Source organism: Paraconexibacter sp., from assembly GCF_059438195.1.
Map to the genome: position 1 here is coordinate 1 of NZ_JBLKKY010000026.1, position 52,952 is coordinate 52,952.

47 protein-coding genes are annotated in these 52,952 nt (G+C 74.3%); 35 read left to right on the forward strand and 12 right to left on the reverse strand.

Annotated features, from left to right (window positions below):
• Positions 1–268, reverse strand: a 268-nt coding sequence (locus ACME2J_RS10680) for a YciI family protein (RefSeq protein ID WP_495544897.1), incomplete at its 3' end; no start/stop codon positions are given.
• 122 nt (positions 269–390) lie between these two features.
• On the opposite strand from ACME2J_RS10680, the gene ACME2J_RS10685 reads away from it, so the two are divergent.
• The 4 genes from ACME2J_RS10685 (at position 391) to ACME2J_RS10700 (ending at position 3,972) form a co-directional block, all read left to right on the forward strand.
• The gene (locus tag ACME2J_RS10685; RefSeq protein ID WP_495544898.1) at positions 391–651 is read left to right on the forward strand and encodes a type II toxin-antitoxin system Phd/YefM family antitoxin; all 261 of its coding nucleotides are present in this window, start codon (positions 391–393) and stop codon (positions 649–651) included.
• The gene (locus ACME2J_RS10690) at positions 651–1,046 is read left to right on the forward strand and encodes a PIN domain-containing protein (RefSeq protein WP_495544899.1); all 396 of its coding nucleotides are present in this window, start codon (positions 651–653) and stop codon (positions 1,044–1,046) included. Before ACME2J_RS10685 ends, ACME2J_RS10690 begins: the two co-directional genes overlap by 1 nt.
• Positions 1,047–1,097: 51 nt before the next feature.
• Entirely contained in the window at positions 1,098–2,306 is a 1,209-nt protein-coding gene (locus tag ACME2J_RS10695; protein ID WP_495544900.1) for a saccharopine dehydrogenase family protein, read from the forward strand.
• 142 nt (positions 2,307–2,448) lie between these two features.
• A complete protein-coding gene (locus tag ACME2J_RS10700; protein WP_495544901.1) occupies positions 2,449–3,972 on the forward strand; it encodes a flavin-containing monooxygenase in 1,524 nt (507 codons plus the stop codon).
• A gap of 1 nt (position 3,973) precedes the next feature.
• On the opposite strand, the gene ACME2J_RS10705 is transcribed toward ACME2J_RS10700, so the two are convergent.
• From ACME2J_RS10705 to ACME2J_RS10720, 4 genes are all read right to left on the reverse strand, one after another.
• Entirely contained in the window at positions 3,974–4,993 is a 1,020-nt protein-coding gene (locus ACME2J_RS10705) for an endonuclease/exonuclease/phosphatase family protein (protein ID WP_495544902.1), read from the reverse strand.
• 31 nt (positions 4,994–5,024) lie between these two features.
• A complete protein-coding gene (lepB, locus tag ACME2J_RS10710) occupies positions 5,025–5,573 on the reverse strand; it encodes a signal peptidase I (RefSeq protein WP_495544903.1) in 549 nt (182 codons plus the stop codon).
• 30 nt (positions 5,574–5,603) lie between these two features.
• Positions 5,604–6,416 (reverse strand): DUF4328 domain-containing protein, encoded by an 813-nt coding sequence (locus tag ACME2J_RS10715; RefSeq protein ID WP_495544904.1) that lies wholly within the window; start codon positions 6,414–6,416, stop codon positions 5,604–5,606.
• A 135-nt stretch (positions 6,417–6,551) separates the two neighbouring features.
• Positions 6,552–8,348 carry a hypothetical protein gene (locus ACME2J_RS10720; RefSeq protein WP_495544905.1) on the reverse strand — a complete coding sequence of 599 codons (1,797 nt, stop codon included), beginning with the start codon at positions 8,346–8,348 and terminating at the stop codon, positions 6,552–6,554.
• Positions 8,349–8,562: 214 nt separating this feature from the next.
• Here ACME2J_RS10720 and ACME2J_RS10725 point away from each other — a divergent pair, with 214 nt between their 5' ends.
• The 5 genes from ACME2J_RS10725 (at position 8,563) to ACME2J_RS10745 (ending at position 13,717) form a co-directional block, all read left to right on the forward strand.
• On the forward strand, positions 8,563–8,982 hold the full coding sequence (locus tag ACME2J_RS10725) for a hypothetical protein (RefSeq protein WP_495544906.1): 420 nt from the start codon (positions 8,563–8,565) through the stop codon (positions 8,980–8,982).
• 137 nt (positions 8,983–9,119) lie between these two features.
• On the forward strand, positions 9,120–10,172 hold the full coding sequence (locus tag ACME2J_RS10730; protein WP_495544907.1) for a DUF7064 domain-containing protein: 1,053 nt from the start codon (positions 9,120–9,122) through the stop codon (positions 10,170–10,172).
• A gap of 12 nt (positions 10,173–10,184) precedes the next feature.
• Positions 10,185–11,081: a hypothetical protein gene (locus ACME2J_RS10735; RefSeq protein ID WP_495544908.1), complete on the forward strand. Its 897-nt coding sequence runs from the start codon at positions 10,185–10,187 to the stop codon at positions 11,079–11,081.
• A gap of 6 nt (positions 11,082–11,087) precedes the next feature.
• Positions 11,088–12,071 (forward strand): DUF7064 domain-containing protein, encoded by a 984-nt coding sequence (locus ACME2J_RS10740; protein WP_495544909.1) that lies wholly within the window; start codon positions 11,088–11,090, stop codon positions 12,069–12,071.
• A complete protein-coding gene (locus ACME2J_RS10745) occupies positions 12,056–13,717 on the forward strand; it encodes a PEP-utilizing enzyme (RefSeq protein WP_495544910.1) in 1,662 nt (553 codons plus the stop codon). Before ACME2J_RS10740 ends, ACME2J_RS10745 begins: the two co-directional genes overlap by 16 nt.
• 123 nt (positions 13,718–13,840) lie before the next feature.
• On the opposite strand, the gene ACME2J_RS10750 is transcribed toward ACME2J_RS10745, so the two are convergent.
• The 5 genes from ACME2J_RS10750 to ACME2J_RS10770 are packed head-to-tail and all read right to left on the reverse strand — an operon-like array spanning position 13,841 to position 18,661.
• The gene (locus tag ACME2J_RS10750) at positions 13,841–14,455 is read right to left on the reverse strand and encodes a TetR/AcrR family transcriptional regulator (RefSeq protein ID WP_495544911.1); all 615 of its coding nucleotides are present in this window, start codon (positions 14,453–14,455) and stop codon (positions 13,841–13,843) included.
• A 25-nt stretch (positions 14,456–14,480) separates the two neighbouring features.
• Positions 14,481–15,674, reverse strand: coding sequence for a cytochrome P450 (locus ACME2J_RS10755; RefSeq protein ID WP_495544912.1), 1,194 nt, complete (start codon positions 15,672–15,674; stop codon positions 14,481–14,483).
• A gap of 57 nt (positions 15,675–15,731) precedes the next feature.
• Positions 15,732–16,370: a TetR/AcrR family transcriptional regulator gene (locus ACME2J_RS10760; RefSeq protein ID WP_495544913.1), complete on the reverse strand. Its 639-nt coding sequence runs from the start codon at positions 16,368–16,370 to the stop codon at positions 15,732–15,734.
• Positions 16,367–17,008, reverse strand: a complete 642-nt coding sequence (locus tag ACME2J_RS10765; protein ID WP_495544914.1) for a TetR/AcrR family transcriptional regulator — start codon at positions 17,006–17,008, stop codon at positions 16,367–16,369. The genes ACME2J_RS10760 and ACME2J_RS10765 overlap by 4 nt, the downstream gene beginning before the upstream one ends.
• Positions 17,009–17,020: 12 nt before the next feature.
• On the reverse strand, positions 17,021–18,661 hold the full coding sequence (locus tag ACME2J_RS10770) for a PEP-utilizing enzyme (RefSeq protein WP_495544915.1): 1,641 nt from the start codon (positions 18,659–18,661) through the stop codon (positions 17,021–17,023).
• Positions 18,662–18,776: 115 nt separating this feature from the next.
• On the opposite strand from ACME2J_RS10770, the gene ACME2J_RS10775 reads away from it, so the two are divergent.
• The 13 genes from ACME2J_RS10775 (at position 18,777) to ACME2J_RS10835 (ending at position 34,593) form a co-directional block, all read left to right on the forward strand.
• Positions 18,777–20,405: a phytoene desaturase family protein gene (locus ACME2J_RS10775; protein ID WP_495544916.1), complete on the forward strand. Its 1,629-nt coding sequence runs from the start codon at positions 18,777–18,779 to the stop codon at positions 20,403–20,405.
• Between the two features lie 23 nt (positions 20,406–20,428).
• Positions 20,429–21,055: a hypothetical protein gene (locus tag ACME2J_RS10780; protein WP_495544917.1), complete on the forward strand. Its 627-nt coding sequence runs from the start codon at positions 20,429–20,431 to the stop codon at positions 21,053–21,055.
• Positions 21,055–22,515, forward strand: a complete 1,461-nt coding sequence (locus ACME2J_RS10785; protein WP_495544918.1) for a pyruvate, phosphate dikinase — start codon at positions 21,055–21,057, stop codon at positions 22,513–22,515. The genes ACME2J_RS10780 and ACME2J_RS10785 overlap by 1 nt, the downstream gene beginning before the upstream one ends.
• 20 nt (positions 22,516–22,535) lie before the next feature.
• Positions 22,536–23,375, forward strand: coding sequence for a helix-turn-helix transcriptional regulator (locus ACME2J_RS10790; RefSeq protein ID WP_495544919.1), 840 nt, complete (start codon positions 22,536–22,538; stop codon positions 23,373–23,375).
• Complete coding sequence (locus ACME2J_RS10795) at positions 23,372–24,565, forward strand: ABC transporter ATP-binding protein (protein WP_495544920.1); 1,194 nt, start codon at positions 23,372–23,374, stop codon at positions 24,563–24,565. The genes ACME2J_RS10790 and ACME2J_RS10795 overlap by 4 nt, the downstream gene beginning before the upstream one ends.
• Positions 24,566–24,674: 109 nt before the next feature.
• Positions 24,675–25,529, forward strand: coding sequence for an MlaE family ABC transporter permease (locus tag ACME2J_RS10800; protein WP_495544921.1), 855 nt, complete (start codon positions 24,675–24,677; stop codon positions 25,527–25,529).
• Complete coding sequence (locus tag ACME2J_RS10805) at positions 25,529–26,377, forward strand: MlaE family ABC transporter permease (RefSeq protein WP_495544922.1); 849 nt, start codon at positions 25,529–25,531, stop codon at positions 26,375–26,377. The genes ACME2J_RS10800 and ACME2J_RS10805 overlap by 1 nt, the downstream gene beginning before the upstream one ends.
• 1 nt (position 26,378) lies before the next feature.
• On the forward strand, positions 26,379–27,773 hold the full coding sequence (locus ACME2J_RS10810; RefSeq protein WP_495544923.1) for an MlaD family protein: 1,395 nt from the start codon (positions 26,379–26,381) through the stop codon (positions 27,771–27,773).
• Positions 27,770–29,206: an MlaD family protein gene (locus tag ACME2J_RS10815; RefSeq protein ID WP_495544924.1), complete on the forward strand. Its 1,437-nt coding sequence runs from the start codon at positions 27,770–27,772 to the stop codon at positions 29,204–29,206. The genes ACME2J_RS10810 and ACME2J_RS10815 overlap by 4 nt, the downstream gene beginning before the upstream one ends.
• A complete protein-coding gene (locus ACME2J_RS10820) occupies positions 29,203–30,540 on the forward strand; it encodes an MlaD family protein (RefSeq protein ID WP_495544925.1) in 1,338 nt (445 codons plus the stop codon). Before ACME2J_RS10815 ends, ACME2J_RS10820 begins: the two co-directional genes overlap by 4 nt.
• Positions 30,537–31,907, forward strand: coding sequence for an MlaD family protein (locus ACME2J_RS10825; protein ID WP_495544926.1), 1,371 nt, complete (start codon positions 30,537–30,539; stop codon positions 31,905–31,907). Before ACME2J_RS10820 ends, ACME2J_RS10825 begins: the two co-directional genes overlap by 4 nt.
• Positions 31,907–33,217, forward strand: a complete 1,311-nt coding sequence (locus ACME2J_RS10830; protein WP_495544927.1) for an MlaD family protein — start codon at positions 31,907–31,909, stop codon at positions 33,215–33,217. Before ACME2J_RS10825 ends, ACME2J_RS10830 begins: the two co-directional genes overlap by 1 nt.
• Complete coding sequence (locus ACME2J_RS10835) at positions 33,217–34,593, forward strand: MlaD family protein (RefSeq protein WP_495544928.1); 1,377 nt, start codon at positions 33,217–33,219, stop codon at positions 34,591–34,593. Before ACME2J_RS10830 ends, ACME2J_RS10835 begins: the two co-directional genes overlap by 1 nt.
• 140 nt (positions 34,594–34,733) lie before the next feature.
• Here ACME2J_RS10835 and ACME2J_RS10840 read toward each other — a convergent pair whose 3' ends face one another.
• Positions 34,734–35,501 carry a glutathione S-transferase N-terminal domain-containing protein gene (locus ACME2J_RS10840; protein WP_495544929.1) on the reverse strand — a complete coding sequence of 256 codons (768 nt, stop codon included), beginning with the start codon at positions 35,499–35,501 and terminating at the stop codon, positions 34,734–34,736.
• 104 nt (positions 35,502–35,605) lie between these two features.
• Here ACME2J_RS10840 and ACME2J_RS10845 point away from each other — a divergent pair, with 104 nt between their 5' ends.
• The 3 genes from ACME2J_RS10845 to lipB all read left to right on the forward strand — a co-directional run bounded on the left by ACME2J_RS10845 (position 35,606) and on the right by lipB (position 37,756).
• Positions 35,606–36,637, forward strand: coding sequence for a L,D-transpeptidase family protein (locus ACME2J_RS10845; RefSeq protein WP_495544930.1), 1,032 nt, complete (start codon positions 35,606–35,608; stop codon positions 36,635–36,637).
• A 45-nt stretch (positions 36,638–36,682) separates the two neighbouring features.
• A complete protein-coding gene (locus tag ACME2J_RS10850) occupies positions 36,683–36,889 on the forward strand; it encodes a hypothetical protein (RefSeq protein WP_495544931.1) in 207 nt (68 codons plus the stop codon).
• Positions 36,890–37,054: 165 nt separating this feature from the next.
• Positions 37,055–37,756 carry a lipoyl(octanoyl) transferase LipB gene (lipB, locus tag ACME2J_RS10855; protein ID WP_495544932.1) on the forward strand — a complete coding sequence of 234 codons (702 nt, stop codon included), beginning with the start codon at positions 37,055–37,057 and terminating at the stop codon, positions 37,754–37,756.
• Positions 37,757–37,824: 68 nt separating this feature from the next.
• Here the strand turns inward: lipB and ACME2J_RS10860 are convergent, their stop codons facing one another.
• Positions 37,825–38,595 (reverse strand): enoyl-CoA hydratase/isomerase family protein, encoded by a 771-nt coding sequence (locus ACME2J_RS10860; RefSeq protein ID WP_495544933.1) that lies wholly within the window; start codon positions 38,593–38,595, stop codon positions 37,825–37,827.
• 122 nt (positions 38,596–38,717) lie between these two features.
• Between ACME2J_RS10860 and ACME2J_RS10865 the strand changes: the two genes are divergently transcribed.
• The 10 genes from ACME2J_RS10865 to ACME2J_RS10910 all read left to right on the forward strand — a co-directional run.
• On the forward strand, positions 38,718–39,968 hold the full coding sequence (locus ACME2J_RS10865) for a PucR family transcriptional regulator (protein WP_495544934.1): 1,251 nt from the start codon (positions 38,718–38,720) through the stop codon (positions 39,966–39,968).
• Between the two features lie 89 nt (positions 39,969–40,057).
• Positions 40,058–42,205: a hydantoinase/oxoprolinase family protein gene (locus ACME2J_RS10870; protein ID WP_495544935.1), complete on the forward strand. Its 2,148-nt coding sequence runs from the start codon at positions 40,058–40,060 to the stop codon at positions 42,203–42,205.
• Between the two features lie 10 nt (positions 42,206–42,215).
• Positions 42,216–45,026, forward strand: coding sequence for a hydantoinase B/oxoprolinase family protein (locus ACME2J_RS10875; protein WP_495544936.1), 2,811 nt, complete (start codon positions 42,216–42,218; stop codon positions 45,024–45,026).
• Complete coding sequence (locus tag ACME2J_RS10880) at positions 45,023–46,690, forward strand: AMP-dependent synthetase/ligase (RefSeq protein WP_495544937.1); 1,668 nt, start codon at positions 45,023–45,025, stop codon at positions 46,688–46,690. Before ACME2J_RS10875 ends, ACME2J_RS10880 begins: the two co-directional genes overlap by 4 nt.
• 6 nt (positions 46,691–46,696) lie before the next feature.
• Complete coding sequence (locus tag ACME2J_RS10885; RefSeq protein WP_495544938.1) at positions 46,697–47,557, forward strand: MlaE family ABC transporter permease; 861 nt, start codon at positions 46,697–46,699, stop codon at positions 47,555–47,557.
• Complete coding sequence (locus ACME2J_RS10890) at positions 47,557–48,348, forward strand: MlaE family ABC transporter permease (protein WP_495544939.1); 792 nt, start codon at positions 47,557–47,559, stop codon at positions 48,346–48,348. The genes ACME2J_RS10885 and ACME2J_RS10890 overlap by 1 nt, the downstream gene beginning before the upstream one ends.
• 1 nt (position 48,349) lies before the next feature.
• Complete coding sequence (locus ACME2J_RS10895) at positions 48,350–49,654, forward strand: MlaD family protein (protein WP_495544940.1); 1,305 nt, start codon at positions 48,350–48,352, stop codon at positions 49,652–49,654.
• Complete coding sequence (locus ACME2J_RS10900; protein ID WP_495544941.1) at positions 49,651–51,021, forward strand: MlaD family protein; 1,371 nt, start codon at positions 49,651–49,653, stop codon at positions 51,019–51,021. Before ACME2J_RS10895 ends, ACME2J_RS10900 begins: the two co-directional genes overlap by 4 nt.
• A complete protein-coding gene (locus tag ACME2J_RS10905; RefSeq protein ID WP_495544942.1) occupies positions 51,018–52,316 on the forward strand; it encodes an MlaD family protein in 1,299 nt (432 codons plus the stop codon). The genes ACME2J_RS10900 and ACME2J_RS10905 overlap by 4 nt, the downstream gene beginning before the upstream one ends.
• Positions 52,313–52,952, forward strand: a 640-nt coding sequence (locus tag ACME2J_RS10910; protein ID WP_495544943.1) for an MlaD family protein, incomplete at its 3' end; no start/stop codon positions are given. The genes ACME2J_RS10905 and ACME2J_RS10910, both read left to right, overlap by 4 nt.

Here is a 52,952-nt window from a genome sequence, read left to right on the forward strand (position 1 = left end):
TCATCCAGCCGGCGATGAGGTCCTTCGTCTCGGCGAACGGCCCGTCGGTGACCGGGGGGCGGCCCTCGCCGTCGAACCGGACCCATGAGCCCTCCGCGGCGAGCGCCTGGCCGTCGACGTACTCGCCCGTGGCGCGCAGGCGGTCGGCGAAGTCGCGCATGTACTGGATGTGCGCCTCGACCTCCTCCGGGGTCCACTGGTCCATCGGGACGGGGTTCACGGCCTCGGGGGCTCCGCGGTAGTGCTTGAGGAGCAGGTGCTTCGGCATGGCGGTCTCCTTGTTCCGGTGCGGTCCCTGTGACCGCGTCTGCCCCTGGGACGGAGCCGACCGGCCGTTCTCGACATCTTCGCCGCCGTTCCCCCGGGCGCGCCAGTGCTACCGTGTGGCACATGGATGTCTCGGTGCGCGATCTCCGCAACTCCACGGCGAAGGTGATCGCAGCCGTCGAGGCCGGGACGCCCATCACGCTCACCGTCCACGGGCGGCCCGTCGCGGACATCGTTCCGCGCCGGCAACGCCAGGAGCGCCGCCCGTCGGATGTCGTCTATGACGAGCTCGACGAGCTCGCGGCGCTCGCCGCCGACCTGGGCGTCCGCGGTCGCACCGACCTCGCCGACTACGACAGCGGGCTCACGAGCGACGACTTCTGATGGCCGTCGGCCTTCTGTTCGACGCGAGCGTCTTCATCGCCGTCGAGTCCGGACGAGCGATGAAGGCTCGGCCCAGCGGCGAGGTGCGTGTCTCCGTGGTCACCCTCGCCGAGCTGCGGCTCGGCGTCCTGCGGGCTGAGGGTGACGTGCGCGCGCTGCGGGAGGCGACGCTGCAGACCGCGCGGCGGTTCGTCGGGGTGCCCGTGGACGAGCACGTCGCCGACGAGCTCGCCGCGCTGCTCGCGAAGCTCCGCGCGTCGCAACGTCGAGCGAAGGCGTTCGACTGCCTCGTCGCGGCGACCGCCCTCGCGCACGACCTCTGCGTCGTCGCGCAGGACTCGGACTTCGACGAGCTGCGAGCGGCGGAACCCCGCCTCGCCGTCGAGCTCGTCTGAGCGGGCGACGGCTGGTCGGCGACGACGTCCGCCGCCTGCGAGGATCACCCGATGGCCACCTCCCGCGACTTCGACGTCGTCGTCCACGGCGCGACCGGCTTCGTCGGCAAGCTCACCGCCCAGTACCTCGCGAGCGCCGCCCCCGACGGCACCCGACTCGCGCTCTCCGGCCGCTCGCGCGAGAAGCTCGAGCGTGTCCGCGACGAGCTCGGCGTCGACTGGCCGGTCCTCGTCGCCGATGCGCACGACCGCGAGGCTCTCGACCGGCTCGCCGCGCAGACGGCCGCCGTCGCCACGACCGTTGGCCCGTACGCGAAGTACGGCCTGCCGCTCGTCGAGGCGTGCGCGGCGGCCGGCACGCACTACGCGGACCTCACCGGCGAGGTGACGTTCATGCGCCGCGCGATCGACGCCGCCGACGGCCCCGCCAAGGCCTCCGGGGCGCGGATCGTCCACACGTGCGGGTTCGACTCGATCCCGTCGGACCTCTCGGTCCACGCGCTCGACGCCGCCGCGGGGGAGGCGGACCTCGAGACGACCGACCTCGTCGTCGTGAAGACGCGCGGCGGTGTGAGCGGCGGGACGCTCGCCTCGATGACGGGCCTCGTCGACGAGGCGCGGAAGGACCCGAAGACGCGGCGCCTGCTCCTCGACCCCTACGCGCTCTCGCCCGACCGCGGCGCCGAGCCCGACCTCGGCGAGCGGGACCCGACGGGCCCGCGCAACGCCCCCGAGCTCGGCGGCTGGCTTGCTCCGTTCGTCATGGGCGCGGTGAACACGCGCGTCGTTCGCCGCTCCAACGCGCTGCGCGGCCACGCCTACGGCCGCGGGCTGCGCTACTCGGAGTGGATGCGGATCGGCAAGGGGCCGCTCGGCGCCGCGGGCGCCGCCGGCGTCGTCGGCGGGCTCGGCCTCTTCGTCGCCGGGCTCTCGCTCCCGCCGACGCGCTGGGCGCTCGACAAGCTCCTGCCGGAGCCCGGACAGGGTCCGTCGGAGCGGGCGCGCGAGAAGGGCTTCTTCCGCATCGACGTCCACAGCCGCCTCTCCGACGGCCGCCGGCTCGTCTGCGAGATCGAGGCGCCGGGCGACCCGGGCTACAAGGCGACCGCGGTGATGCTCGGCGAGAGCGCGCTCGCGCTCGCCGCGGGCGACGGGCTCCCCGACGCGGCGGGCGTCCTCACGCCGTCGACGGCGATGGGCGACGCCCTGCTCGACCGCCTGCGCGCGGCCGGGCACCGCTACGACGTCGTCACGCGGTAGCGGGGGCGGTCGTCCGCGGCGCTGTCGCGACGAGCTCGCCGACGCCGCGGGCGAAGTCCTCGCCGGCACGCGGGATCTCTGCGATGCTCGCCACGATCGCGCGCTGCGCGCGAGCGAGACGGCGCCGGCCGAGGAGAGGACGATGGGCACGAGCACGAACGGCCACACCGCGGAACGCCACGTGCGCGTCGCGATCATCGGCGCGGGCTTCACCGGCCTCGCGATGGTCCACGCGCTGCGCGAGGCGGGGATCGACGACTGGCTCCTCCTCGAGAAGTCGCCCGGCCCCGGTGGCGTCTGGCGCGACAACACGTACCCCGGCATCGCCTGCGACGTGCCGTCGCACCTCTACTCGCTCTCCTTCGCGCCCAACCCCGACTGGAAGCGCACGTTCTCCGACGGCGGGCAGATCTGGGAGTACACGGAGGCGGTCGCGGACGATCTCGGCATCGCCGCGCAGTCCCGCTTCGGCGAGGAGCTGACGGACGCCCGCTGGGACGAGGCGCGCGCCGTGTGGCACCTGCGCACGACGACGCTCGAGCTCACCGCCGACGTCGTCGTCGACGGCGGCGGGGTGCTGTCCGACCCGAAGCTCCCCGACATCCCGGGCCTTGACCGCTTCGAGGGGACGATCTTCCACTCCGCGCGCTGGAGCCACGACGACAGCCTCGCCGGGACCCGCGTCGCCGTCATCGGGACGGGCGCCTCGGCGATCCAGATCGTCCCCGAGATCCAGCCCGAGGTCGCGCACATGACGGTGTTCCAGCGCACGCCGGGGTGGATCCTCCCGCGCAACGACCGGGACGTCACCGAGATCGAGCGGCGGATCCTCCGGCGCGTCCCGGTGCTCCAGAAGCTCATCCGAGCCGGCCAGTACGTCTACCGCGACGCGGGACTCCTCCAGGTCATGCACCGCCCACGCGTCCGCCGGGTGCTCGAGGCGGTCTCGAAGGCCTACCTGCGCCTCACGGTCGACGATCCCGCCCTGCGGGAGAAGCTCACCCCGCACTTCGAGATCGGCTGCAAGCGGATCATGCTCACGAACCGCTGGTACCCCGCGCTCAACCAGCCCAACGTCGACGTCGAGACCGCGCCGATCACCGAGGTCACGGCGAACGCCGTCGTTACGGCCGACGGGGTCGAGCACGAGGTCGACGCGATCGTGTGTGCGACGGGCTTCCACGTCACCGACCCGCCCTCGGGGGCGATCTTCCGTGGCCGCGACGGCCGGACGCTCGCGGAGACGTGGGGCGACAGCCCGCGCGCGTATCGCGGCGTGACCACGCACAACTTCCCGAACCTCTTCCGCATCGGCAGCATCGGGACCGGGACCGGTCACATGTCGCACATCATGCAGATCGAGTCGGCGATCGCCTACGTGATGGGAGCCCTGCGCACGATGGAGGAGCAGCGTCTCGACGCCGTCGAGGTGACCGAGGGCGCGCAGGAGGCGTACGCCGCCTGGGTGCACGGGCTCGTGCGGGACACCGTGTGGGCGACCGGCGGCTGCGACAGCTGGTATCTCGACGCGAGCGGAGAGCCGTCGGCCGTGTGGCCGCGCTCCGCGTGGCACTACCGCAAGGTGACGCGGCGCTTCGACCCCGAGGCCTACCACCTCACCAGCGCCTCGCGGCAGCGCCCGACAGAGGCGGTCGGCTCGGTCTGAGTCAGCCGGTCGTCAGCCGCGCCCACACCGCCCGGTGGTCGCTCCCGGGCAGGTCGAGCACGCCCGCGGCGACCGTCCGCCACCGACCGCCGACGAGGACGTGATCGATCGCGGGCCGGATGACGCCGACGGGGTCGCTCCACGTCCACACGAGCCCCTGGCCGGCGGCGTCGGCGGCGTCCTCGCAGCCGGCGTCGAGGAGCTCGCGCAGCGGTGAGTGGTCGAGCGTCGCGTTGAAGTCGCCGGCGACGATCGCGCCCTCGCGGCACGGGGCGCGCAGGGCGAGCAGGTCGTCGCGCCATTCGGCGACGCTCCCCGGCGTGGGGGCGACGGGGTGGACCGCGACGACGACGGGGTCGCCGGCGAGGGCCGTGAGCGCGACCGGGACCTCCCCGGCGAGGTCCGACGGATCGGGCGGGACGGAGAGCCGCGGCGCGAGGTCCGCGCGGGCGAGGAGCGCGGTCGGCCCCGGGCTGTCCGGGTCGCCGAGGACGGCGTCGTCGTCGAAGGCCTCCCACTCCCCGAGGCCGGCCCGCGTGAGCGCCCGGCCGTAGGCGAGGGCCTGGCCGCGGCTCGTCTCGGGCAGCGCGAGCACGTCGGCCTCCGTCCCGCGGACGATGTCGACGATCCCGTCCGGCTCCGCCTCGGCGAGGCGCGTGTTCGCGGCGACGACCGTGAGGAGGGGCGCGCCCGGGTCGGGCGGCGCCGGGTCCCCGAAGGCGCGGGGGGCGACGTCGGCGGCGGCGGTGAGGCCGGTGAGGAGGACGAGGGCGAAGGGCGCCGCCGAGCGGGTGCGCAGGCGGCCCCGGTGCGCGAGCAGGCCGAGGCCGCCGAGCCCGGCGAGCGTCGCGAGGACGGCGAGCGGCGGGCGGACCGAGATCGCCTGGGCGAACGGCGTGACGGCGTCGAGCCGGTCGCGCTTCGGGACGGGGATCGACGGCGACCAGAGGACGAGCGCGGTGAGCACCGCGGCGGACGTGGGGGACGTGGCGATCCGCCGGACGGCGTGGGCGCGGCTCACGGCGCCATCGTCGCAGGCGGGGTCGGCGTGCTCAGCGGCGCGCCGGGTCCGGAGGGAGGACGAGGCCGACGATCGCCGAGCGCGGGACAGCCCCGAAGTGCCGGCTGTCGGCCGAGTAGGGGCGGTTGTCGCCCATGACGAAGAAGTGGCCGGGCGGGACGGTGATCGCGCGCGGCAGGCGGCACAGGTCGGCGGGCGCGCAGGGCGTGGCGTACACCTCGAGGCCGAGTCGGCCGTCGACCCGCGCGGCGCCGTGTGCGTTGATCGCGATCCGCTGTCCCGGCCCGGCGACGATGCGCTTGATGAGCGGCGTCGTCTCGGCGCCGATGCGGGCACGCGGGCATGGCGCGCGCGGCGAGTGCTCGATCGGACACGTCGCCCAGCCCGCGTCGGCCGGGCCGTCGAGGGCGACGATGTCGCCGATCCGGGGCTCCGCGACGTCGTAGGCGCCGGCGTCCACGAGGACGATCTCGCCGCTGAGGATCGTCGGCTCCATCGACTTCTCGATCGCGCGGACGCGCTCGGCCCCGGTCGCCGCGCAGCCTCCGGCGGCGACGGCGAGGGCGGTGGCCGTCGCCACCGCGACGAGGCGACGGCTCCGGCGCACCGGTCAGCCGCCGAGCGACGGCCGCGGTCCGCTGGGCGGCGCCTCGCTGAGAGGCCCCTTCCAGCCGGGCGGGGCGACCGACGTGCTCGGCGCTGCCGGCGCCGCGGGCGCGGGGGCGAGCGTCAGCGCGCCGACCGCCGCCCGCCCGCGGGTGCGGTGCGCCTCGTGGCGCTGCGTCATGAGGTGGACGAACCGCATCGCGATGAGCGCCGCGCCCACGTCGAGTCCGAGGGCGGCCATCTCGAGCGTCGTCGCGTCGATCTGCTCGCGGACGGTCGCCGCCTCCATGAACCCGCGCCCCACGAAGTTCGACGCCATCGTCGTCGCGATGAAGAACGCCCACCACCAGTGGACGATCGCGTCGACGTGGCCGTCCGGGCCGCTGTCGTCGGCCGCCCGCCAGAGGTCGTTGGCGATCTGCTTCGGTCGGAACAGCGCGAGGATCGGGATGAACCACGCGCCGATCGCCCACCCGGAGCCCCACCGGCGCGCCGAGGGCAGGAGCCCTCCGACGTTGCGGTACATGCGGTGGAACCAGCGCACGAAGACGACGGCCGTGAGGACGAACGCGCCCATCGCCGCGCCCGCCGCGAAGAGCTGACGGTCGTCGGCGGCGACGACCGTCTCGTAATCGACGTCGATGCCGGCGTACAGCTGGTCGAGGACGTCGAGGAACGACATGTCCGCCCAGATGAGGGCGAGGTCGGTGACGACGACGAGGCCGAGGCACCACAGGAGGGCGCGGCCGAGCCGGGCGACGGAGCGGGTCGACGCGTCGTGCGGGGGAGCGAACCCGCCGGAGAGCTGCTGTCCCATGGCCGACGTGATCGGCCACGGGTGTCGCAGGTTGAACGTCCATGCGACTCCTCCCCGCCCGCCCGTCACGAGGTGCGACGGATGAACCTCGGAATCCGACGTCCATCCGTCACACCTCGCCGGTGGCGCCCGCCCTCAGCCCGCGAGCACCTGCTTCGCCGTCTGCTCTCCGCGCATCCGGCGCTCGAGGTCGCCCGTGAACTGGATGCTGAGGTAGCCCCCGGCGCGGGCGCCCGGCGGGACGGTGCCGGAGGCCGACCACTTGCCGTCGTCGATCTTCGCGCGGAGCTGGAACTCGCCGGTCGAGCCGTCCGCCTGGTTCCAGGTGAAGATGAGGCGGACGACGCCGCGGGCGCGGTCGCTGATCGTGCCCTCGGCGCGCAGGCGCCCGTTCTTCAGCGAGAGGTCGCCGCGCTCGAGCTTCGCCTTTCCGTTCGCCGCCCGGAGGCGCACCTCGGTCGGCCGCACGAGCGCGTTGCCCTCGTACGTGTACGTGATGATCCCCGTCCGGACTCGGCGCTGCTTGCCCTTGAGCTCACGCGTGAACTTGAGCCGGCCGTCCTCCACCTTCTCCTTGAAGCGCGTCTTCGTGCCGTTGGCGTTGAACTCGATCTCGACCTCGTCGCCGTTCGCGCGGTTCGTGATGCTCGCGAGGACGTCGAGCTCGCCGTCGCGGATCGAGGCGCGCTGCACCTTCAGCTTCGCGGGGAACTTGCCGCCGGCGGGGGTGGGGCTGTTCGGCAGCGGCACCGGCACGGGGGGCACCGGGCTGGGCGCCGGCGCCGGAGCGGCAAGGACGCGTGCCCCCGCCGTGAAGAGCGCCGTGCTCCTGCCCGTGAACGGCGGCCCCGAGAGGCTCCCGCCCATGAAGAGCGCGCGGCCGTCGGGCAACGGGACGGCGAGCGGATCGCGGTTCACGTAGGGCATCCCGGTGCCCGCCGTCCACGCGTTCGTGAGCGGGTCGTAGACGTCGACGGCGTTCGTCGCCTGGAAGCCGGCGCCGAAGCCGCCCGCGACGACGACGCGCCCGTCGGGGAGGAGCGCGGCCGCGGCCTGGGAGTGCGGCGAGCTCATCGGGCCGGTCGGCGCGAACGCGCCGGTCGCCGGGTCCCACACGGCCGCGGTCGCGAGCGGGACGTTGCCGGCGCTCACGCCGCCCGCGACGAGGACGCGACCGTCCTGGAGGAGCGTCGCGGTGTGGTAGCTGCGCTGACCGGTCTCGGTCCCCGCCGGTGCGAACGACCCCGTCGCCGGGTTGTAGATCTCGGCCGTCGGGTTGTCGCCGACGATGAGGACCTGCCCGCCCGGCAGGCCGGTCGCGCTGTGGCCGAGACGTCCGGCGAGCGGCGGACCCGTCGGCGTCCAGATGCCGGTGTTCGGGTCGAAGAGGTCCGCGCTCGCCTGCCCGGCTCCGCTCTTCGTCGCAGCGGACCCGCCGGTCGCGAGGACGCGTCCGTCGGCGAGCGGGGCGAGCGCGAAGGACTGCCGGCCGGCCGACATCGCCCCGGTCGGCGTGAACATGCCCGTGCCCGGGTCCCAGATCTCGGCGCTCGCGAGCGCCGGGCTCCCGCCCACCTCGGTCACCGCGCCGCCGGCGACGAGGACCCCCCCCCCGGGCAGCGGCGCCGCCTCGTGCAGCGTCCGGGCGGTCCCCATCGCGCCGGTCGCCGTGAACGTCGGGCCCGGCCCGACGACCTCGGCCGACGTCGTCGCGGCGGGACCCGTGACCGGGTGGCCGCCGGCGAGGAGCGTCGAGGAGCCGGTCGGCGCGGCCGCGAAGGTCGAGCGGTCGGCGGTCATCGACGGGCCGACGGCCCAGGTTCCGCTCGCTGCCGCGGGCGCGGCGAAGCCCAGTGTCGTCGCGAGCGCGAGCGCGGCGGTGCGGCGTGCCCGGCGGCGAGCCGGGACGCGGACGTCGTCTGCGAGCTGCATCGGGAGTCCCCCTCCCCAATCGGTGCGGGCGGCGAGCGCCGCCCCGTCCCGTGCGTGACCTGCGGGGACCGTAGCGCCTCGCCCGCGCGCGCCTCCCCGAGACGGCGCCGACCCGCTCGCGCGCGTACCGGAGCACGCGCGTGTAACCGCCGTTAGGTTCCGGGTAACAGCATCTGCAAGGCAGGGACACCCATCAACGCTCAGGGGGGCACGGATGGAGCTTCACGGTAAGGACGACCGCGGAGGCGCGCTGATGCGCGCGCTCTTCGCTCGCGCGGCAGCGGCGCGCGAACGAGCAGACGAGACCACCAGCCCGATCGACCGCGACATCGCGGCGGATCTCGAGGGGCTCGCCGAGGCGATGCTCGCCGACCGGCTGTCGCTTCTCGAGTGGGACGACGACGCGGTCGCCCACGCTGAGCACGATGTCCGCAGGGACGCGGAGATCGTCCAGCGCATGACCGCGCGCGCCCAGCGGCGCCGCCGGCTCGCCGACGCCCGCGACCGCCTCTTCGGCGCGCGCGTCGACGCCGAGCGCGCAGCGCTCGAGGCTCGCGCGACCGCTGCGGACGTCCGCGGGGACGCCGACGAGGCGGACGCGCTGCGCCGCCGGGCGCAGGACGGCGTCGAGTAGGCACGCCCGGGTCCCGATCGGGGGGCCCCACGCACCTGCGACGAGAGGCCGGGCCGCCGCGAGGTGACCCGGCCTCTCGCGCGTGGAGGCCCGGCACATAGTTGAAAGTTCTTTCAGTTTGTGGGTAGGGTGCGCGCATGGCCCTCGCGACGCACCCTCCCGAGTCCGACCTCTGGCTCCCGCTGCCCGCCGCGGGCGACGACTGGGATCCGCACACGATCCACACGTGGTACTTCGGCTTCTCGGTCCCGGAGATCGCGCTCGGAGCCTTCCTCTACGTCCGCTGCATGCCGGCGTTCCCGCTCGCGCAGGGCGGCGTCGTCCTCTTCCAGGGACTGGAGCACGAGCAGCACCTCGACGTCGCCCACCTCGACTACGAGATGACGATGCCGTGGCCGGAGGTGGACGGATCCGCGTTCACGACGGCGAACGGCCTGCGGATCTCGTTCCCCGAGCCCGGTCGCGTCGCCACGGTCTCCTACTCGAGCCCGGACACGGACAGCGCGCTCGACATCCGCTGCGAGGCCGTGACCCCGCTGCTCCTGCGCGGGCACGTCATGCCGGGCGAGGAGGACCACCACGACCCGGCGCGGGAGCCCGGCGGCACCGAGCAGTTCATGCACGTCACCGGCACGCTGACGCTCGACGGAGCGACCCACGCGATCGACTGCCACGCCCCCCGCGACCGGTCGTGGCGGCAGGTGCGGGTCGAGCGGCGCGGCGCGGTCGTCACGCCGCCCGTCGGCTGGACGCCGATGTGGTTCGGCGACGACCTCGTCTTCAACCAGATCTCCTTCGAGGCGCTCGACACCGATCCGGCGTGGAAGGGCCTCTACCCGATCCCCGAGGACAAGCCGACGCACCACTTCGCGTGGCTCGTCCGGGAGGGGGAGACGACCGGAATCACGTCCGTGCGGCGCCACGTCCTCGACCGGCATCCGCATCTGCACGTCGCGACGCGGCAGGAGGTCGAGGCCGTCGACGAGCGCGGGGACGTCCACCGGTTCCACGGCGAGGCGATCGCCGCCGCGCCGGTCCCCGCCTGGCCGAACGTCGGCTTCTGCGACAGCGTCTACCGGTGGGAGGACGAGCAGGGCCGCGTCGCGCACGCGACCTACCAGGAGATCTGGCTCCCCGAGTACCAGCACCTCATGCGCGACCGCCGTCGCGCCGACGCCCACGCCGCCTGACCCGGAGGACCGATGATGCTGCCCGACCTGCTCGCCGCCATCCCCGCGCATCCCGACAGCCTGATGCCGCTCACCCCGGAGATCATCTTCACGATCTTCCTCGCGATCCCGGTCGCGCTCTTCCTCTTCTTCGGGATCAAGCACCTCGCCGCCGGAAAGCGCCCGCTCCTCCTCGTCTGCCTCCTCGGCGGACTCCTCGCGTGCGTGTGGGAGCCGATCGTCGACACGATGGGGCTCTGCTACATCAAGGAGGGCGCCGAGCTGCACGTCTACACGCTGATGGACCGCGAGATGCCGCTGTTCATCCCGTTCGTCTACACGTGGTACGTCGGCGGCCTCGCCTACGTCGCCTACCGCCTCTTCGCCGCCGGCATCACGAAGAAGGGCCTGTTCACGCTCTACCTCGTCGACGTCTTCGTGAACATCTGGCTCGAGAGCCCGGGCGTCCTCATGGGCGCCTACGAGTACTACGGGCCGCAGCCGCTCGACATCTGGGGCCTCCCGCTGTGGTGGGTGCTGATGAACCCGCTCATGCCGATCCTCGGCGGCGCGCTCATCTACCGCCTCGAGCCGCACCTCACCGGCTGGCGGGCGCTCGGGATCGTCCCGCTCATCCCGATGGTCGACGGCCTCGTCAACGCGTCGATCGGCTGGCCGATGTGGCTCGGGCTCAACGGCGACTTCCCGACGTGGGCGACGCACATCACCGCCGCGATGAGCTTCGCGCTCGCGCTGTACGCGGTCTGGATGCTCAGCTTCCTCGTCGCGCGTCCCGCCGATCAGGTGCGCCGCATCGGCAAGAAGGAGCTCATCCGCGAGGCGTTCTCGGGCGACGCCCCGCCGCCTCCGCCGCAGCCGCCCGCGCCGGCGACGCCGCCGGCGGCTCCCCAGCCGGTCGGGGCGGGCTGAGCGCTCGTGTCCGGCTTCGTGCAGCACGGCGACGACTCGGAGGGCCGGCAGGCGCCCGACCCCTCCGAGGCCTGGTGGCAGGACAGCGTCTTCATGACCTGGCACGCCCGCGAGGCGGGGATCGGCGGGACGTTCCGCATCGGCCACGAGCCCCACTTCGAGGGCGGGAAGGCGGCGCTGTGGTTCGGCCTCGTCACCCGCGAGGGCCTGCGCTACCGCCGCAACGGCCTCTACGACCTCACGGGCGAGGATCTCCGGCCCGACGGCTTCGGCGCGCTCGAGGGCCGCTACCGGCAGACCTTCGACGGGCAGATGCGCTACCGCGTCCGCGACGAGGACGTCGAGCTCGACCTCGCCGTCGAGGACTTCTATCCGCGGACCGACTTCTTCCCGCCCGACGCGGGGACGATGGCCGAGGACTTCGCGAGCTCGCACTTCGAGTGCTCGGGCGCGATCCGCGGCCACGTCCGGCTCGGCGGCGTCGACTTCGAGGTCGACGGGCTCTGCCACCGCGACCACAGCTGGGGCGCGCGCCGCTGGGACATGCTCCTCGACCATCGCTGGATGCCGGGGACCTTCGGCCCGGCCCTTTCGTTCGGGTCGATCGCGTGGCACGGGATCGACGACAGCGTGCGCCAGTTCGGCTACGTCGTGCGCGACGGCGAGGTCACGCTCGCCGAGAAGGTCGACATCGTCGTGACGATGGAGGCCGACGGCACGACGTACCGGTCGGGAGCGTCGACGTGGACGCTGCCGGGCGGCGAGGTCCTCACGATCGAGGCGGCGCCCTACGACGGCACCGTCACCGAGCACCACGGCGTCGGGCTCGTCGACGCGATCTGCGAGCTCGAGCACGCCGGGATGACGGGGTTCTGCGACCTCGAGGTCTCGACGAACCCGCGGGCGGGGAGCCGCCCCATCGGGACCGCGCTGCGCGCGAACACGACCGACGGGCTGTCCCGGCGGGAGGCGCCGTGCCCGACCCCGTGAGCCCGCTCGACGCGATCGGCCGTGACGACCCGTGGGACCCGCTCATGGAGTCGGTCCGCTCGGCCTACCACTGGACGACGACGAACCTCGGCGAGGCGGCGCCCGGCGTCCTCACCCCGCTGAGCTGGGCGCTGTGGGGCGAGCCGGGCGAGCGCGCGTCGCGCTGGGCGGCGCACGAGATCGGCGTCCTGCGCGGCGACGAGCTGACCCCGCCCGACGACCCGTGCGAGCGGATCCTGCGGATCATCTACGGCCGGCTCACGATGCGCCTCGAGTTCATGGCGACGGTCGGCGACCGGGTCCCCGGCACCTCCGGGCGCGAGGCGATCCGCGGCATGTTCGGCGAGGCGCCGGAGGGGATGGAGTTCCATCCCACGCGCTCGCGCTACGCCGCGATCGCGGTGCGCTTCCCGCTCGCCTTCGCGCGCTTCCCCGCCCGGCTGCGCCACGTTGCCGCCGAGCAGGACCGCTGGTGGGCCGAGACGATCGCGCGCATCCCCGCGATGGACGGCCCGACCGCGCGGCGGACGTTCGCCGAGGGCCTCGACCGCTTCCAGTCCGCCGGCGGCGTCCAGCTCCTCGGGACGCTGTGCAACGTCCAGCCGATGTACGACGCCGTCGAGGCGCTCATCGCGAAGGCGGGCGTCGGCGACATCGCGGTGCTCAGCGGCACGGGCGGCGCCGAGCTCGACGTCGTCACCGACGTCTGGCGGGCCTCGCGCGGCGAGATCGCCGTCGAGGACGTCGTACGCCGCCACGGCTTCCACGGGCCGTCCGAGGGCGAGATGTCGAGCGTCGTGTGGCGCGAGGACGACCGGCCGCTGCGCTCGCTCGTCGAGCGCTACGCCGACCGCCCCGCCGAGGACGACCCCCGGCTGCGCGACGCGCGGGCGGCGGCCGCGCTCGAGGCCGAGCAGGCGGCGGTGCTCGCCGCGCTCCCGCGTGCGCAGCGACCGCTCGCCGGCATGATCCTGCGGCTCGCCGCGCGGCGCATCCCGCTGCGTGGCATCGCGAAGCGCTCGTTCCTGCAGGCGATCGACGTCTCGCGGGCCGCAGCACGGCGTGCCGGGGAGCACCTCGTCGACGAGGGCGTCCTGGCGGCGCGCGACGACGTCTTCCTCCTCACGGGCGCCGAGCTCACGGGCGAGATCCCGGCCGACATCCGGGAGCTCGTCGAGCTGCGGCGGGAGCGCCGTGCCGCCTACGCGGCCGTCCGGCTGAAGGAGAGCACGTGGGCGGGGCTGCCCGAGGTCGAGGTGATCGCCGACGACGCAGCGGCCGCGTCCGAGGTCGCGCCCCGCGACGTCCTCACGGGGACCGGCGTGAGCCGCGGCGTCGTCGAGGGCGTCGTGCGCGTCGTGCTCGACCCCGACTTCGAGGACGTCGAGCCCGACGAGATCCTCGTCGCCCCGACGACCGACCCGAGCTGGGCGTCGATCATGTTCATCTCCTCGGCGCTCGTCGTCGACATCGGCGGCGCGCTCAGCCACGCCGCGGTCGTCGCGCGCGAGCTGCAGATCCCCTGCGTCGTCGGGACCGGTGACGGCACCCGCGCCCTGCGGACCGGCGACCGCGTCCGCGTCGACGGCGGGGCGGGCACGGTCGAGGTGCTCGAGCGCGCGACCGACGCGCCGGCGGCCGCGTAGCCCCCGGGGACCGTCCGGCGATCAGGCGACGCGTGGCGTCGCTGGATCGCCGCACGTCGGCGGGCGCGGCGACGTGTGGAGGACCGGCGACGCGTGGCGTCGCCAGATCGCCACACGCCGAGCTCAGGCGACGCCGGTTCCCAGCTCGCGCGAGGCGATCTCCGCCGCCTCGCCGACCGGGACGCCGAGCGCGCGCAGGCTCATCTCCGCGTAGGCGTCGTGCGCGCCCGCGCCGACGCGGCCGTCGACGATCGCCCGCATGAGCGAGAGGGCGCCGCCGATGATCCCCGTCACTGCGACGTCGACGTCGGGCAGGGAGAAGCGGCCGGAGGCGATCCCGTCGTCGACCGCGCGGCGGGCCGGCGGGTGGACGTTCGCGACGAAGAGCGCGTCGGCGTGCTCGAGGTGGACGACGCGGCGCGCGAAGTCGGGGTCCTCGTAGGCGAGGCCGATGAAGCGCCGGATCGCGATGCTCACGAGCTCGGCGGGATCCTGGTCCTCGCCGGTCGGCGTCGCGAGCGCCTCGGCGAGCGTGCCGATGCTCTCGCCGACGACGGCCTCGACGAGCTCCTCCTTCGACTCGAAGTGGTTGTAGAAGGAGCCGAGCGCGACGCCCGCACGCTCGGTGATCTCGCTGATGCGCAGGCCGGCGACGCCCTTCTCGGTGATGAGCTCGCGCCCGGCGCCGAGGAGGCTCCGGCGGGTCCGCTCGCGTCGTCCGTTCCCGGTCTGCGTCACGTGGTCATCTTCCCACGCGCAGCCGTCACCCGGCGGCCGCGGCGACGGGGTCGAGGTCCACGACGACGGACTCGTAGCCGTAGACGATCCCGCCCGCGAAGCGACGGCGCGGCGGCTCGACGAGGCGCAGCTCGTGGGCCCGCGCGAGCAGCTCCTCGAAGAGGACGCGCATCTCGAGCCGGGCGAGGTGCGCGCCCGCGCAGTGGTGGATCCCGCTGCCGAAGGCGAGGTGGCGGTTGGGCGAGCGCTCGGGGACGAACGCATCGGGGTCGTCGAAGCGGGAGGGATCGCGATTCGCCGCGCCGAGGTTGAGGACGACCCGCTCGCCCGCGGCGATCTCGGCGCCGGAGACGGTGACGTCACGCGTCGCCGTCCGCGCGAGGTGCTGGATCGGGCAGTCGAGCCGCAGGCTCTCCTCGACGACCCCCGGGAGCGCCTCCGGCTCCGCGATGAGCCGGGCGCGGAGGGGCTCGTCCTCCGCGAGGCGCACCGCGAGGTTCGCGATCGCATTCGTCGTCGTGTCCTGGCCGGCGAGGATGACGCTGATGCACATCCCGACCTGCTCCTCGTCGCTGAGGACCGTGCCGTCCTCCTGGGGCGACGTGATCGCGGTGAGGAGGTCGTCCTGCGGCGACTCGCGCCGGGCGGCGAGGTGCCCGGCGATGTAGCCGCCGAACTCCCTCCACGTCGCTGCGGTCTTCTCGGGGTCGCCGCTCATCATGTTCGCGACGCTGCGGTCGAGGAGGTCGCGGAAGACCGGCCACTCGTCGCGCGGCAGGCCCATCACCATCCCGGTGACGATCGTCGGCAGGGGGATCGCGAGCTGCTCGACGAGGTCGACGGGGCCGGCGCCGATGATGCGGTCGAGGACGTCGTCGACGATCGCGCGGATCGGCTCCTCGTAGGCGGCGATCTCGCGCTTGTCGAGGACGCCCATGAGGAGCGCGCGGAAGCCCTTGTGCCGGGGCGGGTCGGACTCCTGGGGGATCGCGCGGACGTCGTTGGCCATCGACGGGATCGTCACGCCGTCGGCCGACGAGTACGTCTCCCAGTCCTTCTGCGCTCCGGCGACGTCGTCGTAGCGGGTGAGCACCCGGAAGCCGCCGAACGCCGTGCCGCGGGCGACCGGGCACCCCTCGCGCAGCTCGGCGCCGATCTCGTGCATGCGCTCGAGGAAGTCGGGCCGGGTGTGGTCGTACTCGGTGCGGTGGTCGTGCATCGCTCGTCCCCTCGTCGCGTGCGGGAGACCGACCCTATCCGACTTCTGAAAGAACTTTCAACTTCTGTGCGGCGCGTGCTCGTAGAGCGCGTCCCAGATGATCCGGGAGTGCGCGTCGAGCAGCCGCTCGACCGACAGCCCGTCGACGACGCGGCCGAGCTGCTGGAACCCGCGCTGGTTCATCGCGGTGAGCCAGACCGCGACGTCGTCGGCGGGGAGCTCGGGGTCGACCCAGCCCGCGCGCTGACCGCGCTTGATGTGCCGGCGCAGGCCGCCGACGCCGCGGTGGACCATGTCGTCGACGGTCGCGCGGACGTCCGGGTCGAAGGGCGCGCTCTCGTAGGCGGCGGTGAGGAGCATCGCGTGCGGCGCGTAGGTCTCGACCGAGACCGCGAGGGCCTCGCGGATCGCCTCGGGACCCTCGGGGGCGACGAGGCTGAACCACGTGTCCGCGGCGTCCTCGATCTCGTCGACCACCTGCTCGAGCCACGCCTGGAGGAGGTCGCCCTTGCCCTCGAAGGTCTTGTAGAAGGACGTGCGCGAGACGCCCGCCTCGGAGATGAGGTCCTCGACGCTCAGCTGCGTGTAGCTCGTCCCGCCGGCGAGGAGGCTCTCGGCGGCGACGAGGAGGCGCTCGCCCATCTCGATGCGGCGGCGATGGCGCGCGGCGCCGGGGAGCTGGGACGCCCGGGTCACGCCGCGTCCCGGTAGAGGACGTTCCACAGCAGGCCGGTGAGCCCGTCGACCGTCCGGTCGACGTCGTCCGGGCGCCCCGGGCCGAGCAGCTGGTGCATCCCGCGTTCGAGCATGGCGCTCAGCCACACCGCCGTCGCCGGCGGATCGACGGCGTCGCGCACGAGACCGCTCTTTCGACCTGCCTCGAGGTGGTCGGCGATGTGCGCGACGAGCACGTCGAGGCGCTCGCCGAGGAACGCCTCCACGTCGGGGTCGTGCGCGGAGGTCTCGGCGATCGCGGCGAGGACGACGCGATGCGCGACGTACGTCTCGACGAAGCCGCGCAGGGCGGACGCGAGGTCGTCCTCCGTCGCGCCCTCCCCGAGGGCGAGCCAGTCGCGGGCCGACGCGAGGATCTCGTCGACGACGCCCCCCGCGAGCCCGAGCAGGAGGTCGCCCTTGTCCTCGAAGTACGCGTAGAACGTCGAGCGCGCGACGCCCGCTTCGCGGATGAGCCGCTCGACGCTCAGCTCGGTGTAGCTCGTGCCGTCGTCGAGCAGGCGCTCGAGCGCGGCGAGGAGCTTGCCGCGGATCTCCTCGCGGCGCTGCTCCTGGCGCTCCGCACGCCCGACGCGGGGCTTTCGCGTGACCGACGGCACGTGCTCTGGAGCCTACGCCGTCACCTGGCGGGCGGGCTCGACCGTGACCGTGCCGGTGCTGCCGTCGACGGTGATCGTCGCCCCGTCGGGGATGTCGCGCGTGCCCGTCACCGTGTTGATGACGCAGGTCACCCCGAGCTCGCGGGCGACGATCGCCCCATGGCTCATCGCCCCGCCGGTGTCGATGACGAGCGCGTCGGCGAGCATGAAGAGCGGCGTCCAGCTCGGATCCGTCGTCCTGCAGACGAGGATGTCGCCGTCGTCGAGGTCGGCGTCCATCGGGTCGGTGACGACGCGGGCCGTGCCCGTCACGGTGTCGCCGACGACGCCGATGCCCTTGAGCGAGGTCACCGGCTCCTCCGACGCGGCCGGGCCGTCGGCGAGCGGGACCGGCTCCGGGTCGCCGGTCCAGGACGGAGGCAGCGTGAGCGTCTCGTAGCGCGCGTGCCGCTCACGCCGCTCGTCGACGCGCGCCGCGAGGTCGGCGGGGGTCGTGCCGAGGAACTCGTCGAACGTGAGGAAGAAGACGTCCTCGGGGTCGGCGAGCTTCCCCGCCTCGGCGAGCGCGCGGCCGCCGGCGCGTGCGGCGCAGCGGGCCGCGTCGAGCGCGTGGAGGAACGACGCCTTGCCGATCTCGCGCAGCGGGATGTACGTGCTCGCCAGGCGCATGACGAGGCGCGCGCCCGGGCGGCGCAGCCGCGGCAGCCCGGCGAGCAGCGCGCGCTCGGCGGCGCGACGGCGCTCGAGCTGACGCGCCTCGCGCGCGCTCGGGTCCTCGAACGACGCCTTCTTCGCGTAGCTGCGGAGGATCGCGTCGAGCGGGCCGCGGTCCTCGCGCCACGTGCGGCTGCTGAGGTCGCCCTCGTCCGGGCCGTGGTAGCCGTGGCGGCGGACGACCTCGTCGACGTCGAAGCGGCCCCGGGAGGCCTCCCAGAGGTCGCGGATGAGCGCGGTCTCCTCCATCGAGCCGTAGCCCGTCGCGAGGTCCATCGCGAGGGAGCGGTCGCCGGTCGCGCGCTCCGCGAGGTCGCCGAGCTCGTCGAGGAGGGCGCTCGCGACGAGCGTCGCCGTCGCGTGGAGCTCGCCGACGGCGATGAACTGGTCGGCCGCCTCGCGCAGGAGCCGCTGCGCGCCGGCGAGGTCTCGGGGTGGCGCGTCGAGGACCTCCCGGCGCCACCAGTCGCCGTGGCCCGCGCGCATGTCCGGCAGCTCGCGCGGGGCGCGCCGCGCCGCCCGCGGCAGCTTCGCCGCGACGACGGGGTAGCGGAGGTAGTCGGACGCCGTCTTGCGGCTCCCGCCCTCGGGCTCCTTGCCGAAGAGCTTCTCCTCGATCATGTCGCCGGAGCTGCCGGGCATGCCGTCGCCGACGCGGCGGAAGACCTCGATGTTGCCCGCGACCCGCCCGTAGAAGATGCCGCTCATCCGGTCGTCCGCGCTCGCCGGCGGGGGCACCTCGCCGCGACGCAGGACGCCGATCGCCCCGAACGTCCGGCGCACCGACGTCTCCATCGAGAGGTCCCACATGCCCCAGGACAGCGGCTTCTGCACGCCCTGGATGGCCTCGGCGAAGTTGACCGTCGTCCAACGCACGGCGGGCGACGAGTGCATGTGGACGGGGTTCTGCGGTTCTGGCGTCACAGGGGGCTCGCTCATCGGAGACAACGTATTCGTACAGCGTGTTCCTCTTCCAGAGGCCGCGCTCTGCGGCACTATAGAGCGGCGTGAAAGAAAAAGTACACGCTATTCGAACAATGTGTATTCTCGCCCAATGCTGAAGCCCACGGGAGGGGGCGCCGACGTCGTCGTCATCGGCGCTGGACACAACGGCCTCGTCGCGGCGTGCTACCTGTCGCGCGCCGGCCTCGGCGTCCTCGTGCTCGAGGCCTCGCCCACGGTCGGCGGGATGATCTCGACGAACCCCGTCATCGACGGCGCGCCCGGGCACCTCGTCAACGAGGGCGGCATCCAGGCCTCGCTCTTCCGCGCGACGAGCATCGAGCGCGACCTCGAGCTGCGTCGCCACGGCCTCGTCCAGCTGAAGGCCGATCCCTTCCACGTCCACCTCGACAAGGACACGGGCGCCTCGCTCGCCTTCTGGGAGGACCCGCGCCGGACCGCCGACGAGCTGCGGCGCTTCTCGCGCAGGGACGCCGACAACTACCTCGAGTTCGCACGCAGCCTCGACGCCGCGATGGAGCTCGCGATCCCGTTCATGCTCTCCCACCCGACGCGGCCCGACCCGCGGACGGTGCTGCGCGCGCTCCCGGCCGCGGTCCGCCGGCGCAAGGACCTCGCGCCGCTCACCCAGTTCCTCACGACCTCGCACGCGGAGTTCATCACCGAGCGCTTCGATCACCCGCTCGTCCGCGGCGCGCTCGCCTCGATGCCCCCGTTCTGCTGGATGAAGCAGGACGGCACCGCCTGGGGCCTCGTCTACGTGGGGATGTGCCACCGGACCGGCTCGGCCCGGTTCCAGGGCGGGACGGGCGCGCTCACCGACGCTCTGCACTCCTCGCTCGTCGAGTCGGGCGGCCGCGTGCGGACCTCGGCCGAGGTGGCCGAGCTGGTCACGGCGGGCGACCGGGTCGTCGGCGTGCGCCTCGTCGACGGCGAGGAGATCCGCGCCGGCCACGTCCTCGCGACGTGCAGCCCGAAGGCGACGCTCTCCGAGATGCTGCCGCGCGGCATCCTGCCCGACCGTCTCCAGCGCCGGGCCGACAGCATCCCGACCGCGGTCCTCGAGACCGGGACGCTGAAGATCGACGTCGCGGTGAAGGGCCGCATCGAGATCGCGAAGAAGGCCCGCGAGTGGCGCGAGGACAGGCTCGACCTCCGCGAGCCGATCCTCAGCTGGCAGACCTTCGAGGAGCACATGCAGGCGTGGGACGACACGGTCGCGCGCAAGTGGCCCGACCCCGTCTGCTTCATCGGGATCGTCCCGTCGGCGATCGATCCGACGCAGGCGCCGGAGGGGCAGGACACCTTCTGGCTGTGGTCGGGGATCACGCCGATGCACCCCGACCGTCCGTGGTCCGAGGTCCGCGAGGAGATCGGCGACCGCGTGCTGAAGGAGTGCGCGGAGGTCTACGAGGGCCTCGACACGCTCGAGATCGGCCGGCGCGTCTTCCACGTCTCCGACCTCGAGGAGCGCTTCCACGTGCCGGGCGGCAACGTCTACCACGTCGAGCCGGCCGCGGCCCGCTTCGGCCCGCTGCGCCCGGCGCAGGGCTTCGGCGCCTACGAGACGCCGGTCGAGGGCCTCTGGATCAGCGGCGCCGGCACGCATCCGACGGGCGGCATCAGCGGGATCCCCGGCTACGTCGCCTCGCAGACCTTCATCCGACGCCACGCCGCGGGCGGTGCACGCGGTCGCGTCGCCGCCCTCGCACGCCGCTGACCACGACACGAGAGGACACCGCCATGACCTCCCACACGACGACCCACGAGCTCGCCGTCCTGCGCGCGCTCGCCCTCAAGGGCCGCGCTGGGCTCGACGTGCTCCAAGCCGTCACCGGGCTCGACGAGGCGTCGGTCCGCGACGTGCTCACCGCCGCCGTCGCCGCCGAGCACGTCAAGGAGAAGAGCGACGCCTTCCGCGTCACGGCGGACGGGCGAGCGCGCGTCGCCGAGCTTCTCGAGGCGGCTCGCACCGAGGTCGACGGAGCCGCGCTCGAGGCCCTCTACGAGCGCTTCCACGAGCCCAACGACGCGATCAAGGAGCTCATGACCGCGTGGCAGATGCGCGACGGCGAGCCCAACGACCACTCCGACCGCGTCTACGACGACGAGGTCGCCTCACGGGTGGTCGCCCACCACGTGTCGGTCGCCGGCCTCGTCGACGAGCTCGGGGCGTCGGCCGCGCCGCTCGCGACGTACCCGCGGCGGCTCGCGGACGCCGCCCGGCGCGTCGAGCGGGGCGACCACGACTACGTCGCCAAGCCGCTCGTCGAGAGCTACCACACGGTCTGGTTCGAGCTGCACGAGGACCTCATCGCTCTCCTCGGCCGCACGCGGATCGAGGAGGCCGAGGCCGGGAGGGCCCTCTGATGCTCGTCCGTCTCGACGGCACCGCCGCCCTGCGCCGCGAGGACGTCGGCGGCAAGGCGTGGGGCCTCAACCACATGCGGTCGCTGGGGTTGCCGGTGCCGCCGGCCTTCGTCCTGCCGACCTCGGCGTGCGCCGAGTTCCACGCGGCGGGCGGCACGCTCCCCGACGGGACCGACGAGGCGCTCGCCGACGGCGTCGCGTGGATCGAAGGGGCGCTCGGGCGCACCTTCGGTCGCGGTGAGGACCCCCTGCTCCTCTCGGTCCGCTCGGGCGCCGCGCGGAGCATGCCCGGGATGATGGACACCGTCCTCAACCTCGGGATGACCGACGACGTCGAGGCCGCGCTCGGCGCCCGGACCGGCGACGCGCGGTTCGCCGCCGACAGCCGCCGTCGCTTCGAGGAGCAGTTCGCGAGGGTCGTCGGCGAGGCGCCGCCCGCCGACCCGCGCGAGCAGCTGCGCGCGGCCGTCGCGGCCGTCTTCGCGTCGTGGGAGTCCGATCGCGCCCGCACCTACCGCCGCCACCACGGCCTCGGCGACGAGGGCGGCACCGCGGTCACCGTCCAGGCGATGGTCTTCGGCAACCGCGACGACGACTCGGGGACCGGCGTGCTCTTCAGCCGCAACCCCCTCACCGGCGCTGCCGCGCCGTACGGCGAGTACCTCCCGGGCGGGCAGGGCGAGGACGTCGTCTCCGGCCGCCACGACCCGCTGCCGCTCGACGTCCTCCACGAGCGCGCCCCGGCCCTCCACGCCGAGCTCCTCGATGCGGCGACGCGGCTCGAGGAGGACGCCCTCGACGTCCAGGACATCGAGTTCACGGTCGAGTCGGGGCGCCTCTGGCTCTTGCAGACGCGCATCGCCAAGCGCTCTCCCGAGGCCGCGGTGCGACTCGCCGTCGCGTTCGCCCACGAGGGGCGCATCACCCCGGGCGAGGCGCTGCGGCGGGTGCGGGCCGAGGACGTCGAGGCGCTCGTGCGCCCGCACGTCCCCGCCGAGGTCCGGGCCGCGGCGACCGTCCTGGCGAGCGGCGAGCCGGCGTGCCCCGGCGCCGGAACCGGTCGCGTGGCGACCGACGCCGACGAGGCGGAGGATCTCGCCGACGACGGCGACGTCGTCCTCGTGCGCCCGACGACGGACCCCGACGACGTCCACGGCATGATCGTCGCGACCGCCGTCGTCACCGAGCTCGGCGGCTCGACGTCCCACGCCGCCGTCGTGAGCCGCGAGCTCGGCCGGCCCTGCGTCGTGGGGTGCGGCACCGGCGTCGTCGACCGCCTCGCCGGCCGGGACGTGACCGTCGACGGCGCCCGCGGGGAGATCTACGACGGGGTCCTGCCGCTCGTCGAGACGCGCATCGAGGACGACCGCGACCTCGCGACGCTCGCGCAGTGGGCGCGTGACGAGCCGGACGCTCCGGCCGCCCGCGCCCTCGACCGGCTGGGGACGGCGGCGACGTGAGGGCCGTGGTGGAGAGCGACGTGACACGCTGGGCCGACGCCGCCCCGGTCCTCGGGGTCGTCGCGCGGCTGCGCGGCGCCGCCGACGTGCGCGAGCTCTTCGCCCGCGCGAGCGCGATCGCGGTCGAGGAGCTGCCCTTCGAGCGCGCGCTCGTCCTCACCGCTGCCGGGTCGCGGCTCACCGCCGAGGACTGCGGCGCGCTCGCCGACGAGGACAGCGACCTCCTCCGCCGGCGCGTGCTCGCGTCGCCGATCGAGCTCACCTCGCGGACCGCGGAGGCCGCGGCGCTGGGGCGCCCCGGGCAGGCGGAGCGCAGCACGATCGCCGAGGCGCTCGGCGAGAACGTCGTCGCGAGCGCGGCGGTCGCCCCCGACGGCTTCCCGCTCGCGCTCCTCGTCGTCCTCCGCGACGCGGGCGAGGTGACGACCGACGAGGCGGAGGGCCTGCGCGCGCTCGCCGCCGCGGTCGGCCTCGCGCTGCAGGGGCATCTCCTCCACGCGCGCCAGACCGAGGTGACGGCAGAGCTGCGGCACCTCATGGTGACGACGGCCGCGCTCCTCGAGGAGATGCGCGACGCGCCGCTCGTCCTGCCGTCGCGACGCGGCGCCGCGCCGGTCACGGCATGGCCGGCGTCGGCGACCACGTCGACTCCCTCCCTCGGCCTCCTCAGCGAGCGCGAGACCGAGATCGTCGAGCGGCTCGTCGTCGGCCGGTCGAACCGCGAGATCGCCGACGAGCTCTTCCTCTCGCCCGACACCGTGAAGGGCCACGTCGCCCGGATCCTGCGCAAGCTCGAGGTAGCGAACCGCGTCGAGGCGGTCAGCCGGTACCTTGCTCTCACTCGAGGGGGACGAGAATGACGGGCACGGACGTTCCGATGGCGCACGGAGAGGCGTGGAGGCTCGGCGGGCGACTCGCCGCCGCGCTGGATGCCGATGACGACCTGCGCGCGCGGCTCTGCTACGCCGACACGAGCGTCGCGTTCCGCGTCGCGGGCGGGGAGTCCTGCGTGACGCTGCTGCTCGATCGCGACGAGCCGACGGTCCGCGAGGACGAGCCGGCGGAGGTGACGATCGAGCTCGACCAGGAGATGGCCGAGGCGTTCGCCGAGGGGCGCCTCAACATGCCGGCCGCGGTGGTCGCCGGCGATGTGCGGGCGACCGGACCGGTGCGGCGCTATCTCGAGGTGGACCCGCTCGTGAGGCGACTGCTGCGACTGGAGGCGGGGACGCCGTCGGACGCCGCCGAGGTGCGCGCGGGCCAGCGGCCGGCGGGGGCGTCGATCGATCCGTCGCTGCTGGCGATCGAGACGCGTGGGCTGCGCAAGGCGTTCGGGTCGCAGGCGGTGCTGCAGGGCCTCGACATCGCGATCCCCGAGGGCGTCATCTCGGTGGTGCTCGGCCCGTCGGGCACCGGCAAGAGCGTGCTGCTGCAGCACGTCATCGGCCTCATGAAGCCCGACTCCGGCGACGTCCTCATCCGCGGCCGCGCGCTCTCGCGGATGAGCCGCGCGGAGATCCTCTCGCTGCGCAGCGAGATCGGCGTCATGTTCCAGGACGGCGCGCTGTTCAGCGCGATGAACGTCTACGACAACGTCGCCTTCCCGCTGCGACAGCACACCGACCTCGCCGACGACGAGGTCCGCGAGGTCGTCGAGACGCACCTCGCCAACGTCGGGCTGCTGGACGCGGCGCACCGCATGCCCAACGAGCTCTCCGGCGGAATGCGCAAGCGGGCGGGGCTGGCCCGGGCGCTCGTCCTCGCCCCGGGGATCGTCCTCTGCGACGAGCCGGACTCGGGGCTCGACCCGGTCCGCACCGCGCTGCTCGGCGACCTGCTCGTCGAGCAGCACGCGCTGCACGGCGGGACGATGGTGATCGTCACCCACAACGTCATGCTCGCCCGGCTGATCGGCGATCACGTCTCGGTCGTCTGGCGCGGCCAGGTCCTCGAGTCCGGGCTCGCCGACGACGTCTTCGAGTCCGACACCCCGTTCGTGCGGCAGTTCCTCGCGGGCGCTGCGGACGGGCCCCTCGGGATGGACGTCTGATGAGCCTCGGGCGAACAGCCCGGTGGGGGCGTGCGAACAGCCCGCTCGGGCCTACGCGCGCCGCAAGCCTCCGGCGTAAGGTCATTCGTGGGATGGGGGGCGCACACGGATGAGCGCGAAGGGGGGAGGCGCGTCGACGAACCCGTACGGCGGGACGTTCGGCTCCGCCGTGCTCGGGACGCCGGTCGGCGGCAGCCTCAAGGCCGCCGGCGAGATGGGGCAGCTCGCGCTGCTCACCTTCCGGCGCGCGCTCACGCCGCCCTACCCGTGGTGGCGGGAGACCGTGCAGGAGATCAGCCTCGCCTTCCGGCGCTGCGCGATCCCGCTGCTGCTCTCGCACTCCGTCTACCTCATCGGCTTCGGGATCATCCTCTTCGGCGGGATCCTCACGAGCCTCGGGATCGCCGACCGGATCGGCGGCACCGTCTACATCATCTGGAGCCGCGAGATCGCGACGTGGATCACCGCGATGATCTTCGCGGGGGTCGTCGGCAGCGCGGTCACCGCGGACCTCGGCGCGCGGAAGATCCGCGAGGAGCTCGACGCGATGAGCGTCCTCGGCGTCGACAAGATCGCGTCGATCGTCGTCCCCCGCGTCGTCGCGATGAGCCTCGCGATGCCGGCGCTCGCGTTCCTCAGCCTCCTCGGCGTCAACCTCGTCAACTTCCTCATCTCGCCGGGCTACTTCGGCTTCTCGAGCGGGGTCTACCTCGACTCCGTCGCGAACATCATCCGGCCGACGGACCTCTACTTCACGATGTTCCTCAAGAACGCCGTCATCGGCGTCTTCGTGGGCGTCGTCGCCTGCTACAAGGGCCTCTCGTCGGCGCCGGGCGCGGAGGGCGTCGGCCGCGCGGTCAACCAGACGGTCGTCATCACGTTCTTCTGGATCTGGCTGTTCGACGTCGTCTTCAACCTCGCCTACTTCACCGTGTTCCCCGACGTCTCGGTGCTCCGCGGCTGATGGCGACGACCGCCCCCACCCCCTCCGCGGGCGCCCCCGACCCCGCCGTGCCGGCGGCGGCCGCGCCGGTCGGGCCGTTGCGCGCCGCCGCGCGCGAGGCGGGCGAGATGACGCGCTTCCTCGGCGAGTCGATCGCCGCGCTGCCGGGCGCCTCCGGCTACGCCTCCGAGGCGCTGCGACAAGCGTCGCTGATGCTGCGCGGGTCGATCCCGCTCGTCTTCCTCATGCAGCTCTTCCAGGGAGCCGTCATCGGGACGTTCGGCTTCTTCCTCCTGCGCGGCATCGGCGCCGGCGACTTCTTCGGCCTCACGACCGGCGTCGTCGGCCCCCGCCAGACGGCGTGCACGATGTTCGGCTACGTCTTCACCGCGAAGATCTGCTGCGGCATCACCGCCGAGCTCGGCGCGATGAAGATCCAGCAGGAGGTCGACGCGCTCGAGTCGACGGGCGTCGACCCGCGCCGCTACCTCATCGGCACGCGGCTCGTCGGCGTGCTCATCTTCGCCCCGATCGCCGCCTTCGTGAGCCTCGTCGCGACGATCGTCGGCGCCTACCTCATCGTCGTCGTCCTCCTCGGCGGCATCTCCACGAACACGTTCCTCTCCGTCCACTGGAGCGTGCAGGGCTTCGGCGACTCGATCTTCGTCATGCTCACCTGCACCGGGATCGCGTTCCTCACCGCGGTCGTCGCGTGCTTCTACGGGCTGCGCACGAAGGGCGGTCCCGCCGCCGTCGGCACGTCCGTCGCGCGGTCGCTCGTCGTCAACCTCGTCCTCCTCCACGTCATCGCCGCGGTCGCCGCCGTGGTCGTGTTCGGGACGGACGCGAAGCTCCCGATCGGCGGCTGAGATGGAGCAGCGCGCCCCCTCCTCGATCCCGCTCGCCGTCGTGCTCCTCGCGTGCGTCGCCTTCGCCGCGGTCGCGCTCGGCGCGCGCGGAGAGGAGGACGACGCCCATCGCTTCCGCGTCACCGTCGGCGAGGCGACGAACGTCATCGAGGGTCAGGGGATCCGCCAGAGCGGCGTCGAGGTCGGGCGGGTCGCGGCGATCGAGCCGGTGAACGGCGGCCGCGACGCCGAGCTCGAGCTCGAGGTCGACGACGAGGCGTGGCCGCTGCCCGGCGGGACGACGCTCGAGCTGCGCTGGGGCGGCACCGCGAACTTCGGCAACCGCTACATCGCGATCCGCCGCGGCGACGGGCCGGGCGTCGCGGTCGAGGACGGCGGGCGCCTCCCGACGTCCGCCGTCGACCTCCCGGTCGAGTTCGACGAGCTCCTCACGCGCTTCCCGCAGGACGCCCGCGACGACCTCCGGCGCTTCCTCATCGAGGGCGGCGAGGCGATGGGCGAGAGCCGGGACGGGCTGCGGCGCACGCTCGACCGCGGTCCCGCCGCCCTCGAGGAGGCCGCCGCCGTCGTCGGGCAGGTCAACGCCGACCAGCGCGCGGTCCGCACGCTCGTGCGGTCCACCGACCGCGTCCTCGGCGCCGTCGACGCCGCGCGGCCCGACCTCCGGGCCCTCCTCTCGGGCGCGGGGCGGACGTTCGACGCGATCGCCGACGAGGCTGACGGGCTGTCGGGCGCGCTCGACGCGGCGCCGGCGACGATGCGCGCCACCCGGGCGACCCTCGCGACGACCGACACCGCGCTCGAGCGGGCGACGAGCGTCGTGCGCGCCATCGCCCCGGGCGTCACCGCGGCGCGGCGCACCGCGAAGCCGCTCGACGGCCTCCTGCGCACCGTCCGCGACATCGGGCCGGACGCGACGGCGACGCTCGCGACCGCCCGCACGGCCGCCCCCGATCTCGACCCGCTGCTCGCGAAGCTCGAGGGCCTCGGCCCGCGGTTCGAGTCGATCGGCCGGCAGGCGGTCGACAACCTCGAGTGCATCCGGCCGTACACGCCCGAGATCAACTCGTTCTGGACGAACTGGGGCGACTTCTTCAGCGGGACGGACGGCAAGGACAAGCTGATCCGCGCCCAGGTGCAGAACTACGCGCCGGCGTTCACCAACGTCTCGCCCTACGACGCAGGCGAGGCGAAGAAGCTCTTCACCGGTCTCGAGTACGGGTTCCCGCGGCCGCCCGGCACCCTCGCCGACCAGCCGTGGTTCCTCCCCGAGTGCGGGGCGGGGCCCGACGCGCTCGACCCGCAGAAGGACCCGGAGATCCGGCCGGCGCAGAAGCTGTTCGACATGCCGGAGCTCACCCCGGTCGTCCCGCTGCCGAAGGGGGGCCGGCCGTGAACCTGCGCTCCCTCGTCCTCACGCTCCCCGTGGCCGTCGTCGCGATCGTCCTGGCGATCGCCGTCGCCGGCGACGACCCCTACACCGTGTCCGTCCCGCTCGAGAGCGCCAACGGGCTCAAGGACGGCTCGGCCGTGCGGGTCGGCGGGCTCGACCGCGGCATCGTGCGCATGCGGATCGACGACGAGGACCGCGTCGTCGCCGACCTCGAGCTCGACGACGAGGTCGGCAAGGTCGGCAAGGACGCGACGATCGCGATCGTCGCCCAGAACTTCCTCGGCCTCAAGCGCGTCGAGCTCGACCCCGGCGACCCTCGCGACCCCGCGCCCGACGGCTTCGTCCTCGACGGCGCGCGCGTGACGACGCCCACCGATCTCGACCAGGTCCTCTCGGTCTTCGACGCGGACACGCGCACGCGGGCGCGGATCCTCCTGAGCGAGGCGGGCGCGGCGGTCGTCGGGCGCAAGGTCGACGTCGCGACGCTCCTGAAGGAGCTGCCGGTCGGGATGGAGCAGGCCGGCCCGGTCCTGCAGGAGCTCGCGACGACGGACGAGACGATGCGCGACCTCGTCGAGCGCAGCGACCGCTTCGTCGCGCAGGTCGCCGCCGAGCGCCGCGAGCTCACCGAGCTCATCGAGACCGTCGGCGACGCGGCCGGCACGGTCTCCGCGAAGCGCGAGGAGCTCGAGGCGACGCTCGTCCGCGCGCCCGCGACGCTGCGCGCCCTTCGCGCGACGCTCGCCGAGCTCGAGGCGGCGACCGTCGACCTCGGCCCCGCGGCGCGCGAGATCCGCGCGGCGGCGCCCGACCTCGTCGGCACGCTCGCCGAGGTCGACGGCTTCCGCCGGGCGGCCGACCCGACGCTCCAGGAGGCCACCGACGTCGCACCGCAGCTCACGCGGCTCGCGACCGGTGCGACGCCCGTCCTGCGCGAGGCGCGTGGAGCCGCCGGGAGCGCCGCGACGCTCGCCACCGAGCTGCCGCCGGTCACCGACACGCTCGACAAGAGCTCGGCGAACACCATCGCGGTCCTCGAGAACTGGTCGCGCGCGATCCAGTTCCGCGACCAGCTCGGTCACGTCTTCCGCGGCGAGGCCTCGTTCAGCCCCGACCTCCTCCTCACGATGGTCGACCGGCTGTCCGCGCGGGAGCGCGCGAGGAAGAAGAGGGCCCCGCGGCGGGAGCGCCCGGCGGCGCGGGCCCCGAAGGCCGACGGCCCGTCATCCGGCGCCGGGACGCCGAAGGCGCCGCGCCCGAAGGTCCCCGTCGTCGACGACGCGCTCGAGGCCCTGCAGCTCGACAAGACGGTCGACGACGTGACGAAGGGCGTCGAGGGGGTCCTCGGCGGGCTCACGGGCAAGACGGCCCCCGACGCCCGTCCCGTCCCGTCCACCGGGGGCTCCGGCCTCCTCGACTTCCTGCTCGCCCCATGAGGAGCCCGGGGCGACACCCGCGCCGTCACCGGCGCTACGACACCGAGCCGCCGCGCCGCGTGCTCGGCCGGGGGCTCGCGGTCGCGGCGCTCATCGCGGGCTTCGCGTGGCTCGCGACGACCTTCTACGACGGCGTGCCCCTGCGGGACTACCGCTTCGTCGAGGCGAGCGTGCCGCGCATCGGCAGCCTCATCGAGCACGACCCGGTCCGTCTCGGCGGCGTTCGGGTCGGCCAGGTGAAGACGATCGGGCTCGGGCCGGACGGCTCGAGCGAGCTGCTCCTGCAGATCGAGCCGGGCACGCGCATCCCCGCCGACAGCGGCATCCGCATCCGCGCGAACGGCCTCCTGGGCGCCCGTTTCGTCGAGATCGTCCCCGGCGAGAGCCCGGAGGAGCTGCCGCAGAGCGCGGTCATCGAGGGCGGCGACGACGCCCTCACGTTCGGTGCCACGGACGCCCTCGACACGTTCGACGACGAGACGCGCGGGGCCTTGCGGCCGATGCTCGCCGAGCTCGGGGACGGCTTCGCGGGCCGCGGCGGCGACGTCAACGACCTGCTCCGCATCGGCGCCGACGAGATCGGCCCGACGACCGAGCTCTTCCGCACCCTGCGCTCCTCGAGCGGGGCCGTGGGCCGGCTGCTGCCGTCGCTGCGCGACGGCGTCGGCCCGCTCGACGCGGAGCGCGAGGCGATCGCCGCGATGTTCCCCGCCGCGGCTCGGGCTCTCTCGCCGTTCGTCGACGAGCGCGACGCGACGCGCGCCACGCTCGACGAGGCGCCCGGCGCGCTCGGCGCCGCGACGAGCGGCCTCACGGCGGCCCGCCCGCTCGTCGCCGCGGCACGCACGCTCTCCCGTGAGACCCGGGTGACGCTGCCCGACGCGCCCGGCGGGCTGCGTGCCACGACCGCGCTCCTGCGCGAGAGCGACGAGCCTCTCGCTCGCGCCCGGGTGCTCCTCGAGCGCGTCGACCCGACCGTGCCGGCCGTCCTCGGCCTCACGAGGGCGGCGAAGCCGGTCCTCGCACCGCTCGCCGACATGCTCGACGACGTCACCCCGATGGTCCGCACCATCGCGCCCTACGGCTGCGACATCACGAACTTCGGCGCGGTGTTCCGCAGCATGACCGGCCTCGGGACCCGGGCGGGCGGCGGTCCGAACGGGCCGGCGATGCAGTTCCGCCTGCAGGCGGCCGCGCCGCTCCCCGAGGAGGCGCTCAGCGCGAAGGACACCACCGGGCTCTTCGTCCGCGACGGCTATCCCGAGCCGTGCGAGTACCTCGCGAAGCCGTACCCGATCATCGAGCGCCCGGTCGCGCTGCGGGGTGGGCGATGACCGGCCGCGCGCGCAGCCTCCTCGCGGATCGCGACGCCGCGATCGGCGTCGTCGCGGTCACCGTCGTGACGCTCCTCGTCGTCCTCGGGATGACGGGGGCGATCACCGCGCTGCTCGACCCGAAGGACACGCGGACCGTCCGCGCCGTCTTCGCCGACAGCCAGCAGCTGCGCGCCGGTGACGACGTGCGCATCCAGGGCATCGAGGCGGGGACGGTGACCGAGACGGAGCTGCGTGACGACGGTCGCAGCACCGTCGTCACGATGGAGGTCGAGGAGGACGCCGGCCCCCTCTACGCCGACGCCGGCGCGGTGCTGCGGTTCCAGACCCTCCTGGGCGGCAAGTTCTACGTCGATCTCGAGCGCGGCAGCTCCGCCCGCGGCGCGCTGGCGGGCACGATCCCGGCCGACCGCACCGATCGCCAGGTCGAGGTCGACGACATCGCCCGGGTCGTGCGCGGCGACACGGCCCGCGGGCTGCGCACGCTGCCGGTCGAGCTCGCGGACGCGCTCGAGGACGAGCGGGCCCCCGCGCGGCTCCTCGACGCGGTCGGCGAGATCGCCCCCGACGTCGAAGCGGGCGTCGGCGCGCTGCGCGGGATGGACGAGGACCGCGACCTCCGTGCCCTCGTCTCCGAGACCGCGAAGACCGTGCGGGCCTTCGACGCGCCGCGCGACGAGCTGCGTCGCGTCGTCTCCGGCGCGGCGGCGACCCTCTCGACGACCGGTGGCCGCGCCGACGCGCTGCGCGCCTCGCTGCGCCGCAGCCCGGGGACGCTGCGCGAGATCCAGGCGACGACGGGCCGCCTCGACCGGACCCTCGACATCGCGACGCCGATCCTCACCGACCTGCGAGCGCCCGCGGAGGACGTCGCACCGACCTTCCGCACGCTGCGCCCGGTCGTCGTCGACGCCGACGCGCTCGCGCGGCGCGCGGTCCCGCTGCTCGACGCCCTCCGGCCGGCCGTCGCGTCGATCGCCTCGACGGCGAAGCGCGGGCTCCCGCTCGTCGAGGAGCTCGAGCCGAGCCTCGCGCGCACCGACGAGACGATCCTCCCCTACATCGCCGAGAAGGACCCCGAGACCGGCAAGTCGACGGCGGTGATGATCGGCGGGACCTTCTCCGCCCTCGCGGCCGGCGCCGGCGGCCAGATGGACGCAGGCGGGCACTTCATCCGCTTCCCGGCGACGACCGGGAGCGCGCCGCTCAACTCGCTGCCCTGCCAGCTCTACATCAACAACCCCGACTCGGCGCAGATCGCGGCGTGCGGGGACCTCACGAAGGCTCTGCAGACGTACTTCTCCTACCAGCCGCTCGGTCCGACCCCGAACACGGCCGACGACCCGCGCACGGAGGGTGAGGGCTGATGGACGTCCGCAGGCGGCGCACCGACAAGATCAACCGCGCGCGCGTCGAGCTCGAGCTGCGCCGCGGCGCGCGACCGGCGCTCGTCGTCGTCCTCTTCGTCGCGATCGGCCTCGCGTGCGCGACGTACATCCTCACGAACGTCGCGCCGAACGCGCTGTCGAGCACGACGAAGGTGAGCTTCGCCGTCGACGACGTCACCGCCGTGCAGCCCGGCATCAACGAGGTGCGCTTCAAGGGCGTCCCCGTGGGCACGATCGACGAGATCGACGTCGAGGGCGACCAGCCGGTGCTGCGCGTCTCGGTCCGCGAGGAGCACGGCGAGATCTACCGCGACGCGAAGGCTCAGCTGCGGCCGAACACCGCCCTGCAGGACATGTACCTCGACATCGTCGACCGCGGGACGCCGCAGGCGGGGGTCGCCGACCCCGACGAGCCGCTCGCCCCGACGCAGACCGAGCTGCCGGTGAACGTGTCCGACGTCCTCAACATGTTCGGCCCGTCGCAGCGCACGCGTCTCGCGACGCTCCTCGACGACCTCGGGAACGGGCTCGACGACCGCGGCGAGTCGCTGCGCGACATCTTCGTCACGGTCATGCCGTTCGTCGACGCCGCCGGGCGCATCTCGCGCCAGCTCGCCGAGCGCGAGCCGCAGGTGCGGCGCCTCGTCCGCAACACCGCGACGCTCACGCGCGAGCTCGGCGCACGCGAGGAGCAGCTCCGCACCCTGCTGCGGGAGGGCAGCGCCACCCTCGACGCCCTGCAGAAGACCTCGCCGCAGCTCGCCGCGACGCTCGACGAGCTCCCGCGGGCGCTCGGCGGCATCGAGACGAGCTTCGCCGCGACGCGCGGCGTCCTCGACGACGTCGACGGCGCGCTCGTGTCGCTGCGGCCGGTCGTCGAGGTCCTCCCCGAGTCCCTCGGCGGGCTGAAGGGGCTCGGCGAGGACCTCGCGCCGGCGGTCGCCGCTCTGCGCGAGCCGGTCACCGAGCTCGTCCCGCTCGCCCGCGCGCTGCGCCCGCTCGCCGCCGACCTCGACGTCGCGGTCGACGCGCTCGCGCCGCAGATCGACACGATCGACAAGGTCACCCGCGAGCTCGCCGGGTGCAAGAAGGGCGTCCAGGGCTTCTTCCAGTGGAACGCCTCGATGGCGAAGTTCGGCGACGCGCGCGGGCCGATCCCGCGCGGCAACGTCGTCGTCGGCGCGCAGTCGAGCTCGCTCTTCAACGACCCGATGGAGTACGCGCCGCAGGCCTGCACGCCGGGCCGCGTCATCGGCGGCCGCGTCCCGACCGAGAAGGACTTCCGCTGATGGGCACGCCGATCCCCCGGTTCCGCGGGCACCTCGTGACCGTCGTCGTCGGGATGGTCGTCGCCGCCGGCGTCTTCCTCGTCTCGCTGCAGCTCGCCGGGGCGCTCGTCGACGGCAGCACGACGACCGTCCGCGCGATGGTCGCGACGTCCGCCTCGCTCGAGAAGGGGGCGAAGGTCGCGATGGCCGGGGCGCAGGTCGGGCGGGTCACCGGGGTGGAGCGCCGCGGCGCGGGGACCCTCGTCGAGATGGAGATCACGGACGAGCGGGTCGTCCCGGTGCCCGTCGACTCGCGCGTGACGCTGCGCCAGCGCACGCCGGTCGGCGAGAACTACATGGAGATCACGCCGGGCGGGTCCGACCGGTCGCTGGCCGAGGAGGACGTCCTCCCGATCACGCAGGCCGACGAGTACGTCGACGTCGACGAGATCCTCTCGGTGCTCCAGGGCGAGGCGCGGGACGACGCGCGCGAGCTCATTCGCGCCACCGGGTCCGCGCTCGACGGCCACGGGCGCGATCTCAACCGCACCCTCGGCGCGTCGTCGGGCATCGTCGACGACGGCGGGCGGCTCTTCGACCTGCTCTCCGAGGATCGGGCGCAGGTCGCGCGTCTCGTCGACCGGCTCGGCCGCGTGAGCGCGACGCTCGGCGAGCAGGGCGAGGCGATCCGCGTCACGGCGCGTCGCGGACTCACCGCGCTGCGCGCGCTCGGCGGGCGCGACGCGCGGCTCGCCGAGACGCTGCAGGAGCTGCCTGCGACGCTGCGCCAGGTGCGCGAGACGAGCGGGCTCCTCACGACGGCCTCACGGGCGGCGACGCCGGTGGTCGCGAACCTCGCGGGGACAGTGAAGGACCTGCGGCCGGCGATCCGCGCGCTGCGTCCCGCCGCCCAGCAGGGGCGCGAGGTCGTCGGCGAGCTCGGCGAGGCGGCGCCGCCGCTCACGACGACGCTGCGCCGACTCGAGTCGGCCTCCGGCCCGCTCGGGACGGCGATGCCCGAGCTGCACGAGACGATCTGCGAGCTCGCGCCGGTCATCCGCTACACGCGTCCCTACACGAAGGACGCGATCGCGACGATCATCGGCCTCGGCTCGGCGTCGAACAGCTACGACGCGGTCGGCCACCTCATCCGCCTCACGCCGATCGTCGGCGAGAACTCGGCCGCCGGTCTGCCCGACGACGTGACGAAGGCGTCGCACACCCTCCTGCGCGCCGGGCTGCTTCAGAAGAGCTCGCCGCTCACGTGGAGCCCGTACCCGAAGCCCGGGATCATCGGCACCGACGAGTCCTCGGCGGTCGGCAAGATGCTCGTCTCCGGGCCGAAGGCGCTCCGCGAGTCCGGCTACGTCTACCCGCGGGTGCAGGCGGACTGCTGAGCGCGGTCGGCCCGTGCCCGCGCCCCGCGGAGCACCTGCCCCGGGGAGCCCCCGCCGGGCCGAGAACTCAGAGCGTCGCGCTCGGCGCCACGGTCTGAGTTCTCGCGCGGTCGGGGGCCGGAGGGGTTCGGGCGAAGGGGCTAGGCCGGGGTGGCCGCCTTCGGCAGCCACTCCTCCGGGAGCACCGCCGGGACCGGCGCGAGCGCCTCGTGCGGGCGCGGGTAGTCCGGGAGGAGGCGCAGCGTCGCCTGGCCGCACGCGTGGGGCTCGATGATCGGGCGCAGGTCCTCGTGGGCCATGAGGAGTCGCAGCGAGGCGCCGACCTGGAAGTCCGCGGCGTTCGGCGTCTCGCCGCCGATGACGCCCTGCTCGACGAGCCGGTCGGCCTCGTCGAGGAGGCCGGGGAGGCGGGCGAGGTCCTCGCGGACCTGCTCGTCGTCCGCGCCGGAGATCCGGATCGCGAAGAGGTGCATCACCGGCACGAAGGCCTGCCCGGCGAGCGCCGGGGCCGGGAAGCCGACGACCTCGCGCGCCATCCACTCGCGCACCGCGTTGTGGCGCAGGCCGGCCCAGCGGAAGACGCGCCGCGCGATCGGCTGCAGCTCGTCGTGGCCCCAGCGCTCGGCGGCCTCGACCGCGGCCCGCGCGTCGGCGTCCTTCGGGTAGATGCCGGCGTCGGGGTAGTGGCGGTGCAGCTCCTGGGCGATCGCGATCGTGCCCTGGACGCGGCGGCCCTCGAGCGCGAGGGCGGGCACCGTCCACTTGTCGAAGCCGCGGGCGCGGACGTAGAGGCCGTGCATCCCGGGCAGGATGTGCCGGACGTTGTGGTCGATCCCGGTCGCCTCGAGCGCGAGCCTCGAGCACAGCACCGGGTGCGAGTGCTTCATTCCGTAGAGCGTCGCCGTCATGTTCTCTCCTCTCCCGCCTGAAGTGGCGCGTTCGCGCGATCCTATGGGACTCGTGAAGATCGCTCCGGGCATCCCTGCGCCCGGTTCCGGGAAGTGGTGGAGCAATGGGCCGATTCGCCGTCATCGCCGCCTCGCTTCTCGCGCTCGGCATCCTCGTGGTCTTCCCGCTCGCCTACGCCTCGGCGCGCTCGGACGAGATCGCCGACGGCGTCACCGTCTCGGGCATCGATGTCGGCGGGCGCACGGCGGACGAGGCGCGGGCGATCCTCCGCGAGCGGCTCCGCGATCCCGCGCGGCGCGACCTCGTCGTCCGCCATCCCGAGGAGAGCTTCACCCTCACCGCCGACGAGGCCGGGTTGCGGGTCGACGTCGACGCCGCCGTCGAGGAGGCGCTCGACCGCAGCGACGGCTCGCCGTGGAGCGAGACGTGGCGCGGCGTCTTCGGGGGCGAGGTCGACGCGGATGTCGAGGCGCCGCTCGAGATCGACGACGAGGCGGTCGGCGCCTTCGTGAAGCGGGTCGCGGACGACCTCGATCACCGTCCGCGCAGCGCGGACATCGACCCGCGCGACGGGACGCTCAAGGTCGTCTCCTCCGACGAGGGGTTCCGCACGGACCGCGAGACGCTGCTCTCCCGGATCGACGGCGCGCTGCGCGATCCGCGCAGCGCCGAGGAGATCGCGGCGCCCGGAGAGGTCCTCGAGCCGGCGACGACCGAAGCCGAGCTGAAGGAGGGCATCCCGGTCTACCTCATCGTCGATCGCGACGACTTCAAGCTGCGGCTCTACGAGGACCTCGAGAAGACCGAGGTCTACCGGATCGGCGTCGGACAGGCCGGTCACGAGACGCCGTCCGGCAGCTACGAGATCTCGACGAAGCAGGTGGATCCGACCTGGTACGTCCCCGACGAGCCGTGGGCCGGTGAGCTGCGGGGGCAGACGATCCCGCCCGACGACCCGCAGAACCCGCTCGAGGAGCGCTGGCTGGGCATCGCGCGCGGCGTCGGCATCCACGGCACCGACGCGCGCGACAGCATCGGCCGCCGCTCTTCGCACGGCTGCATCCGCATGCTCCCCGAGCAGGTCATCGAGCTCTACGAGGACGTGCCCGTCGGCACGCCGGTCTACATCTCCTGACGGGTCGGCCCGGCGTCGGCGGGGTAGGGAGGAAGCATGTGGCTGATGGACGTGCGGACCGCGCTCTGGCTCTACGGGGCGCTCATCGGCGCGGTCCTCCTCGCCGCGCTCACCGGGATCGAGACCTGGATCGCCCTGCTCCTCGGCGCGCTCGCCGGCGGCGCGATCGCGACCGCGGTCCTCGGGAGCGCGGCCGACCGCGCGGACGCGTGGCTGAAGACGCCGAAGGGCCCGCGGCGACCCCGGCGCTGAAGGCGCCCGCACGCGTCCTCGAACGTCGATCTGCACCCCGAGCCGCCTCGAACGTCGATGTGCACCCCCTCTGAGGGGTGACGATCGACGTTCGTGCCGCTGGGGGTGACGATCGACGTTCGTCCCGCTTCGGGGCGCCGGCGTGCGGCGGTACGCTGGACCGCGATGGCGACGGCGCCGACCGACACTCCGCTGCGCGCGCTCCTCGAGAGCGACGAGGCTCTCGCGCTGCGCGAGAGCGGCGAGCTGGTCCCCTACGAGGACGCGATGGCAGAGATGGCCGCGATGGTGCAGCGGCGGCGCGCCGGCGAGGCGCCCGACACGCTCTGGCTGCTCTCGCACCCGCGCGTCTACACCGTCGGCAAGCGCACGCCGGCCGAGCACCGACCGTCCCCGCAGTGGGGGATCCCGGTCGTCGAGACCCGCCGCGGCGGCAAGCTCACCTACCACTCGCCCGAGCAGGTCGTCGGCTACGTCGTCGTCCGCCTCCGCGAGCGCTACGACGTCGTGTCGCTCATCCGCCGCATCGAGGAGGTCCTCGTCGGCGTCCTCGGCGACCTCGGCATCCCCGCCGAGCGCCGCGACACCCCCGAGGGCTCCGAGCTCCTCACCGGGGTGTGGACGCGCGACACGAACCGCAAGATCGTCTCGATCGGCATGCGCGCCGCCGACGGCGTCACCTCGCACGGCTTCGCGATGGACGTCGACGCCGACCTGCAGCCCTGGACGTGGGCCGTCCCCTGCGGCATGCCCGACGCGGAGATGACCTCGGTCTGCCGCGAGCGCGCCGAGCACGATCTGCCGCCGCTGTCGCAGCAGGACGTCCGCGCCCGGATCGCGCGGGCCTTCGGAGCCCGTCCGTCCTGACGAAACTCACGCTGGGCGTGGGTTTCGTCAGGCGGGGTGAGCATTTCGTCCGGGCGATCGGGTTCGCCTCAGGCCTTCGCCCGCGCGCCCGCGAACGCCGCGATCCCGTCGCGGTAGCGCTGCGTCTGGCACACCGCGATCTGCGCGACGAGCTCCTGCTCGAGCGTCTGGCCGAGCGCCGGGGTCGCGGCGCCGTCGAGGATCCGCTTCGCGAGGCCGTTGGCCTCCGTCGAGCACGCGAGGAGCTTCTCGACGAGCGCGTCGGTCGCCGCGCGCAGCTCGGCGGCGGGGACGACCTGGTTGACGAGCCCGATCTCCTCGGCCCGCGGGGCGTCGACGAGCGCCGCGGTGAGGACGAGCTCCTTCGCGCGGCCGAGCCCGACGAGCGCGGCGAGCCGCGAGCACCCGCCGACGTCGGGGACCGCGCCGATCCGCGTCTCGGGGAGCCCGAGGACCGCGTCGTCGGCCGCGATGCGCAGGTCGCAGGCGAGCGTGAGCTCGAGCCCCGCGCCGACGCAGTGCCCCTGGATCGCCGCGACGACGGGCTTCGGGGCCTCCGCGGCGGCGTCGGCCGCCTCGATGAACGCCCGGCGGATGCGCCGCACGCGCGCCGGCTCGTCGAAGCCCGCGAGGGTCCCCGCGTCGATCCCGGCCGAGAACGTGGGTCCCTCGGCCCGCAGCACGACGACGTCGACGTCGTCGTCGGCGGCGGCCTCGCGCAGCGCCTCGCCGATCTCGGTGACGAACGGGACGCTGAGCGCGTTGCGCCGGTCGACGCGCGCGAGCACGATGTGGCGGACGCCGGGCAGCGGCGTCTCGATGCGGAGGAGGCTCGTCATGCCCCGAGTCTCGTCGCGCCGTCCGGCCCCGGGCTTGGCCGCGCGTCCAATCACGCCGGGCGTCGCTGGCCGCGGGCCCGAAATCTCCGCACGCGCCCCCCCGGCCGGGCTACAGTCGGGCGATGGGAGGAGTCGCCCAGACGGCGACCGTGGTCGCCGCGTGCGCCGAGCGTCTCGAGGCGGAGCTCGACGCCGTCGTCGGCCGCCTCAACGACGAGTTCGTCGCGGCGATGCCCGACTTCGCGCGTGACGAGGCGCTCGCCGAGGAGACGGCGGCGAGCGTCCGCGGCAACGTCGAGACGATCCTCGCCGTCTACCGCGGCGAGCACGCCGCCAGCACGGTCCGCATCCGGCCCGAGGTCGTCTCGCTCGCGCGCTCGTTCGTCCGCCGGCGCTTCTCGCTCGAGAGCCTCGTCCAGGCCTACCGCGTCGGCCAGACGATGTTCACGCGGCGCTGGATGGACGTCCTCGTCGCCGAGATCGAGGACCGCGACGTGCTCGTCGACGCGATCCGCTCCTCGACCGACGACGTCGCGATCTACATCGACCGCGTCGTCGTCGAGATCATCGGGGAGTACGACCGCGAGAACAGCGCGTGGCTGCGGCGCGCGGTCGCCCGGCGCAGCGAGGCCGTCGACCGCATCCTCCGCGGCGAGCCGACCGACGTCGACGAGGCCGCGCTCGTCCTCGGCTACGACCTCCGCGGCCACCACGCGGCGCTGCTGCTGCGCGCGACGGCCGACGGCGATCCCGACGCGGTCGGCATCGCGCTCGAGCGCCATCTGCAGCGGCTCGCCGACCGCCTCGGCGTCACCCGGGTCCTCGGCGTCCCCACCGGCGTCCGGTCGCTCTCGGCGTGGCTCGGCACGCCCGAGCCGCTCGCCGACGCCGCTCTCGTCGAGGCCGCCGAGGACATCCACGAGCCGGGGATCGCGGTCGCGGCCGGGACGTCGCTGCCCGACGTCGCCGGGTTCCGCCGCTCGCACGAGCAGGCGCTGCGCGCGCTCCGCGTCGCGGCGCACCGGCCGGGCGACCCCGCCGTCACGAGCTACGCCGCCTTCGACGTCCCCGCCCTCCTCTCGCACGACGACGTCGAGACCCGCGAGTTCGTCGCCCGCGCCCTCGGCGCCCTCGGCGAGCGCAACGCGAGCGCTGAGCGCCTGCGCGAGACCGTCCGCGTCTGGCTCGAGGAGGGCGGCAACGCGCGTCTCGCCTCCGAGCGGCTCTTCACGCACAAGAACACCGTCATCTACCGCGTGCAGCGCGCCGAGCAGCTCCTCGGCGAGCCGGTCCGCGACCGTGCGCTCCGCCTCCAGCTCGCGCTGCTCCTCGTCGACGTCTTCGGCGAGCAGCTCCTCCCCGACGACGCCTGACGCACCTCTTGGACGCCCGTCCAGGGTCGGCGGGGAAGATCGGACGAGACCCCAAGCGACGGCCGCGGGCGCCTCCCTAGCGTCGGCCCATGTCCACGACCGAACCCGCCCCGCGGGTCCTCGCGATCGACGCGGGCGGCACGATGACCGACACGTTCATCGTCGACGCGCGCGGCCGCTTCGTCGTCGGGAAGGCCCAGACGACGCCGCACGACGAGTCCGAGGGCTTCCTCGCCTCCGCCGTCGACGCGCTCGCCCAGTGGGGCACCACGCCGGCGCAGGGCTTCCCGCAGATCCGCTCCGGCGTCTTCAGCGGGACGGCGATGCTCAACCGCCTCCTCTCCCGCTCCGGCCTCGACGTCGGCGTGATCGTCACCGCGGGCCAGGAGGACATCCTCGTCATGGAGCGCGGCGTCCAGACCCACCTCGGGATGTCGTACGCCGACCGCCTCCACGTCGCGACGCACCACCACAACCCCGCGCTCGTGCGGCGCCGCAACGTCCACGGCGTCCGCGGCCGGGTGAACCTCATGGGCGCCGAGCTCATCCCGCTCTTCGAGGACGAGGCGCGCGCCGCCGCGAAGGAGCTCCTCGACGCGGGCGTCGACGCGATCTGCGTCTGCCTCCTCTACTCGTACCGCAACCCCGTCCACGAGCAGCGCGTCGGCGAGATCGTGCGCGAGGAGCTCGACGCGCGGGGGCTCGGCGACGACGTCCCGGTCCTCCTCTCGTGCGAGCTGTATCCGTCTCGCCGCGAGCTGCCGCGCCTCAACTCGACGGTCATCGAGGCCTACGCGGCCGAGCCGTCGCGGGCGACGCTGCGGGCGGTCGCCGAGCGCACGCAGGAGAGCGGCGCCGGCTTCGACCTCCGGGTCATGGCCGCCCACGGCGGCACGATCTCCCTCGACGCCCAGCAGCTCGGATCGACGCTCGTCTCCGGCCCGATCGGCGGCGTCATCGGCGCGAAGCACCTCGCCGAGCGCCTCGGCATCGACAACGCGCTGTGCAGCGACATCGGCGGGACGTCGTTCGACCTCGCGCTCATCACCGACGGCCGCCACGAGCTCGACGCGACGCCGCACATCGCGCGCTTCCTCCTCGGCGCGCCGATGGTGAAGGTCGACTCGGTCGGCGCGGGCACCGGCTCCTACGTCCGCTACGACCCGGTCTCGCGCCGCCCGCAGGCGGGCCCCGACTCCGCCGGTGCGCGCATCGGGACCGCGTGGGCCGACGGCGGCGTCGAGACGGTGACGGTCACCGACCTCGACCTCGTGCTCGGCCGCCTCAACCCCGACTACTTCCTCGGCGGCGACATCACGCTCGACCTCGACCGCGCGGCGCACGCGATCGAGCGCCAGCTCGCGCGGCCGCTCGGCCTCGGGGTCGAGGAGGCGGCGGCCGGCGTCGTCGACCTCTTCGAGGCCGCGCTCCTCACCGAGGCGACCGGGCGCATCCTCGGCCGCGGCTTCTCGCCCGCCGACTACACGCTCCTCTGCTACGGCGGCGGCGGGCCGCTCCACGTCGCGGGGTACACCGAGGGCGTCCCCTTCGAGGACGTCCTCGTCCCGACGTGGGCGGCGGGCTTCTCGGCGTTCGGGTGCGCGTGCGCGGACTTCGAGTACCGCTTCGACCGCACCGTCGACGTCCCGCTGCTCCCGGCCCATCCGATCGAGATGCGGCTCGGGTTCGCCCAGCTCGTCGCGCAGACGTGGGCGGCGCTCGGCGAGCGCGTGCGCGCGGAGTTCGCGAAGTCCGGCCACTCGCCCGGCGACGTCGTGCTCGTCCACGGCGTGCGGATGCAGTACCACGGCCAGCTCATCGACCTCGAGATCGACGCGCCGGGCGGCACGCTCGACACCGAGGCCGACCTCGACGCGCTCATCGCGGCGTTCGAGGCCGCGTACCGCGCGACGTACGCGCGCTCGGCGCCGTCGCCCGAGCTCGGCTACCTCATCACGCAGGCGATCGTCCGCGGCAGCGTCCCCGTCGAGAAGCCCACGCTCCCCGACGACCCGCTCGAGAGCGGGGCGCCGCCGACGAAGGGCACCCGCCGCGTCCGCTGGTCCAGCGGGCCGGCGACGAGCGACGTCATCGAGATGGACGACGTCCGCGCCGGTCACGTCGTCGAGGGGCCCGCAGTCATCGAGGCGCCCGCGACGACGTTCGCGGTCCCGCCGGGCCGCCGCGCGGTCCTCGACCGGCACCGCATCTTCCACCTCCAGCCGACGACCACCTGAGGAGACGACCGTGGCGATCATCGACAAGCCGACGCCGGTCCCGCAGGAGGCGGGCCGCGCGACGATCGGGGCCGACGGCCTCACGCTGAAGGAGATGCTCGAGGCCTCCGAGGAGCGCTTCGCCGCGACGGGCTTCTACCAGGGCCTCGAGCACCTCGAGCTGAAGTCCGCCGACCCGATCGCCTACGAGAAGCTCTTCTCGCGGGTGCGCGGCGGGCTCGTCACCGCGCGCGAGACCGCGCTCAACATCAGCGCGAGCCCGATCGTCCGCGAGCTCGGCGAGCTGTGCTTCGCGCTGTACACGCCGGAGGGCGACTCGGTCGCGCTGTCGACGGGGATCATCGTCCACATCCACACCATGAGCTCGGCGATCAAGTTCATGGTCCGAAACGGGTGGGAGGACAACCCGGGCATCCGGCCCGGCGACATCTTCGGCAACAACCAGCCGACGATCGGCGGCGTCCACCCGGCCGACGTCCAGACGTTCGTCCCGATCTTCGACCGCACCGACCCCGATCGGCCCGAGCTCATCGCGTGGGCGGGCGGGGTCTGCCACGTCATGGACATCGGCGCGGCGACGCCGGGCGGCGCGCCGATCGGCCCGACGACGCGCTACGAGGACGGCATCGACCTCTCGTGCGAGCGGATCGGCGAGGACGACACGCTCCACGCCGGCCACATCAAGCGCTGCGAGCTGATGAGCCGCTCGCCGCGCTCGTACGTCCTCGACGAGAAGACGCGGCTCGCCGGCTGCCACATGATCCGCGACGCCGTCGAGCGGCTCGTCGCCGACGAGGGCGTCGACCGCGTGCGGCAGTTCATGCGCGAGGCGATCGAGGACGGCCGTCGCGGCTTCAAGACCCAGCTGCGCACGATGACGGTCCCCGGCCGCTACCGCTCGCCGGGCTTCCTCGACGTCACCTTCGCCGACAAGGAGACGCTGCCGGCGCGGGCGCGGCGCGACTTCCTCATGCACGGCGCCTACGAGTGCGTCATCGGCGGCGACGGCCACTTCACCGTCGACTTCGAGGGCTCCTCGGCGTGGGGCTGGCACTCCATGAACGCGACGCGCTCGGGGGTGACCGGACTCATGTGGATCCAGTTCACCCAGACGCTCATCTTCAACGACAAGGTGAACGACGGCGCGCACCTCGCGACGACCGTCCGCACCCCCGAGGGGTCGTGGGCGGACCTCGGCGAGTCGGAGTGCTCGACCTCGGGCGCGTGGGGGATCCTCTTCCCCGCCTACACCGGCTACCCGCGCTCGCTCGCCCGCGCGCTGCAGGCGCGGGGCTTCGTCGAGGAGGTGATGGGCTGCTTCTCGACGCCCGGCAACGTGCTGCAGGGCGGCGGCATCGACCAGTACGGGCAGATGTCGGGCTTCATGAACTTCGAGGTCGGAGCGCAGGGGCAGGGGGCGAAGTACGTCCTCGACGGGCTCGACTTCGGGGCGGCGCCGTTCAATCCGGAAGGGGACATGGGCGACGCCGAGATGTGGGAGCTGCTCGCGCCGCTCGTCTACCTCGGCCGGCGCATCCGCCCCGGCACGGCCGGGTGTGGACGGCAGCGCGGCGGTTCGAGCATGGAGTCGCTCTTCCTCGTGAGCGGCACCCAGAACTACGAGCTGCAGAACATCCTCACCGGCGCCGTGTTCCAGTCGCCCGGGCTCTTCGGCGGCTACCCCGCGGCGACGAGCTACGTCCACACCGTCTACGGGGCGGACCTCCTCGAGCGCGCCCGCGAGGGCTGGCCCTACCCGCTCGGCGACCGCGACTTCGCCGACCCGCAGCTCCTGCAGGTCGGCGGCGACCACGTCCACCGCCAGGACGCGCTCACGACGATGCGCGCGGTGAAGGACGGCGACCTCTACCTGTCGGTGCTCAAGGGCGCGGGCGGGATGGGGGACCCGCTCCTGCGCGCCGAGGAGGCCGTGCGCCGCGACGTCGAGGAGGGACACCTCCTCCCGCGCGACGCCGAGCGCGTCTACGCGATGAGCGACCGCGCCGGCGCGCGGGCCCGGCGGCTCGAGCGCGCGCGGCCGACCCGCGAGTGGTGGGCGGAGGCCCGTGAGCGCGTCCTCGCGCAGGACTTCATCGAGCCGATCCGGATCATGTACGCCGAGTCGATGCGGCTCTCGCCCGCCTGGGCGGCGGAGCTCCGCGGGTTCTGGGACCTGCCGGAGGACTTCGAGATCACCGCCGAGACGCCGACGGTCGCGGCGCCGGGCGCGCAGCCCGGGAAGGTGAGTCCGCTCGAGGCGGCGCGCAGCTACCTCGGCTCCGCGGTCGCCTCCCGCGCCGACTGGGACGTCGACGACGCAGAGGTCCCGCCGCTCGGCCGCGACACGCTGCGCGCGCTCGTCAACGGGCAGCTCGGCCGCGCGCAGATCCGCGAGATCCAGTCGGGCTTCAAGGACGCCGCGCGCTTCGACGACTGGGTCGCGCTCCTGCAGTCCCGCGTCCCGTGGGACGACCCGATCGTCCTCCCCTACGGCGAGGGCCTCAACATCGTCCGCCGCCGCTCCGACGGCGCGCTCGTCGTGCGCACCGACGCGGGCGCGGACCTGGGAACCCATGAGGAGAACTGGAAGATGCACGCCGTCTGCCTCGTCCGCGACACCCCCGAGCTCATGCGGGAGGTGTATCCCGAGATGGCGCACCCCGACCCGTCGTGGATGGAGCTGCGCGAGTACTACTGCCCGATCTCGGGACACCTGCTCGAGGTCGAGGCGGTGCCGCCCGGCTACCCGGTCGTCCACGAGTTCCTCCCCGACGTCGAGGGCTTCTACCGAGGCTGGCTCGGACGGGAGGTGCCGCGATGACGGTCCAGCAGGCAGGCTCCGCCGAGCGCCTCCCCGGCCTCGGCGCCCGCACCCTCCCCGAGGCGTTCGCCGCGAGCGCGGCGCGCGACCCGGACGCGGTCGCCCTGCGCCGCGTCGGCGAGGAGGGCGGCATCACCTGGCGCGAGTACGCCGCCCGCGTCGAGCGGCTCGCCGCGGGGCTCGCCGCCCTCGGCGTCGGCCGCGGCGACACCGTCGCCTTCATGCTCGGCAACTCGCCCGAGCACCTCGTGCTCGACACGGCGGCGCTCCACCTCGGGGCGACGCCGTTCTCGATCTACCTCACGTCGGCGCCGAGCCAGATCGCCTACCTCCTCGGCAACGCGGGGACGAAGGTCGCGATCTGCGAGCGCGAGCTCGTCGACCGGGTCCGCGCCGCGGAGGTCGCGAGCGTCGAGCACGTCTTCACCGTCGACGAGCTGCCCGAGCTCGAGGCGCGCGGCGCCGTCGGCTTCGACCTCGCCGCCGCGGCGGGCGCGGTCGAGCCCGAGGACGTCGCGACGATCATCTACACGTCGGGGACGACCGGGCCGCCGAAGGGCGTCGAGATCACGCACGCCAACCTCCTGTGGGAGTGGACCGCGGTCGACGCGGCGCTGCCCGTGCGCGCGGGCGGGAGGGTCCTCTCCTACCTCCCGCTCGCGCACATGGCGGACCGCTTCGCCTCGCACTACTGCCAGCTCGTCACCGCGGCGACGGTCACCTGCGTCGACGACCCGAAGCAGGTCGCCGCAGCGCTGCCGGACTGCCGGCCGACCGTGTTCGCCGGCGTCCCGCGGATCTGGGAGAAGCTCCACGCGGCGCTCGCGGCGCAGCTCGGCGACGAGCCGCCGCCCGAGGCGGGGCCTGCGGTCCTCGCGAAGCTCGGCTTCGACGACGTGGACTGGGTCGCCTCCGGCGCCGCCCCGATCGCGGCCTCGACGCTCGCGTTCTTCGAGCGGCTCGGTCTCCCGGTGAGCGAGGTGTGGGGGATGAGCGAGGTCTCGTGCATCGGCACGGTGAACCCGCTCGACGACATCCGGGCGGGCACGGTCGGCCGCGCCCTGCCCGGTGTCGAGCTGCGCCTCGCCGACGACGGCGAGCTGCTCGTCCGCGGCCCGAACGTCATGCGCGGCTACCGGAACGACCCGGAGCGGACCGCCGAGGCGCTCGACGCCGACGGCTGGCTGCACACCGGCGACGTCGCGGCGATCGACGACGACGGCTACGTGCGGATCGTCGACCGCAAGAAGGAGCTCATCATCAACGCCGCCGGCAAGAACATGTCGCCGGCGAACATCGAGAACGCGCTGAAGAGCGCGAGCGGGCTCATCGGCCAGGCGTGCTGCATCGGCGACCGGCGCCCCTACAACGTCGCGCTGCTCGTCCTCGACCCGGACGCGGCCGCGGCGTGGGCGGCGCAGCACGGCCGCGACGACTCCTCGGCCGAGGCGCTCGCGGGCGACGCCGAGCTGCTCGCCGAGGTCGCCGCGGCGGTCGACCGCGCCAACGAGCAGCTCTCGCGCGTCGAGCAGATCAAGCGCTTCACGCTGCTGCCGGTCGACTGGCTCCCCGACTCCGAGGAGCTCACGCCGACGGCGAAGCTGAAGCGGCGGGTCATCGTCGACAAGTACGCGGGGGAGATCGAGGCGCTGTACGAGGGGTGACGGCACATGGCGATCGTCGACCACGAGCGCCCGGCCGCGCCGCCCCCGGTGCCGCGGACGGCACGGGCTCCGGCGCAGACCGCGCCGGGCCCGCTGCAGGCCGCCGTCGCCCAGGCGGGCGGCATGGCGGTGCTCCTCGTGCGCGCCCTGCGGGCGACCGTCTCGAGGCCGTCGGCGTGGGCCGCCGACTTCGTCCACGAGGCGGCGATCATCGTCACGCGCTGCTCGATCCCGCTCGCGCTCTCGGTCTTCGTGTTCGGCTTCGGCGCGATCGGCGTCCAGGCCGGCCTCGTCCTCGAGGCGCTCGGCGGCACCGACCGCACCGGCGGCGTCTACGTCACCGCCGCCGTCCGCGAGGTCGCCGGCTGGGTGACAGCGATGGTCGTCGCCGGCATCGCGGGGACGGCCATCACCGCGGACCTCGGCGCCCGCAAGACGCGCGAGGAGCTCGACGCGCTCGAGGTCCTCGCCGTCGACCCGCTCCGCGGCCTCGTCGTGCCGCGGATGCTCGCGATGGCGCTCATCACCCCGCTCCTCTTCCTCGTCGCCGTCGTCTTCTGCACGCTCTCCGGCTTCGTCACGGTCCTCGTCCTGTACGACACGACGATCGCGTCGTTCACCGCGACGTTCCAGGCGAACTTCACCGCCCCCGACCTCATCGGCGGCGTCATCAAGAGCACCGGCTACGGGGTCATCATCGCCGTCGTCTGCTGCTACAAGGGCCTGCACGCGAAGGGCGGGCCCGAGGGCGTCGGGCGCGCGGTGAACCAGGCGGTCGTCATCGCGTTCGCGGCCGTCTGGATCTTCAACTACGTGTTCACGTCGGTGCTCCTCGCGGTGTACCCCGAGCTCACGGGGCTGCGCTGATGGCCGCGCGGCAGCCCGTCCGCGACGGCGTGCGCGAGGCCGGCCGGCTCGCCGAGTTCGGCGTCGGCGCCGCGAGGTCGACCCGCGGCGTCTCCCATCACACCGCCGAGACGCTGCGCCAGGCGGGCATCCTCATCACCGGCTCGGCCCTCGTCGTCGTCGCGATGGTCTTCGTCATCGGGGCGCAGTGCGGCCTCTTCACCGCCTACTTCTCGAAGGCGTTCGGCGCGAGCGGCGCGACCGGCCTCTTCACCGTCATCTGCGACGTGCGGGAGATGTTCCCGTACATGTTCGGCTACATCATGGCCGCGAAGGTCGGGTGCGGTCTCGTCGCCGAGATCGGCTCGATGCGCATCTCCGAGGAGATCGACGCGCTCGAGGTCATGGGGTCGGACCCGATGCGGTTCATCGTCGCGACGCGGCTCGTCGGCGCGCTCATCGCGATGCCGGTCATCTACCTCATCGCGATGGGGGCCGGGACGCTCGGCACCTACCTCGTCGTCGTCTTCCAGGTCGGCGACGTCTCGTCGGGCGCGTGGCTCGCCGGCCACTTCGGGCCGATCCACGGCCTCGACGAGGACCTCTTCTCGCTGCTCAAGGCGATGATCATCGGGATCGCGATCGTCCTCGTCGGGATGTTCTACGGCTACAACGCGAAGGGCGGCCCGGTCGGCGTCGGCCGGGCGACGGCGCGGTCGATGGTCGTCAACCTCGTCCTCATCCACGTCATCGGCGGCACGCTGTCGATCGCGATCTGGGGGACCGACTCGCGGATCCCGCTCGGGGGCTGACGTGGGCGCGCGCGCCGCCGTCGCCGGAGCCGTCGCGATCGTCGCGGTCGCCGCGGTCCTCCTCGTGCGCGCCGCGGGCGACGAGCGGGAGATCCACGCGACGTTCGAGGGCGCCGTCCAGCTCGTGCCGGGCGCGCGGGTCACCGCCGCGGGCGTCGAGGTGGGGACGGTCGGCGAGGTCGCGCTGCGCGACGGGCTCGCCGACGTCACTCTCGAGATCGACGACGAGGGCGTGTGGCCGCTGCCGCAGGGCACGACGGCGGAGATCCGCTGGGGCGGCACCGCCTCGTACTCGAACCGCTACGTCGAGCTCACGCCCGGGCCCGAGGGCGCGACCGGCCTCGAGGACGGCGCGCGGCTGCCGACGACCGACACGATCACGCCCGTCGAGGTCGACGACCTCCTGAACGTCTTCGACGAGTCGGCGCGCCGCGGGCTCGCCGGGCTCGTCGACGGCGGCGCACGCACCCTCGGCGGCCGCGGCGAGGAGCTGCGCGACGGTGTCGCGGCCGGTGGCCCCGCGTTCGCCGAGGCGGCCGAGCTGTTCGACGACCTCGGCGCCGACACCCACGCGCTGCGCACGCTCGTCGCCTCCGGCGCGGGGACCGCCTCGGCGCTCGCTGCCGACGCGCCCGCGCTCCACGGCCTCGTGCGCGACGCCGGCGCGACGTTCGCCGAGATCGCCGCGCACGCCGACGCGGCGCAGCGGACGCTCGCCGATCTCCCGGGAACGCTGCGCCGCGCCCGCGCGACGCTCGGCCGGACCGATCCCGTACTCGAGCGGGCCGACGACGTCGTCGGCGACCTCCGGCCCGGGGGCCGGGAGCTGCGCCGCCTCGCCCGTCCGCTCGGCCGCGCGCTCACGACGCTGCGCGAGGTCGCGCCGCAGGCCGACGCGACGCTCGTCGCACTCGACGACGCCGCGCCCGCGACGACGTCGTTCCTCGACGCCGCGCGGCCGCTCGCCTCGCGGCTCGTCGGCGTCGTCGACCGCACCGCGCCGATGGTCGGGTGCCTGCGGCCCTACGCCCCCGAGATCGCCGGCTTCTTCACGAGCTGGTCGGGCATCGGGTCGAGCTACGACGCCCGCGGCAACTACGGCCGCGTCATGCTCCAGAACTTCCCGTTCCCGAACGTCATGCCGACGTCGGCCGCCGAGCTGCAGCCGCTCGTCCCCGGCCTCGGGTACGCGCGCATCCGCCCGCCCGGCTACGGCGCGCACACGCAGGACGGCGCGACGTGGCTGCAGCCGCAGTGCGGCGCGGGCGCCGACGGCCTCGACCCGACGACGGAGCGCGTCCCGTGATCGCGCGTCTCGCCGCCCTCGCCGCGGTCGCAGCGCTCGCGGTCGTCGTGCTCGCCGGGGGCGACGGGCCCGTCCTGCGAGCAGAGCTGCCGACCGCCGACGGCCTCCGGGAGGGCTCGGTCGTCCGGGTCGGCGGCGTCGACGTCGGCCGTGTCGCCGAGCTCGAGGTGACCGCGAGGGACACGGTGATGGCCCGGCTCGAGCTCGACGAGGCGCTCCCGCCGGTCGGCCGCGACGCCCGCGTGCGGATCCGCGCGGCGAACCTCCTCGGGGAGAAGTACGTCGACCTCGACGCGGGCGACGCCGCCCGCCCGCTCGGCGACGGGGCGACGATCCCGCCCGACCGCGTCCGCACCTCGGTCGAGATCGACGACGTGCTCGACGTCCTCGACCCGTCGACGCGCACGCGCCTCGCGATCCTCCTGCGCGAGGCGGGCATCGCGCTCGGCGGCCGCGGCGACGAGCTGAGGAGCGCGCTGCGACGCATGCCGCGCACGCTCGAGGACCTCGAGGCGCTCTTCGACGAGGTGGGTGAGGACACCGAGGCCCTGCGCGTCCTCGTCGAGCGCTCGGACCGCGTCGTCGCGTCGGTCGCCCGCGAGCGCGCCGGCCTCGGCGAGCTCGTCGAGACCGCCTCCGAGGCGCTCACGACGTTCGCCGACCGGCGCGAAGGACTCGGCGCCTCTCTGCGCGAGCTGCACCCGACGCTGCGGCGTCTGCGCACGACCCTGCGCTCGCTCGACGAGACCGGCGCCGCGCTGCGTCCCGCCGCCGACGGCCTGCGCGCGACCGCGCCGGCGCTCACCGCGACGCTCGACGCGCTCCCCGGCTTCACGACGGCGGCCCGGCCCGCGCTCGCCACCGCGCGTCGCGTCGCGCCGGCCCTCGGGCGGCTCGGCGAGGAGGGCGCGCCGGTCGTCCGCCGGCTGCGACCGGCGGTCCGCACGCTCGAGGGGCTCGGCCGCGACGCCGACGCGCTCACCGGGGCGCTCGACCTCGGCGCCGCCGACCTGCTCGGGACGATGGAGAACTGGGCGCGCGCGATCCAGCAGAAGGACGGCGTCTCGCACATCTTCCGCGTGAGCGCGTCGATCGACCCGACCGTCCTCGGGGCGCTGCGCGAGTACGTCGAGGGCGATCCCCAGCCGGCCCGCCGGCCGCGTCGTCCGCGCGCGCCAGAGAAGGCCGACGGCCCAGCCGAGGGCGACGCGCCGGCGCCGCGCCCGCAGAAGCCGACGCGCCCGTCGCTCCCCGCGCTTCCCGAGATCGCCCTCCCCGACATCGACCTCCCCGCGGTCGCCGACGAGACGCTGCAGACGACGGACGACGCCGTGAGCGGGCTCCTCGACTACCTCCTCGCGCCATGAGACGCCGCCGCTTCGGACCCCGCCGCAGCGTCGACGAGGCGCAGCGACCGGCGCTCCTCCTCGCGGGGGCGGCGACGCTCGCGCTCTGCGTCGTCGCCGTGTTCCTCGCCTTCGGCGCCGAGCGCGGCCTGCCCGGCGAGTCGTTCCTCACCGTCGAGGCGGAGCTCGCCGAGCTCGGCACGCTCGGGGCCGGCGACGACATCCGCATCGCCGGGCACCTCGTCGGGCGCGTCGGCGACATCCGGCTCGAGGAGGGCGTGCCCGTCGCCGAGCTCGAGCTCGAGGACGCCGCGCGGCCCGTGCCCGTCGACTCGACGGTGCGGCTGCGGCCGAAGGGCCTCCTCGGCTCGCAGTACGTCGAGCTGCGGCCGGGGACGAGCGCGCGCGCCCTCCGCGACGGCGAGGTCATCCGGCGTGACGAGACGTCGACCGCGGTCCAGCTCGCCGACGTCCTCGACGCGCTCGACCCCGAGCGCCAGGCGTCGATGCGCGCGACCCTCCGTGGCCTCGGCGGCGGGCTCGCCGGGCGCGGGGACGACGTGCACGACATGCTCGGCATCGCGCCCGAGGTCTTCGCGGACATCGCGCGGTCCCTCGGCCCGCTGCTCGCCCGTGAGGGGACGACCGCCCGCCTCGTCCGCAGCGCGGGCGTCTTCGCGGCGGCGGTCGAGCCGGTCCGCGAGGACGTCGCCCGCGGCTTCGCGGAGGGCGAGGCCGCGCTGCGGCCGTTCGCCGAGGCCCGCGAGGACGTCGGCGAGGCGCTCGCGGTCGCGCCCGGGGCGCTGCGCGCGACGCGCCGCTCGCTCGCGCGCACCGAGCCCGCGCTCGCCCGCGCGACGCGCTTCGCCCGCGCGGCCGCCAGCTTCACCGACGTCGCGCCCCGCGGCCTCGCCGCGCTCACGACCGTGCTCGACGAGGGCCGCGAGCCGCTCGGCGACCTCGACGACCTCCTCGACACCGCCGGGGACGCGGTCGGCCCGACGCTCGCGCTCACCGAGGCCGTCGACCCCGTCCTCCCGCGGCTCACGGCGACGCTCGACCTCGCGCGCGAGCCGTCGCGGATCCTCGGGCGCTACGGCTGCGACATCCGCGGGTTCGGCGCGAACTGGCGCAGCTTCCTCGGCTACGCGCCGGTCGGCCAGACCGGCCCGCTCGGCCCGCAGACGATCCTCCGCACCGGTCTCGGCTTCCCGAGCGGGCAGACTCCGAACACGGGACCGGGGATCGCGGCGGGCTCCGGCGTCGACGGCGCGCCCGAGCCGTGCCGCCCGAAGGGCGGGAGGCCGGGCCGATGAGGCGCCGCCGCGACACGTCGCTGCGCTCGGGGGCGATCGTCCTCGGGCTCATCGCCGCGGCGTTCGCCGTCGCGCTCGGCGGCGGCGTCCCGCTGCTCGGCGGCGACGGGGGGCGCACCGTGCGCGCGACGTTCACGTTCGCTCCGCAGCTCAACGAGAAGACGCCGGTCCGGGTCGCCGGGGTCGACGTCGGCCGGGTCGAGTCCGTCGAGCGCGCCGACGATGGGCGCGCCGCGCTCGTGACGATGCGGATCACCGACGACGAGGTCGCGCTGCACGACGACGCGACCGCCTCGCTGCGCTACCGCACGCTCCTCGGCGGCCGCTTCGAGGTCGCGCTCGACCCCGGGTCCCCGTCGGCGCCGAGCCTCGGCGACGCGCTGATCCGCGAGAGCCGCACGCGGCCGCAGGTCGAGCTCGACGACGTCCTGCGCGTCTGGGACGACGGGGCCGTCGAGGGCCAGCGCACGATGCTGCGCGAGCTGGGCGTCGCCCTCGAGGGCGACGCGGCGGGGCGGCTCGTCGACGAGCTCGAGCCGCAGCTGCGCCCGCTCGGCCCGGCGCTCCGCGAGCTGCGCGGCGTCCGGCCCGACGACCTCGCGGGCCTCGTCGCCTCCACGGCGCGGGCGATGCGCG

What these genes read in the sequence shown, in the direction of transcription:
- ACME2J_RS10685 (WP_495544898.1), top strand. Translation starts at nt 391, where the DNA reads ATGGATGTCTCGGTGCGCGATCTCCGCAACTCCACGGCGAAGGTGATC.
- ACME2J_RS10795 (WP_495544920.1), top strand. Translation starts at nt 23,372, where the DNA reads ATGACGGGCACGGACGTTCCGATGGCGCACGGAGAGGCGTGGAGGCTC.
- ACME2J_RS10735 (WP_495544908.1), top strand. Translation starts at nt 10,185, where the DNA reads ATGATGCTGCCCGACCTGCTCGCCGCCATCCCCGCGCATCCCGACAGC.
- ACME2J_RS10905 (WP_495544942.1), top strand. Translation starts at nt 51,018, where the DNA reads ATGAGACGCCGCCGCTTCGGACCCCGCCGCAGCGTCGACGAGGCGCAG.
- ACME2J_RS10850 (WP_495544931.1), top strand. Translation starts at nt 36,683, where the DNA reads ATGGACGTGCGGACCGCGCTCTGGCTCTACGGGGCGCTCATCGGCGCG.
- ACME2J_RS10720 (WP_495544905.1), bottom strand. Translation starts at nt 8,348, where the DNA reads ATGCAGCTCGCAGACGACGTCCGCGTCCCGGCTCGCCGCCGGGCACGC.
- ACME2J_RS10820 (WP_495544925.1), top strand. Translation starts at nt 29,203, where the DNA reads ATGAGGAGCCCGGGGCGACACCCGCGCCGTCACCGGCGCTACGACACC.
- ACME2J_RS10835 (WP_495544928.1), top strand. Translation starts at nt 33,217, where the DNA reads ATGGGCACGCCGATCCCCCGGTTCCGCGGGCACCTCGTGACCGTCGTC.
- ACME2J_RS10780 (WP_495544917.1), top strand. Translation starts at nt 20,429, where the DNA reads ATGACCTCCCACACGACGACCCACGAGCTCGCCGTCCTGCGCGCGCTC.
- ACME2J_RS10755 (WP_495544912.1), bottom strand. Translation starts at nt 15,674, where the DNA reads ATGCACGACCACCGCACCGAGTACGACCACACCCGGCCCGACTTCCTC.
- ACME2J_RS10830 (WP_495544927.1), top strand. Translation starts at nt 31,907, where the DNA reads ATGGACGTCCGCAGGCGGCGCACCGACAAGATCAACCGCGCGCGCGTC.
- ACME2J_RS10775 (WP_495544916.1), top strand. Translation starts at nt 18,777, where the DNA reads ATGCTGAAGCCCACGGGAGGGGGCGCCGACGTCGTCGTCATCGGCGCT.
- ACME2J_RS10860 (WP_495544933.1), bottom strand. Translation starts at nt 38,595, where the DNA reads ATGACGAGCCTCCTCCGCATCGAGACGCCGCTGCCCGGCGTCCGCCAC.
- ACME2J_RS10785 (WP_495544918.1), top strand. Translation starts at nt 21,055, where the DNA reads ATGCTCGTCCGTCTCGACGGCACCGCCGCCCTGCGCCGCGAGGACGTC.
- ACME2J_RS10885 (WP_495544938.1), top strand. Translation starts at nt 46,697, where the DNA reads ATGGCGATCGTCGACCACGAGCGCCCGGCCGCGCCGCCCCCGGTGCCG.
- ACME2J_RS10825 (WP_495544926.1), top strand. Translation starts at nt 30,537, where the DNA reads ATGACCGGCCGCGCGCGCAGCCTCCTCGCGGATCGCGACGCCGCGATC.
- ACME2J_RS10715 (WP_495544904.1), bottom strand. Translation starts at nt 6,416, where the DNA reads ATGGGACAGCAGCTCTCCGGCGGGTTCGCTCCCCCGCACGACGCGTCG.
- ACME2J_RS10805 (WP_495544922.1), top strand. Translation starts at nt 25,529, where the DNA reads ATGGCGACGACCGCCCCCACCCCCTCCGCGGGCGCCCCCGACCCCGCC.
- ACME2J_RS10800 (WP_495544921.1), top strand. Translation starts at nt 24,675, where the DNA reads ATGAGCGCGAAGGGGGGAGGCGCGTCGACGAACCCGTACGGCGGGACG.
- ACME2J_RS10810 (WP_495544923.1), top strand. Translation starts at nt 26,379, where the DNA reads ATGGAGCAGCGCGCCCCCTCCTCGATCCCGCTCGCCGTCGTGCTCCTC.
- ACME2J_RS10700 (WP_495544901.1), top strand. Translation starts at nt 2,449, where the DNA reads ATGGGCACGAGCACGAACGGCCACACCGCGGAACGCCACGTGCGCGTC.
- ACME2J_RS10725 (WP_495544906.1), top strand. Translation starts at nt 8,563, where the DNA reads ATGGAGCTTCACGGTAAGGACGACCGCGGAGGCGCGCTGATGCGCGCG.
- ACME2J_RS10865 (WP_495544934.1), top strand. Translation starts at nt 38,718, where the DNA reads ATGGGAGGAGTCGCCCAGACGGCGACCGTGGTCGCCGCGTGCGCCGAG.
- ACME2J_RS10690 (WP_495544899.1), top strand. Translation starts at nt 651, where the DNA reads ATGGCCGTCGGCCTTCTGTTCGACGCGAGCGTCTTCATCGCCGTCGAG.
- ACME2J_RS10890 (WP_495544939.1), top strand. Translation starts at nt 47,557, where the DNA reads ATGGCCGCGCGGCAGCCCGTCCGCGACGGCGTGCGCGAGGCCGGCCGG.
- ACME2J_RS10730 (WP_495544907.1), top strand. Translation starts at nt 9,120, where the DNA reads ATGGCCCTCGCGACGCACCCTCCCGAGTCCGACCTCTGGCTCCCGCTG.
- ACME2J_RS10695 (WP_495544900.1), top strand. Translation starts at nt 1,098, where the DNA reads ATGGCCACCTCCCGCGACTTCGACGTCGTCGTCCACGGCGCGACCGGC.
- ACME2J_RS10845 (WP_495544930.1), top strand. Translation starts at nt 35,606, where the DNA reads ATGGGCCGATTCGCCGTCATCGCCGCCTCGCTTCTCGCGCTCGGCATC.
- ACME2J_RS10880 (WP_495544937.1), top strand. Translation starts at nt 45,023, where the DNA reads ATGACGGTCCAGCAGGCAGGCTCCGCCGAGCGCCTCCCCGGCCTCGGC.
- ACME2J_RS10770 (WP_495544915.1), bottom strand. Translation starts at nt 18,661, where the DNA reads ATGAGCGAGCCCCCTGTGACGCCAGAACCGCAGAACCCCGTCCACATG.
- ACME2J_RS10840 (WP_495544929.1), bottom strand. Translation starts at nt 35,501, where the DNA reads ATGACGGCGACGCTCTACGGAATGAAGCACTCGCACCCGGTGCTGTGC.
- lipB (WP_495544932.1), top strand. Translation starts at nt 37,055, where the DNA reads ATGGCGACGGCGCCGACCGACACTCCGCTGCGCGCGCTCCTCGAGAGC.
- ACME2J_RS10870 (WP_495544935.1), top strand. Translation starts at nt 40,058, where the DNA reads ATGTCCACGACCGAACCCGCCCCGCGGGTCCTCGCGATCGACGCGGGC.